63 protein-coding genes, 1 tRNA gene, 1 pseudogene and 1 other annotated feature (2 of these 66 running past the window's edge) are annotated in these 54756 nt (G+C 56.0%); of the genes and pseudogenes, 29 read left to right on the top strand and 36 right to left on the bottom strand.

Going from position 1 to position 54756, the window contains the following annotated elements; translation table 11 throughout:
* The 3 genes from A9G06_RS03570 to dinB form a co-directional block, all read right to left on the bottom strand.
* Nucleotides 1–709: the 5' portion of a transcriptional regulator GcvA gene (locus A9G06_RS03570; protein WP_005338622.1), read on the bottom strand. 212 nt of this gene lie to the left of the window's left edge; the window shows 709 of its 921 coding nt (coding positions 1–709); its start codon is at nt 707–709; its stop codon lies beyond the left edge, outside the window.
* Nucleotides 710–993: 284 nt separating this feature from the next.
* Nucleotides 994–3135: a methyl-accepting chemotaxis protein gene (locus A9G06_RS03575; protein ID WP_069554289.1), complete on the bottom strand. Its 2142-nt coding sequence runs from the start codon at nt 3133–3135 to the stop codon at nt 994–996.
* A 66-nt stretch (nt 3136–3201) separates the two neighbouring features.
* Nucleotides 3202–4257 (bottom strand): DNA polymerase IV, encoded by a 1056-nt coding sequence (dinB, locus tag A9G06_RS03580; protein WP_083243721.1) that lies wholly within the window; start codon nt 4255–4257, stop codon nt 3202–3204.
* A 129-nt stretch (nt 4258–4386) separates the two neighbouring features.
* Here dinB and A9G06_RS03585 point away from each other — a divergent pair, with 129 nt between their 5' ends.
* Nucleotides 4387–4593, top strand: a complete 207-nt coding sequence (locus tag A9G06_RS03585) for a hypothetical protein (protein ID WP_005338629.1) — start codon at nt 4387–4389, stop codon at nt 4591–4593.
* A gap of 110 nt (nt 4594–4703) precedes the next feature.
* Here the strand turns inward: A9G06_RS03585 and A9G06_RS03590 are convergent, their stop codons facing one another.
* Nucleotides 4704–5264 (bottom strand): DJ-1 family glyoxalase III, encoded by a 561-nt coding sequence (locus A9G06_RS03590; RefSeq protein WP_069554291.1) that lies wholly within the window; start codon nt 5262–5264, stop codon nt 4704–4706.
* 37 nt (nt 5265–5301) lie between these two features.
* Nucleotides 5302–6255: a 2-dehydropantoate 2-reductase gene (locus A9G06_RS03595; RefSeq protein ID WP_069554292.1), complete on the bottom strand. Its 954-nt coding sequence runs from the start codon at nt 6253–6255 to the stop codon at nt 5302–5304.
* 200 nt (nt 6256–6455) lie between these two features.
* Between A9G06_RS03595 and A9G06_RS03600 the strand changes: the two genes are divergently transcribed.
* Entirely contained in the window at nt 6456–6938 is a 483-nt protein-coding gene (locus A9G06_RS03600) for a YajQ family cyclic di-GMP-binding protein (protein WP_069554293.1), read from the top strand.
* A 107-nt stretch (nt 6939–7045) separates the two neighbouring features.
* Here A9G06_RS03600 and A9G06_RS03605 read toward each other — a convergent pair whose 3' ends face one another.
* The 5 genes from A9G06_RS03605 to A9G06_RS03625 form a co-directional block, all read right to left on the bottom strand.
* The gene (locus tag A9G06_RS03605; protein WP_069554294.1) at nt 7046–7888 is read right to left on the bottom strand and encodes an outer membrane protein OmpK; all 843 of its coding nucleotides are present in this window, start codon (nt 7886–7888) and stop codon (nt 7046–7048) included.
* 156 nt (nt 7889–8044) lie between these two features.
* A complete protein-coding gene (locus tag A9G06_RS03610; protein WP_040068511.1) occupies nt 8045–9424 on the bottom strand; it encodes an MFS transporter in 1380 nt (459 codons plus the stop codon).
* Nucleotides 9425–9597: 173 nt separating this feature from the next.
* Nucleotides 9598–10185, bottom strand: a complete 588-nt coding sequence (locus A9G06_RS03615; protein ID WP_069554295.1) for a peptidylprolyl isomerase — start codon at nt 10183–10185, stop codon at nt 9598–9600.
* Nucleotides 10186–10187: 2 nt separating this feature from the next.
* Entirely contained in the window at nt 10188–10772 is a 585-nt protein-coding gene (locus A9G06_RS03620; protein ID WP_005349692.1) for a YajG family lipoprotein, read from the bottom strand.
* 17 nt (nt 10773–10789) lie between these two features.
* Nucleotides 10790–11923 carry a methyltransferase gene (locus A9G06_RS03625; RefSeq protein ID WP_069554296.1) on the bottom strand — a complete coding sequence of 378 codons (1134 nt, stop codon included), beginning with the start codon at nt 11921–11923 and terminating at the stop codon, nt 10790–10792.
* A 204-nt stretch (nt 11924–12127) separates the two neighbouring features.
* Here A9G06_RS03625 and A9G06_RS03630 point away from each other — a divergent pair, with 204 nt between their 5' ends.
* The 9 genes from A9G06_RS03630 (at nt 12128) to nqrM (ending at nt 19987) form a co-directional block, all read left to right on the top strand.
* On the top strand, nt 12128–12442 hold the full coding sequence (locus tag A9G06_RS03630) for a BolA/IbaG family iron-sulfur metabolism protein (RefSeq protein WP_043819035.1): 315 nt from the start codon (nt 12128–12130) through the stop codon (nt 12440–12442).
* Nucleotides 12443–12876: 434 nt separating this feature from the next.
* The gene (locus A9G06_RS03635; protein ID WP_069554297.1) at nt 12877–14220 is read left to right on the top strand and encodes a Na(+)-translocating NADH-quinone reductase subunit A; all 1344 of its coding nucleotides are present in this window, start codon (nt 12877–12879) and stop codon (nt 14218–14220) included.
* 3 nt (nt 14221–14223) lie between these two features.
* Nucleotides 14224–15453: an NADH:ubiquinone reductase (Na(+)-transporting) subunit B gene (locus A9G06_RS03640; RefSeq protein ID WP_069554298.1), complete on the top strand. Its 1230-nt coding sequence runs from the start codon at nt 14224–14226 to the stop codon at nt 15451–15453.
* On the top strand, nt 15443–16231 hold the full coding sequence (locus A9G06_RS03645) for a Na(+)-translocating NADH-quinone reductase subunit C (RefSeq protein WP_005338643.1): 789 nt from the start codon (nt 15443–15445) through the stop codon (nt 16229–16231). Before A9G06_RS03640 ends, A9G06_RS03645 begins: the two co-directional genes overlap by 11 nt.
* A complete protein-coding gene (locus tag A9G06_RS03650) occupies nt 16224–16856 on the top strand; it encodes an NADH:ubiquinone reductase (Na(+)-transporting) subunit D (RefSeq protein WP_005338644.1) in 633 nt (210 codons plus the stop codon). The genes A9G06_RS03645 and A9G06_RS03650 overlap by 8 nt, the downstream gene beginning before the upstream one ends.
* Before the next feature lie 3 nt (nt 16857–16859).
* Nucleotides 16860–17456 carry an NADH:ubiquinone reductase (Na(+)-transporting) subunit E gene (gene nqrE, locus A9G06_RS03655; protein WP_005338645.1) on the top strand — a complete coding sequence of 199 codons (597 nt, stop codon included), beginning with the start codon at nt 16860–16862 and terminating at the stop codon, nt 17454–17456.
* A gap of 32 nt (nt 17457–17488) precedes the next feature.
* Nucleotides 17489–18712 (top strand): NADH:ubiquinone reductase (Na(+)-transporting) subunit F, encoded by a 1224-nt coding sequence (gene nqrF, locus A9G06_RS03660; RefSeq protein WP_005338656.1) that lies wholly within the window; start codon nt 17489–17491, stop codon nt 18710–18712.
* A 3-nt stretch (nt 18713–18715) separates the two neighbouring features.
* On the top strand, nt 18716–19753 hold the full coding sequence (locus A9G06_RS03665; RefSeq protein ID WP_069554299.1) for an FAD:protein FMN transferase: 1038 nt from the start codon (nt 18716–18718) through the stop codon (nt 19751–19753).
* Between the two features lie 9 nt (nt 19754–19762).
* Nucleotides 19763–19987: a (Na+)-NQR maturation NqrM gene (nqrM, locus tag A9G06_RS03670; RefSeq protein ID WP_005338668.1), complete on the top strand. Its 225-nt coding sequence runs from the start codon at nt 19763–19765 to the stop codon at nt 19985–19987.
* 73 nt (nt 19988–20060) lie between these two features.
* Here the strand turns inward: nqrM and A9G06_RS03675 are convergent, their stop codons facing one another.
* From A9G06_RS03675 to A9G06_RS03755, 17 genes are all read right to left on the bottom strand, one after another.
* Entirely contained in the window at nt 20061–20600 is a 540-nt protein-coding gene (locus A9G06_RS03675) for a DUF3833 domain-containing protein (protein ID WP_069554300.1), read from the bottom strand.
* Between the two features lie 14 nt (nt 20601–20614).
* On the bottom strand, nt 20615–21157 hold the full coding sequence (locus A9G06_RS03680; protein ID WP_069554301.1) for a chalcone isomerase family protein: 543 nt from the start codon (nt 21155–21157) through the stop codon (nt 20615–20617).
* Nucleotides 21114–21335 carry a TIGR02450 family Trp-rich protein gene (locus A9G06_RS03685; protein ID WP_005338671.1) on the bottom strand — a complete coding sequence of 74 codons (222 nt, stop codon included), beginning with the start codon at nt 21333–21335 and terminating at the stop codon, nt 21114–21116. The genes A9G06_RS03680 and A9G06_RS03685 overlap by 44 nt, the downstream gene beginning before the upstream one ends.
* Complete coding sequence (locus A9G06_RS03690) at nt 21332–21808, bottom strand: DUF2878 domain-containing protein (protein ID WP_069554302.1); 477 nt, start codon at nt 21806–21808, stop codon at nt 21332–21334. The genes A9G06_RS03685 and A9G06_RS03690 overlap by 4 nt, the downstream gene beginning before the upstream one ends.
* Nucleotides 21809–21810: 2 nt before the next feature.
* Nucleotides 21811–23067 carry a cyclopropane-fatty-acyl-phospholipid synthase family protein gene (locus tag A9G06_RS03695; RefSeq protein ID WP_069554303.1) on the bottom strand — a complete coding sequence of 419 codons (1257 nt, stop codon included), beginning with the start codon at nt 23065–23067 and terminating at the stop codon, nt 21811–21813.
* Nucleotides 23067–23849, bottom strand: a complete 783-nt coding sequence (locus A9G06_RS03700; RefSeq protein WP_069554304.1) for a DUF1365 domain-containing protein — start codon at nt 23847–23849, stop codon at nt 23067–23069. The genes A9G06_RS03695 and A9G06_RS03700 overlap by 1 nt, the downstream gene beginning before the upstream one ends.
* Entirely contained in the window at nt 23846–25105 is a 1260-nt protein-coding gene (locus A9G06_RS03705; RefSeq protein ID WP_069554305.1) for an FAD-dependent oxidoreductase, read from the bottom strand. The genes A9G06_RS03700 and A9G06_RS03705 overlap by 4 nt, the downstream gene beginning before the upstream one ends.
* The gene (locus tag A9G06_RS03710) at nt 25102–25836 is read right to left on the bottom strand and encodes an SDR family NAD(P)-dependent oxidoreductase (protein WP_069554306.1); all 735 of its coding nucleotides are present in this window, start codon (nt 25834–25836) and stop codon (nt 25102–25104) included. The genes A9G06_RS03705 and A9G06_RS03710 overlap by 4 nt, the downstream gene beginning before the upstream one ends.
* Entirely contained in the window at nt 25833–26261 is a 429-nt protein-coding gene (locus tag A9G06_RS03715; RefSeq protein ID WP_069554307.1) for a nuclear transport factor 2 family protein, read from the bottom strand. Before A9G06_RS03715 ends, A9G06_RS03710 begins: the two co-directional genes overlap by 4 nt.
* 1 nt (nt 26262) lies before the next feature.
* Entirely contained in the window at nt 26263–27684 is a 1422-nt protein-coding gene (gene phrB, locus A9G06_RS03720; RefSeq protein ID WP_069554308.1) for a deoxyribodipyrimidine photo-lyase, read from the bottom strand.
* On the bottom strand, nt 27681–28568 hold the full coding sequence (locus tag A9G06_RS03725) for a MerR family transcriptional regulator (protein ID WP_069554309.1): 888 nt from the start codon (nt 28566–28568) through the stop codon (nt 27681–27683). Before A9G06_RS03725 ends, phrB begins: the two co-directional genes overlap by 4 nt.
* Before the next feature lie 69 nt (nt 28569–28637).
* Nucleotides 28638–29585 carry a DUF523 and DUF1722 domain-containing protein gene (locus A9G06_RS03730; protein WP_069554310.1) on the bottom strand — a complete coding sequence of 316 codons (948 nt, stop codon included), beginning with the start codon at nt 29583–29585 and terminating at the stop codon, nt 28638–28640.
* Between the two features lie 180 nt (nt 29586–29765).
* Nucleotides 29766–30407, bottom strand: coding sequence for an autotransporter (locus tag A9G06_RS03735; protein ID WP_042080712.1), 642 nt, complete (start codon nt 30405–30407; stop codon nt 29766–29768).
* 189 nt (nt 30408–30596) lie between these two features.
* Entirely contained in the window at nt 30597–31169 is a 573-nt protein-coding gene (locus A9G06_RS03740; protein ID WP_069554311.1) for a DUF3157 family protein, read from the bottom strand.
* Nucleotides 31170–31275: 106 nt separating this feature from the next.
* On the bottom strand, nt 31276–32112 hold the full coding sequence (locus A9G06_RS03745; RefSeq protein WP_069554312.1) for a hypothetical protein: 837 nt from the start codon (nt 32110–32112) through the stop codon (nt 31276–31278).
* A gap of 79 nt (nt 32113–32191) precedes the next feature.
* Nucleotides 32192–32470 carry a DUF6482 family protein gene (locus tag A9G06_RS03750; RefSeq protein ID WP_069554313.1) on the bottom strand — a complete coding sequence of 93 codons (279 nt, stop codon included), beginning with the start codon at nt 32468–32470 and terminating at the stop codon, nt 32192–32194.
* Nucleotides 32471–32488: 18 nt separating this feature from the next.
* Nucleotides 32489–33100, bottom strand: coding sequence for an HAD family phosphatase (locus A9G06_RS03755; protein ID WP_069554314.1), 612 nt, complete (start codon nt 33098–33100; stop codon nt 32489–32491).
* A 170-nt stretch (nt 33101–33270) separates the two neighbouring features.
* Nucleotides 33271–33392 (top strand) — a sequence feature (Phe leader region).
* A 38-nt stretch (nt 33393–33430) separates the two neighbouring features.
* Between A9G06_RS03755 and pheA the strand changes: the two genes are divergently transcribed.
* Nucleotides 33431–34603 carry a prephenate dehydratase gene (gene pheA / locus A9G06_RS03760; protein ID WP_069554315.1) on the top strand — a complete coding sequence of 391 codons (1173 nt, stop codon included), beginning with the start codon at nt 33431–33433 and terminating at the stop codon, nt 34601–34603.
* 76 nt (nt 34604–34679) lie between these two features.
* Here pheA and A9G06_RS03765 read toward each other — a convergent pair whose 3' ends face one another.
* Together A9G06_RS03765 and A9G06_RS03770 are read right to left on the bottom strand one after the other, a co-directional pair.
* A complete protein-coding gene (locus tag A9G06_RS03765) occupies nt 34680–35105 on the bottom strand; it encodes an LPP20 family lipoprotein (protein WP_069554316.1) in 426 nt (141 codons plus the stop codon).
* Nucleotides 35106–35115: 10 nt separating this feature from the next.
* The gene (locus A9G06_RS03770; RefSeq protein WP_005338718.1) at nt 35116–35736 is read right to left on the bottom strand and encodes a FlgO family outer membrane protein; all 621 of its coding nucleotides are present in this window, start codon (nt 35734–35736) and stop codon (nt 35116–35118) included.
* A 206-nt stretch (nt 35737–35942) separates the two neighbouring features.
* Between A9G06_RS03770 and A9G06_RS03775 the strand changes: the two genes are divergently transcribed.
* The 5 genes from A9G06_RS03775 (at nt 35943) to A9G06_RS03795 (ending at nt 40454) form a co-directional block, all read left to right on the top strand.
* Nucleotides 35943–37097, top strand: coding sequence for a flagellar assembly protein FlgT (locus A9G06_RS03775; RefSeq protein ID WP_069554390.1), 1155 nt, complete (start codon nt 35943–35945; stop codon nt 37095–37097).
* A gap of 50 nt (nt 37098–37147) precedes the next feature.
* Nucleotides 37148–37224 (top strand) — tRNA-Arg (locus A9G06_RS03780).
* A gap of 209 nt (nt 37225–37433) precedes the next feature.
* Nucleotides 37434–38384, top strand: a complete 951-nt coding sequence (locus A9G06_RS03785; protein ID WP_069554317.1) for a DUF932 domain-containing protein — start codon at nt 37434–37436, stop codon at nt 38382–38384.
* A gap of 94 nt (nt 38385–38478) precedes the next feature.
* Nucleotides 38479–39468: a lambda-exonuclease family protein gene (locus A9G06_RS03790; RefSeq protein WP_069554318.1), complete on the top strand. Its 990-nt coding sequence runs from the start codon at nt 38479–38481 to the stop codon at nt 39466–39468.
* Complete coding sequence (locus A9G06_RS03795) at nt 39465–40454, top strand: hypothetical protein (protein ID WP_069554319.1); 990 nt, start codon at nt 39465–39467, stop codon at nt 40452–40454. The genes A9G06_RS03790 and A9G06_RS03795 overlap by 4 nt, the downstream gene beginning before the upstream one ends.
* On the opposite strand, the gene A9G06_RS03800 is transcribed toward A9G06_RS03795, so the two are convergent.
* Entirely contained in the window at nt 40455–40805 is a 351-nt protein-coding gene (locus tag A9G06_RS03800; protein ID WP_069554320.1) for a helix-turn-helix transcriptional regulator, read from the bottom strand. It lies immediately after the preceding gene.
* Between the two features lie 221 nt (nt 40806–41026).
* On the opposite strand from A9G06_RS03800, the gene A9G06_RS03805 reads away from it, so the two are divergent.
* The 8 genes from A9G06_RS03805 (at nt 41027) to A9G06_RS22540 (ending at nt 44640) form a co-directional block, all read left to right on the top strand.
* A complete protein-coding gene (locus A9G06_RS03805; protein WP_069554321.1) occupies nt 41027–41347 on the top strand; it encodes a hypothetical protein in 321 nt (106 codons plus the stop codon).
* Between the two features lie 10 nt (nt 41348–41357).
* Nucleotides 41358–42146, top strand: a complete 789-nt coding sequence (locus A9G06_RS03810) for a hypothetical protein (RefSeq protein WP_069554322.1) — start codon at nt 41358–41360, stop codon at nt 42144–42146.
* Nucleotides 42147–42209: 63 nt separating this feature from the next.
* Nucleotides 42210–42686 carry a lecithin retinol acyltransferase family protein gene (locus A9G06_RS03815; protein WP_069554323.1) on the top strand — a complete coding sequence of 159 codons (477 nt, stop codon included), beginning with the start codon at nt 42210–42212 and terminating at the stop codon, nt 42684–42686.
* Between the two features lie 26 nt (nt 42687–42712).
* Nucleotides 42713–43138, top strand: a complete 426-nt coding sequence (locus A9G06_RS03820) for a DUF2787 domain-containing protein (RefSeq protein WP_069554324.1) — start codon at nt 42713–42715, stop codon at nt 43136–43138.
* Between the two features lie 9 nt (nt 43139–43147).
* Complete coding sequence (locus tag A9G06_RS03825) at nt 43148–43558, top strand: hypothetical protein (RefSeq protein WP_069554325.1); 411 nt, start codon at nt 43148–43150, stop codon at nt 43556–43558.
* A complete protein-coding gene (locus A9G06_RS03830; RefSeq protein WP_069554326.1) occupies nt 43551–43808 on the top strand; it encodes a hypothetical protein in 258 nt (85 codons plus the stop codon). Before A9G06_RS03825 ends, A9G06_RS03830 begins: the two co-directional genes overlap by 8 nt.
* 111 nt (nt 43809–43919) lie before the next feature.
* Complete coding sequence (radC, locus tag A9G06_RS03835) at nt 43920–44417, top strand: DNA repair protein RadC (RefSeq protein ID WP_069554327.1); 498 nt, start codon at nt 43920–43922, stop codon at nt 44415–44417.
* Between the two features lie 91 nt (nt 44418–44508).
* Nucleotides 44509–44640 carry a type IV toxin-antitoxin system YeeU family antitoxin gene (locus tag A9G06_RS22540; protein ID WP_171903376.1) on the top strand — a complete coding sequence of 44 codons (132 nt, stop codon included), beginning with the start codon at nt 44509–44511 and terminating at the stop codon, nt 44638–44640.
* On the opposite strand, the pseudogene A9G06_RS21840 reads toward A9G06_RS22540, so the two are convergent.
* From A9G06_RS21840 to queC, 3 genes and pseudogenes are all read right to left on the bottom strand, one after another.
* Nucleotides 44621–44740, bottom strand: a pseudogene (locus tag A9G06_RS21840) (ISAs1 family transposase); the annotation flags it as partial. The gene A9G06_RS22540 and the pseudogene A9G06_RS21840 sit on opposite strands and share 20 nt — an antisense overlap.
* 215 nt (nt 44741–44955) lie before the next feature.
* Nucleotides 44956–45627, bottom strand: a complete 672-nt coding sequence (queE, locus tag A9G06_RS03845) for a 7-carboxy-7-deazaguanine synthase QueE (RefSeq protein ID WP_069554391.1) — start codon at nt 45625–45627, stop codon at nt 44956–44958.
* A 36-nt stretch (nt 45628–45663) separates the two neighbouring features.
* The gene (gene queC, locus A9G06_RS03850) at nt 45664–46359 is read right to left on the bottom strand and encodes a 7-cyano-7-deazaguanine synthase QueC (protein WP_041915423.1); all 696 of its coding nucleotides are present in this window, start codon (nt 46357–46359) and stop codon (nt 45664–45666) included.
* 258 nt (nt 46360–46617) lie between these two features.
* Between queC and A9G06_RS21845 the strand changes: the two genes are divergently transcribed.
* The 4 genes from A9G06_RS21845 to queD all read left to right on the top strand — a co-directional run bounded on the left by A9G06_RS21845 (nt 46618) and on the right by queD (nt 50790).
* Nucleotides 46618–47571, top strand: a complete 954-nt coding sequence (locus A9G06_RS21845) for a hypothetical protein (protein WP_139126151.1) — start codon at nt 46618–46620, stop codon at nt 47569–47571.
* A 53-nt stretch (nt 47572–47624) separates the two neighbouring features.
* A complete protein-coding gene (dpdA, locus tag A9G06_RS21325) occupies nt 47625–48854 on the top strand; it encodes a tRNA-guanine transglycosylase DpdA (protein WP_083243723.1) in 1230 nt (409 codons plus the stop codon).
* A 14-nt stretch (nt 48855–48868) separates the two neighbouring features.
* The gene (gene dbpB / locus A9G06_RS03855) at nt 48869–49987 is read left to right on the top strand and encodes a DGQHR domain-containing protein DpdB (RefSeq protein WP_069554329.1); all 1119 of its coding nucleotides are present in this window, start codon (nt 48869–48871) and stop codon (nt 49985–49987) included.
* A gap of 440 nt (nt 49988–50427) precedes the next feature.
* Nucleotides 50428–50790 (top strand): 6-carboxytetrahydropterin synthase QueD, encoded by a 363-nt coding sequence (gene queD / locus A9G06_RS21330; RefSeq protein ID WP_083243724.1) that lies wholly within the window; start codon nt 50428–50430, stop codon nt 50788–50790.
* Nucleotides 50791–51000: 210 nt separating this feature from the next.
* Here queD and dpdD read toward each other — a convergent pair whose 3' ends face one another.
* The 3 genes in view from dpdD to dpdJ are tightly spaced (each overlapping or abutting the next) and all read right to left on the bottom strand, a layout consistent with a single transcriptional unit that may run on beyond the window.
* Nucleotides 51001–53268, bottom strand: coding sequence for a protein DpdD (dpdD, locus tag A9G06_RS03860; protein ID WP_069554330.1), 2268 nt, complete (start codon nt 53266–53268; stop codon nt 51001–51003).
* Nucleotides 53265–53807 (bottom strand): phospholipase D-like domain-containing protein DpdK, encoded by a 543-nt coding sequence (gene dpdK / locus A9G06_RS03865; protein ID WP_069554331.1) that lies wholly within the window; start codon nt 53805–53807, stop codon nt 53265–53267. The genes dpdD and dpdK overlap by 4 nt, the downstream gene beginning before the upstream one ends.
* On the bottom strand, nt 53804–54756 hold the 3' end of the coding sequence (dpdJ, locus tag A9G06_RS03870) for a protein DpdJ (protein ID WP_069554332.1). It continues 3577 nt past the right edge of the window; 953 of the gene's 4530 nt are visible here — the last part of the coding sequence; the start codon falls outside the window, past its right edge; it ends in the stop codon at nt 53804–53806. Before dpdJ ends, dpdK begins: the two co-directional genes overlap by 4 nt.

Raw genomic sequence — 54756 nt, forward strand, 5'->3', positions numbered from 1 at the left:
CCACCCCCTGGCCGTGGATCGCAGCCTGGATCACCATGGTGGAGTGGCTGAAGATGGGCCCCTGGTTGACGTTGGGGGCATCGATATCGAGCTGGCGGAACCAGGCCTTCCAGTCGCGGCGGGAGGTATCGTGCAGCAGGGTATGAAGAGTCAAATCTTGCGGCGTACGCAGTGGCTTGGGCCCGGTCAGCAGCAAGGGGGAACAGACCGGGATCAGGTATTCGGTATGCAGCTTGTCCGAGCGCAGACCCGGCCAGTTTCCGCGCCCGTAGTAGATGGCCACATCCACATCGTCGGTGAGCGACCCTTCGTCGAGATCGACCGCCTTGATCCGCACATCGATATCGGGGTGGCGCTCGCTGAACTTCACCAGCCGCGGCACCAGCCACTGGATGGCGAAACTCGGCTGCAAACTGACGGTCAAGGCCCCCTTGGCACTACGCGCCAGCAACTTGTCGGTCGCCTCAGAGATGGAGGCAAAGATGTCCTTGATATCCAGAAAATAGCCCTGCCCCTCTTCGGTCAGCAACAAGGAGCGGTTTTTGCGGCGGAACAGCTTGATGCCAAGATACTCCTCCAGCGCCTTGATCTGGTGACTGATGGCAGCCTGAGTCACAAACAACTCTTCTGCTGCGCGGGTAAAGCTTAAGTGACGAGCCGCTGCTTCAAACGCCTTGAGGGCATTGAGCGGGGGTAAACGACGAGACATGACACCAGCCGACGATGAGTTTTTCTAATGGGGCGCATTATAATTTGTCGGTTGCGGGTCGACCAGTGAATAAACATAATTCGCCCAGCAATCAGTCGTCATATGGCTCACATTTTCTACTACGTGTTGGTTTACATGTGTTTTTAGTGAGTCTTTCGACTGTGATTGTGGTGTTGTGTTTCTTCCTCTGCGGGAAGAGGGGCTCAAATCTCACCGGTTTGACCCAGTCTGTCATCTGAATGTGTTTGGCGCCTCCAGCTGGATGGCGCCTTTTTTCATCCTTTCTATACCTTGAACTGCCCCACCAGCTGCTGCTGCTTGTCCGCCAGCGCAGAGAGCTCGCGACCATTTTCGGCGGAGGTCGCCGCCTCGGCCCGGATGGTATGGCTCACATCGCGAATGTTGCTGACGTTGCGGTTGATCTCGTCCGCCACCCGGCTCTGCTCCTGCGCCGCTCGGGCAATCTGCTCGTTCATCTGATGGATGGTGGAGACCGACTGGATAATCTGCTCCAGCACCTGCACCGAGAGATCCACCTTGGCGAGGGTCTCGTCAGCCTGTCCATGACCATCGCGGATCGCCTTGACCACGGCGCCGGTACCGGATTGCAGTTGGCTGATCAGGGTCTGGATCTCGACGATGGCATTCTGGGTGCGACCGGCCAGATTACGCACCTCATCGGCCACCACGGCAAAGCCACGGCCCTGCTCACCGGCCCGTGCCGCTTCAATAGCCGCATTCAGCGCCAGCAAGTTGGTCTGCTCGGCAATTCCCTGGATCACGATAAGAATGTCATTGATATTGTCGCTGTTGGCGGAGAGTCGCTCCACCACCGGCTGGGCATCGTTGATGATGGTCATCAGCTTGCGCATCGCCTCCTGGGTGTCGGCAACGACATATTTGCCCTCTTGCGCTGCAGCGTCAGTGGTGTTGGCGGCTGCCACCGCCGAGCCGGCATTACCGGAGACCTGCAACGCCGTGGCGCTCAGCTCTTCAAATGCCGTCGCCACCAGATCGATCTCCTGATACTGGGCCTGCATGCCACTGCTGGTGCGCTCGGCCACTTGCGCGGCTCGCTCGGCACTGTTGCGCGTACCGGAGACGGTATCAATCACCTGACTGATGGTAGATTGCAACTTGTTGAGGAAGCTGTTGAACCACTTGGCCAGCTCGCCGATCTCGTCTTGCCGCTGGATCTCGATACGCTGGGTCAAATCCCCCTCGCCGCTGGCGATATCCTTGAGGCGGGCAACCACGGCGCGGATGGGCGCCACAATCTGGCGCGCCATCAACCAGATAAAACTCAGGGCCACCAGCGAGATCAGCACTCCGATCGACAGCTGCGAGACCACGCTGCGATTGGCCTCACTGGCCAGCTCATCTTGCAGTTGCTGGGCCGAGGCCAGCACTACGGCCCGAGGCAATTCAATGTAGATGCCCCATTTACGGTCGGTGCCACGCATGGATACCGGGACAAAGGTCTGCAACAGGGTGCCATCGCTGCTCCAGCGAGTCAGCTCCTGACCCCGACTGAGCCAGCCTTTCAGCTCGCTGGCCAGCCCCTGATACTTCTGATCCAGCCCGCGTCCCATGGTCACATCAAACTCATCGGCTCCCGCCACGCGCCCCTCGTGACTGACCAGCAAGATTCTGCCCTTGCCGTCATAGAGCTCCTTGTCCATGGAACTGACCAGACTCTGCAAGGTAGCCAGCGAAATATCGACCCCGACCATCCCCAGCAAGGTCTCCTGCTCCAGCAGTGGGACCGTCACCGAGGTCATCAATATCTGTTTATCGCCCACATCGTCCAGATAGGGCTCCAGCAGGCAGAGGGCCCGGGTGCGAATGCTGCAGCGATACCACTCGTTTTCGATGCCACCAGCCTCGGTCGGGCTCTCATCGGCCAGAACATCTTCATTCTGCACTTCCGGCTCAATCTTGCCGTTGTCGTAGGCCCAGTAACTGGAAAAACGCCCCTTGTCGTTGGAACCCAGCGCCGTTGAGCCCTGATAGTTGCTGTCTTCCCCATCCAGCTGATCAGGCTCGAACACCGCATAGACACCAAGCAGATTGGTCGATGAGGCAACGGCATCGTGCAGTTGCTGATTGACGGCGCTGCGCAGCGCCTCCGAATGGACAAAGTTCTCGGCCGCATTCTTGCGCTGGAACAACACGCTCTCCGCCAGCAAACTGGCGCGGAAATAGGCTTCATCGAGATAGCTGGTCACCTTGGCCGCCTGCTCCGACCCCATCGCCTTCATCCAGTTCTCGGCAGACTGCTGCGCCTCGTGCATGGTGGCTTGCCGCACCTGCTGTTGCATCTTGTTCGCGTTGTAAATCGAGGAGGCAACCAGAGCGGCGGCTGTCACCAACAGACAGCAACCGGCGATCAGGGTAATCCGACCCTGGACAGAAAGAGCGCTCATGCCAATATTCCTACGTCATATAAATATGGATAGATTATCGACTTTATAAACAAAAACTTAACTCTCTCACAGCAAATCCAGCGAGAGTTGATTAACTTCACCCTCTTTTGGCAAACCCACCACCAAGCCCAGCAGGCGAACCGAACGCCCTTGCGCCCGCTGTAGCCCCTCTTTGAGCAGGGGAACGAACAAGGCTGGCTGATAGCCCCCCTGACTGCGATAGACGGTGGTCTGGTGGAAGTCGGCAAACTTGAGTTTAATCCCCTGCCCCATCACCTGCTCGGCAGGGCACGCCAACTGAAATCGCCGCTCAAGCTCCGGCAGCAGTTGCTGCAATACCCTCAGGCAGGCGGCTTCGTCACAAACATCGCTCGCCAAAGTGGTCTCCACCCCGATGGTTTTGCGGATCCGGTGCGCCTGTACCGGCTGTTCATCCAGCCCCCAGATCCGGGTCGTCAGCATCTCCCCCAGTTTGCCAAAACGATTGCACAGCTCTTGTGCCGACAAGGCCCGCGCATCCTCACAGGTGTAAAGCCCCTGCGCCTCCAGCCGCTCGGCAGTCTTGCGCCCTACCCCGGGCAGTTTGCCGAGGGGCAACTGGCAGACAAACTCGGCCACTTCGTCGGGACGAATGACAAACAGACCATCAGGTTTGCGCTGCTCCGAGGCGAGCTTGGCGAGAAACTTGTTGGGGGCCACTCCGGCCGAAGCGGTCAATCCCAGTTCGGTAACAATGGCTTGCCGGATCTCTTGTGCCATCAGGGTGGCACTGCCACCACAACAGCGACTGTGGGTCACATCGAGGTAAGCCTCGTCCAGCGATAGCGGTTCAACCTGATCGGTATAACGGAGGAAAATGGCCCTGAGCTGACGGGAGATATCCTTGTACACCGCCATTCGCCCAGGGATCAGTACCAACGGCGGGCAGAGTTTTTTCGCCAGGGCGCTCGGCATGGCGGAGCGCACCCCGAACCGGCGCGCCACATAGTTGCAGGTCGAGATGACGCCGCGCCGCTCGGAGGCCCCACCGATGGCGAGCGGCACCTCCCGCAACGCCGGATTGTCCCGCATCTCCACCGCGGCAAAAAAGCAGTCCATGTCGATATGGATGATCTTGCGCATACCACTGTATAAATAAACAGACATGGCATCATCTTACCCCAAGGATAACCGCAGCTCTATCTCTCGTTGCGGCTAAAATAGTAGACTCCAAGGAGACCTTTACTACCACAATGACAAGGAGCGTTCGGGATGAAATATCTTTGGCTGGGACTCTGTTTGCTGCCTTTGACCGGCATCGGCAAGAACAACCCGACGGCAGAGTGCCGCTGGCTGTACGACCGGATTGAGATACTGGAACAGGCCATCAAGAAAGGGGACAAGCTCGGCACAGAGCAAGAATTGGCACGCTGGAAAACTGAGTACAACAAAAAACAGTGCTCACAGTACGACTACTGAGCCGGACAAGATGGCGTGACCGACAACGGCAGATAACAAACGGGCTCCGATCAAGATGACCGGGGCCCGTTTTCAAAGCATGGCCAGCTTGATTCTGCAGCAGAGTGCGCTCAAGGCAGCACCATAGGGCCAGCCACGGCGGTAGCCACGTCATCCCCGCGCAGCACCCGAACCAGTTCAAGGGCAAACTCGATGGCACTGCCCGGCCCCTGACTGGTGATAAGGCGATGAGCCTCATCCCTGACTAACCGCTCACGTGACAGCTGCGATGTCGGTAGTCGGGACTGAAAGCCGGGATGACAGGTGACGATGGCATCACCCAGCAGAGCGTGATGTTGCAACACCACCACAGGGGCGGCGCAGATGGCAGCGCGCCAGCGACCAAGAGCGGCCTGCTCTTTGAGCAGATCGATGGCCAGCGGGGTATCGCGGATCACTTCGCTGCCGGGCAGCCCACCGGGTACCACGATGGCTTCAAAGTCCCGACGGGTCAGCTCGTCGATATGACAATCGGCCACCAGCTGTACCCCGCGCGATGCTTTCACCTGCCGCGATCCGGCAGGGCAACAAGAGGCCAGCACCACCTCGATGCTGGCGCGCACCAGGGTATCGACAATCGCCACCGTCTCTATCTCTTCTGACCCGGGGGCCACCAGCACCAGTACACTCACGTTCGCCTCCTTGCAGCTTGTTCTGCCATGTAAAAGATCAGACGGCCTGACTCTTCTCTTTGATCGCCTGATAGAGACCCTGATTGACCGGCACGGCGATGCCATGCCGGGCAGCCTTGGCCAGCAGGAAACCAGTGATGGCCTCAATCTCGGTCTCGCGTCCCTGCTCCATATCCTGATACATGGAGGAGTAATTGTCAGCGGTCAGCTCCACCACTGTCATCACCCGACGCTGCAACTCCTCTGCCGTGGTCGCAATCCCTTCGGCGCACATCACATCCGCCACTTCCACGCAGATCTGCTGCAGGGCATCGGCAAAACGGGGGCCAGCCAGCTCGCCATTTTTCAGCTTGTAGAGAGCCGTCAGGGGATTGATGGCACAGTTGATGGCCAGCTTTTGCCACTGGCGCGCCAATACCAGCTCATCCCAGCCAGCCTGGCCCAGTGCCAGCGCCAGCTCATCCGCGAGCGCGGCATGGGTCTTGGCGGCATCGTTGATCGGGCCAAGCCAGGTTTCCCCCTTGCCAGTATGACGGAAGACAAAATGGCCGCACTGCATGGCGCCATGGCTGGTGACACCGGCAATCACCGGATTGTGCGGGAACATCTCGGCCACCTGCTCGGCAATGCCCATCCCGTTGTGCAGCAGCACGATCGGCACGCCGGCATCGAGCTTACCCACCAGCGGCGTCAGTGCGGCAATCACCTGACTGGCCTTGGTCATCACCAGCAGACGCTGGATCTTGCCGGGTTTGCTGACAAACCCGCGCTCGATATTGAGCAGCTGGACATGCCCCTCCAGCGAGGTGAAATCGATCCCCGGATGGAGCGTGGACTTATGATGTTCGCGCAACAAGACACGGGTGGATTGACCACTCTGGGTCAGCAGGGAGGCAAAAACGCCACCGAGGGCGCCACAACCCAACAGTGACCACTTCGGAGTAACGGGTGGAATAACGGGCTGTCGGGAATTTTTTAATCCGCTTGGCATGGTGTGACTCTGTCAGGGTAAGGGTTGCAATCCTCTCAACCTGTTACCGGGGATAAGTGAAGATGTCGCTGGTGGACACTAACGGGTCCACCCGTCCTGTGCGCAGGGGATTCTAGCAGAGCAACCCCATCAAAATCAGCAAATTTGCCCGTTTTCTGGTAGATTTGCCCCCCGATAACGCAACATGAGGAGCTCCGGCTATGCCGTCATTCGATATTGTCTCTGAAGTCAAAATGAACGAGGTGTTGAACGCCGTCGACAACGCCAATCGTGAACTGGCCACCCGTTTCGATTTTCGTGGGGTAGAAGCCAGCTTCGAGTTGAGCAAGGAAGAGGTAAAGCTGGAAGCCGATGCCGATTTCCAGCTCAAGCAGATGGTCGAAATCTTGCGCGGTGCCCTGCTCAAGCGCAACATCGAAAACAGCTCCATGGAAGTGGGTGACTCCGTTCACTCCGGCAAACGCTTCCACCTGACCGTCAAGTTCAAACAGGGGATCGAGAAAGAGATCGCCAAGAAGCTGGTCAAGCTGATCAAGGACTCCAAGATCAAGGTACAGGTCGCCATCCAGGGTGATGAAGTACGTGTCACCGGCAAGAAGCGTGACGATCTGCAAGAGACCATGGCACTGGTCCGTGGCGCCGAACTGGGTCAACCGATGCAGTTCCAGAACTTCCGCGACTGATTTATCCACTCAGCCGTGGCGCACTTGATGACTCGCGCCACGCTATCTACATCGCGGCCATAAAAAAACCGGAGCAGATGCTCCGGTTTTTTGTACCCCAAGTTTTATTAGAACTTGTAGGTAACAGAGAAGTAGTGGCTGAAGCCAGTGCTCTTCCAAGGAGTACCATCGTATGCAGTGGAACCATCTTTGGTACCATAAGCATCCATAAAGTACTTCAGACCGTAACCAACGGCATAACGATCGGAGTGCCAGTAGATACCGTGGAAAGTAGCCAGGTTGTCGCTGGTACGGTCAGCACGGTCATGGGTATCCAGACCGAACTGATAATCCAGATAGCCTTGGTAGGAGACAAAGCTGCCATTGCCGAAGGTGTAGAAGGGCTTGAACCAGTTCATGGAGAACTGATAACCGTTCCAGTCGCCTTCTTCTTCAGTAAAGAACTGGTTCTCAGTGGAATGACGGGCATACAGGTTCATACCTACCTTGCCAAACCAAGGAACCATCACATCGGCGCCCAGACCAATCTGATTTTCCATCTGCTTGTCGCCGACGTTGTTCAGGTTGGCAATGTAGAGTTCTTGCACAGGACCAAAGGAGAGATCTTTACCGGTCAGAGCATCCAGAGACATGCGCGGCGCAAACTTCATGAACAGGTTCTGACCATGGTGTTTGTTGCTGTGGCGGGAGTCGAAAATATCGAATACGTCGACATAGCCGTACAGATCAAACAGGCCGGAGCGACCACCGAATTCCATTTCAAAATAGGTATCGTTGTAGTCCTCTTCACCGGTGGTGAAAGGGCGCTGGTCGATGGTGTGCATTACGTTGAACTGCATCCACTTGTAATCATTCTTGTGGATATCACCGCTGTAGTCAGCAGCGAAGGCCGGGGTAGCGGCAGCAGCCAGCAGACCGGCAGCGATCAGAGTCTTGGTAAATTTGGCCATTTTATTGGTCTCTTGTGCGTTAGTTGAGGTTTTCCGTAGCCTGCCCACAAGGAGCGAGAGGGATTCTAATCAAATAAAATTGGGGGTGAAACAACTTCTCGGGAACTTTATCCGGAAGTGTGAATCTAATCACCCCCGATTCTACGCAAACGCTTGCTATTTGTCAGCCGTTGAGAGCAACTCACTCCCTTTTCTGGCGACAAGCACAATCAACAACAACACGGGCAAGCCCAGTAAACTGGTTCCGACAAAGAAGGCACTGTAGCCAATCTGCTCCACAACCTGCCCGGAAAAACCGGCCAGCAACTTGGGTAGCAGTAACATTACCGAGCTGAACAGGGCGTACTGAGTGGCCGAAAATGCCACATTGGTCAGGCTGGAGAGATAGGTCACGAAGGCTGCGGTCGCGATACCGGCACTGAGGTTATCCAGCGAGATGATCAGCGTCAGCAGTTCCAGGTTGTGACCAACCTGATTGAGCAGGGCAAACAACAGGTTGGTGCTGGCGGTGAGCAGCGCCCCCAAGAACAGGATGCGCAGCGTGCCGAAGCGCATCACCAGCACGCCCCCCAGCGCAGCGCCCACCAGCGTCATGATGACGCCAAACACCTTGGTAATGGTGGCAACCTCGGTCTTGCTGAACTGCATATCCACATAGAAGCTGTTGGACATCACCCCCATCACCACATCGGCAACCCGATAGCAGGCGATCAGAGCCAGGATCAGCAGCGCCGAGCTGCCATAGCGACGAAAGAAGTCAGCAAACGGGCACCAGACCGCCTCATAGCCCCAGGCCCCCGCACTCGCCAGCAGCGCAGGCCACCCTTTTTCCAGGAGCTGCGCCTTGCGTTCGGCCTGTTGTTTGCCCTGCTCGGCCAGATCGATTTCCGGCTCGTGGCAAAACAGCGTGGTGATGACCCCGAGTGACATCAGACCCGCCATCACCAGATAGGTGATCTGCCAGCCACGATAGTCATAGCCGCTGTTGCTGCCAAACCACGCCGCCAGCGCCAGCGCACCGGCGCCCGCCATGATCATCGCCAGTCGGTAGCCAGTCATGTAGGAGGCCGCCATCGCCGCCTGTAGCCGCTCGGGAGCAGATTCGATGCGATAGGCGTCGATAACGATATCCTGAGTCGCCGAGGCAAAGGCCACCAGCAGGGCAAACATCGCCAGCTGGGCTAGCTCGGTCTTGGGATCGCAGAACGCCATGCCGACCAGCGCGGCGGCAATCAGTAGCTGGGAGAAGAACATCCAGCTGCGGCGACGCCCCAGCAGCGTGGAGAGCAACGGCAGCGGCATGCGATCCACCAGCGGTGACCACAGCCATTTAAAGCCATAGGCGAGCGCCACCCAGCTCATATAGCCGATATCGGTCAGGCTGACATCGGCCTCGCGCAACCAGAATGAGAGGGTACCGAACACCAGCAGCAGCGGCAGACCCGATGAAAAACCCATGGCAAAGAGAATAAACACCCGAAATTCGAGATAGACGGCGAGGGACTCTCTCCAGCTTGGTTTGCGGATCATGTTCAACTACCTGACGACTTTGGAAAAGTGCGTCATTTTGGCAGGTTGATGGCAGATAGCCAAGGCGAGCAAAAAGATAGGCAAAAGAAGCCTGGCCAGAGAAAAGGCCCATCCCGAACGGGATGAGCCTTGTATTGTGACCTGACGAGGGCGAGGTGACGAACCGCGTCCGGTGAGGATTACTTGCCCGCTTTCTTGGCGACTTTCTTGTCTGCTGGAGTTTCTGCCAGCAAGACCACCTTCTTCAGAATGATGGGACTGGTCGGCACATCGTTGGCGCGCAAAATGGGGCTGTAACCGGTCTGTACCTGAGCCAGCTTGTCCAGCACCTCCATCCCCTGAACCACCTGACCGAACACGGTATAACCCGCAGAGCCACCGGCGTTGAGGTTATTGTTGTCGACCAGATTGAAGTAGAACTGGCGAGTAGCGCTGTCGGCCGCCTGGGTGCGAGCCATGGCGATGGAGCCACGCTTGTTGGGCAGACCGCCGCGCGACTCGTTGACCACAGGTTCATAAGTCGGCAGTTGCTGGAACTGCTGGTTGTAGCCACCACCCTGCACCACGAAATCCTGGATCACTCGGTGGAAGATGCTGCCGTCATAGCTGCCATCAGCCACGTAACGCAGGAAGTTTTTCACCGTCTGGGGCGCCTGCTTGGACGCCAGCTCCACCACGATATTGCCGTGGTTGGTCTCCATTCTGACTTTCGGGCCCGCGAACGCCAGCGGGGCGATCAGCATGGCCAGCAACCAGAGTTTTTTCATCATCAGACCCCTGCACCGTTCGGTTGACCTTTCAGGTAACCACGCAGCGCATCATCCGCCATGATCTGCTGCAGCACGCTACCCAGTTGCAGGTTCAGTGTAGACTCCAGATCGGCCATGCTTGGCTCGCTCGGGCTCTCCTTGCTGGAGGACATGTTGAACTGCTTAGTCAGACGGTTGCCCTGGAAATCGGCGATTACCTGCAGGCTGACGCGGGACTTGGTGACATAGGTAAAGGTCTTCTCTTCCACATTGACTGCGGCGTTGGAGATCACCAGCGTCAGGTTGGTGGTGCCACTGTTGCCCACTTCGAGACCCTGGCTGCGCAGACCTTCGGCCAGCCGCTCGGCCATCAGCAGGTTGAGCGGACGCTCACTGTTGACCAGGACGGGGGCTTTCTCTTTATGTTTGATAGAGAAGACGTAGGCAGCCTCACGCTTGTCTACCCCTTCCATGGTGATGCGATTGCCAGAGTAGTATTGCTGGTTGGCGGGGATCACCTGCGGATTGAGCAGCGCCGTCTCCGGCCAATGAGTGGCACACCCGCCCAGCATCAGGGCGGCCAGCAGCAAGAGTGACTTTTTCATCATGGTTTCCTTTGGCTTTAGCGTTTGATGGCTTTCAAAATAACGAATTTGCTGTTCGACGCAACGACTTGTGCGTTGGCAAACAAGCGCTTGAGTTTGTTGTGATAGTCCAGATGACGGTTGCCTACTATCCAGAGTTCACCCCCTTGAGGCAACACCCGGTGCGCATCGCTGAACATCTGCCAGGCGATATGATCGGTGATCGCCTGCAGCTGATGGAAAGGAGGGTTGCAGAGGATCCGATCCGCCGAGCCGACCGCCACCCCGTCGAGACAGTTATTGACCATAAAGCGGGCGCGCGGCAGTGCATCTGGTAGATTGTGCTCGACGTTGAGCTGTGCCGAGGCAACCGCCATATAGGATTCATCGATAAAAGTCACCTCCACCTCGCTGTCTTTGGCGAGCAGCGACAGACCCAGCACCCCGTTGCCACAGCCCAGATCGATCACCTTGCGGGCACTGTGGATAGGCAGGTTGTCCAGCATAAAGCGGGCACCGATATCGAGACTGGTGCGCGAGAAGACGTTGGCATGGTTGTGGATGAGCATGCCACTCCCCTCCAGCGGCCAGACAGTCGGGAAGGGGTTGGCCAGCGCGGGACGTTCTGCCTGCGGCTCGCAGTGAATGAGGCGCGCCTTCTTCCAGGCCAGCGAGGTACGGGTAGGCCCCAGATACTTCTCGAACAACTTGAGGGTGGAGGTATGAATATCCTTCGCCTTGCCGGCAGCGATAACGCGGGTTGCCGGTGTCACCACCTCGCGCAGCGCCAGCAGTTGCTGCTCCAGCAGTGCCTGATATTTGGAGACCTTGATCACCACCAGCGCAGGGGCATCGGGCAGCGGCGCCAGCGCATCCTGCAAGCGGATACCACCCGCATCCAGTCCGTTTTCGGCCAGATTGGCCAGGGTCGCCCGCTCACTGATGTAGGAGTCGGTGACGCAGCAGGGGGAGTGCGGATGCAGATAGGCGGCCAGCGCGCCAAAACCGTCATTCATGATGATGACGGGGCCCGCCTGCTCGAGGGGAGACTCCGCCAGGGTGTTGATCAGGTATTCGTCAGCCGCATCCCAGGCTTGCAGGGTCTCCTGACTCTGGCGCGGATAGCGGTAGAGCGTGAGCTGGCAATGGGGAGTGTCGAGAAGGGTTTGCATAGGAAGAGTCCAACCTCGGCTTGATTCGTGTATACAGGCGCCAGGGGCGACGCAAAGTGGCGCTATTCTAGCGAGGAGCAGGAATTTCACCAGTTCGATGCGCATCAAGGGAGCAACTGACGGGTGATTTCCCTCTTACGGGGGCTTATTCCATCCCGCGACTGCCGATAGAATGGCCCGACATTCACTCTGGAAGCCGATCCGATGACTATCCAACAACTGATTGAAGCCAAGCTGACCGCCGCCCTCTCCCCTACCGTGCTGGAGGTGATCAACGAGAGCCACATGCACCGTGTGGAACCGGGATCTGAGAGCCACTTCAAGGTGGTGATCGTCAGCGAGCAATTTACAGGGCAGCGGCTGCTGGCCCGTCATCGTCAGGTCAATGCTGTGCTGGCCGACGAGCTGGCCGGTGCCGTTCATGCACTGGCACTGCATACCTACACAGAGACCGAGTGGCAGGAAAAAGGCCACGCCCCGCGCACCCCGAGCTGCGTTGGCAAACCGTCACTGTCCTGAAACCGGTTGTACCACAGGATTCCCCTCGATAACCTGCCAACAAAAATTAAACATATTTCCCCCATTGGCCCCGAAAAGGCTACATCCAAGTGGGTATATTTCGGCATCAAGGCTTTTTGCTGATAGTGGAGACAACGGCAAATACCCCCATCGAGGTATCGAAATAAAAAAACCTTTAAAACCACTACTTACAAGGTGTCAGGGGCTTATTCATTGCAGGTTAATTTTGTGATGGCACGGGGATTTTGCCCATTTGGCATGGCAGAAAATGCACCTTAAGTGGTAAACTCAAGCGCTTTTGAGTGAGCCTGCATGTTGAATAATTGTTGAGCCTGCCCACCTGGCGCAACCACAACATCGACTCATTCAACCACCCGTCGTGATGTATTTCTCGGCGCTAACCAACCTCTCCCGTAACGGTAGTGCAAGTAAGTATGATTACAATCAAAAGAGGACTGGACATCCCCGTGCTGGGTGCGCCAGAGCAAGTAATCTACGATGGCCCCGCCATCACCCGTGTTGCGACACTGGGCGAGGAGTTTGTGGGGATGCGACCTACTATGTTCGTCAAAGTAGGTGATCGCGTCATCAAAGGTCAGGATCTTTTTGAAGACAAGAAGAATCCGGGCGTTAAATTCACAGCTCCTGCCACCGGTGTGGTTTCAGAGATCAACCGTGGTGCCAAACGTGTTCTCCAGTCTGTGGTCATCGACCTCGACGGTTCCGATGAACAGGTGACGTTTGAGCATTTTGCCTCTGCCGAGCTGGCCAAGCTCGAGCGCAGCAAGGTGCAAGAGATCCTGGTCGCATCAGGTCAGTGGACTGCGTTGCGTACCCGTCCGTTCAGCAAAGTCCCCGCGGTAGCGTCTGCCCCGCGCGCCATCTTTGTGACTGCAATGGACACCAACCCGCTGGCAGCCGATGCCGAGCTGATTATCAAGGAACAGCCGCAGGCCTTCCTCGATGGTCTGGCCGTATTGACCCGCCTGACCGACGGCGCCGTCTACGTCTGTAAAGGCGAAGGCAGTCTGCCCCACTCTCCGCTGGCTCAGGTCAAGGAAGAGATCTTCGTTGGTCCGCACCCTGCCGGTCTGCCGGGTACCCATATCCACTTCCTGGATCCGGTCAGCAGCACCAAGGTGCAGTGGCACATCAACTATCAGGATGTGATCGCATTCGGCAAGCTGTTCACCACCGGTCAGATCTTCACTGACAAGGTGATCGCACTGGCTGGCCCGAACGTGCTCAAGCCGCGTCTGCTGCGTACCCGTCTGGGCGCCTGCGTCAGCCAGCTCACCAATAATGAGCTGCGTGCCGACGAAAACCGTATCATCTCCGGTTCTATCCTGAGTGGTGCCAAAGCCGAAGGTGTTCACGACTACCTGGGCCGCTACCACAATCAGGTTTGCGTGCTGGGTGAAGGTCGCGAGAAAGAGTTCCTGGGCTGGATCAACCCCAGCGCCAACAAGTTCTCTATCACCCGTACCACCCTCTCTCATCTGATGAAGGGCAAGCTGATCAACTTCACCACCACTACCAACGGTAGTGACCGTTCCATGGTGCCTATCGGCAACTATGAGCGGGTGATGCCACTCGACATCCTGCCGACCCTGCTGCTGCGGGACATGGTCTCCGGCGATACCGACGGTGCGCAAGCACTGGGCTGCCTGGAGCTGGATGAGGAAGATTTGGCGCTCTGTACCTTTGTCTGCCCCGGCAAGACAGAGTACGGCCCGATCTTGCGTGAGTGCCTGACCAAGATTGAACTGGAAGGTTAAGCGATGAGTTTCAAGCAACTTCTTGAAAATATGGAACACCACTTCGAACCGGGTGGAAAGTACGCCAAGTACTATGCCCTGTTCGAAGCGGCGTACACCCTGTTCTACACCCCGGGTAGCGTTACCCGCAACGCCTCCCACGTTCGTGATGCGCTCGATCTGAAGCGCATGATGATCATGGTGTGGCTGGCCGTGTTCCCGGCCATGTTCTGGGGCATGTACAACGTTGGTAACCAGGCGATTGCCGCCATTGCCCACATGGGCTCGGCTGCTGGTGCCAGCAGCTGGCAATATGCCCTGGCTACCATGCTGGGCGCCTCCCTCGATCCGGCTGTAGCCGGTATCGGCAGCAAGATGCTGATTGGCGCCACCCACTTCTTCCCGATCTACATGACCGTCTTCTTTGTCGGTGGTTTCTGGGAAGTGCTGTTCGCCATGGTGCGCAAGCACGAGATCAACGAAGGCTTCTTCGTGACCTCTATTCTGTTTGCCCTGATCGTGCCGCCCGAGCTGCCCCTGTGGCAAGCTGCGCTGGGTATCACCTTCGGTGTGGTGATGGCCAAGGAAGTGTTCGGTGGTACCGGCAAGAACTTCCTGAACCCGGCTCTGGCTGGTCGTGCGTTCCTGTTCTTCGCCTACCCGGGCCAGATCTCCGGTGACGCCGTATGGGTTGCCGTTGACGGCTTCTCCGGCGCGACTGCCCTGAGCCAGTGGGCCCAAGGCGGCCAGATGGCGCTGATCAACGGTGCAACCGGCCAGGCTATCAGCTGGATGGACGCTTTCCTGGGTAACCTGCCGGGTTCCATCGGTGAAGTCTCTACCCTGATGATCCTGCTGGGTGCCGCCATGATCGTCTACATGCGCATCGCCTCCTGGCGCATCATCGCCGGCGTGATGATCGGTATGATCGCCACCTCCCTGCTGTTCAACGTCATCGGTTCCGATACCAACCCCATGTTCAACATGCCGTGGCACTGGCATCTGGTACTGGGTGGCTTCGCCTTCGGTATGGCTTTCATGGCGACCGACCCTGTCTCCGCCGCCTTTACCAACAAAGGCAAGTGGTGGTATGGCGCCCTGATCGGCGTAATGGTCGTGCTGGTTCGCGTGGTCAACCCTGCGTTCCCGGAAGGCATGATGCTGGCCATTCTGTTTGCGAACCTGTTTGCTCCCCTGTTTGACCACTTCGTCGCTCAGGCAAACATCAAGCGGAGGATTGCTCGTGGCGTTTAATAAAGATTCAACCCTCGGCACTGTCAGCGTGGTCACCGGCCTCTGTCTGGCCTGTTCCATCGTGGTATCCGTTGCCGCTGTGGGCCTGCGTTCTACCCAGCAGGAAAACAAGGCGCTGGACAAGCAGAGCAACATTCTCGCCGTAGCCGGTGTGGATGTAAGCGAAGTGGCCAAGCGCGACCTGGCCAAACTGTATGGCGAGAAGATCGAAGCGCGTCTGGTGGATCTGGCAACCGGTGACTTTGTTGACGGCGATGCCGACAACTTCGACACCAAGCAGGCAGCCAAAGATCCGGCCCGCAGCATCCGTCTTGCCGCCGCTGACGACAAGGCCAGCCTGCGTCAGATCTCCAAGCAGATCCCGGTATTCTTCGCCAAGGATGCCGAAGGCAAGATCGACAGCATCATCCTGCCCATCTACGGTCAGGGTCTGTGGTCGACCATGTATGCCTTCGTCGCCGTTGCCGCTGATGGCCAGACTATCAAAGGCATCACCTACTATGACCACGGTGAAACCCCGGGTCTGGGTGGCGAGATCGAAAACCCGGCCTGGCAGGCGCTGTTCAAGGACAAGAAACTGTTCGACCAGAATGGCATGCCGGCGCTGCGCGTCATCAAGGGCCATGCTCCGGCGGGCTCCGAGCACGAGATCGATGGTCTCTCCGGTGCCACTCTGACCGGTAACGGCGTACAGCATACCTTCGACTTCTGGATGGGTCCCAAGGGCTTCGGTCCTTTCCTGGCCAAGGTTCGTGCAGGAGAAATCAACAATGGCTGACAAGAGCGAAATGAAGAAGTTGCTGTTGACGCCTGTGCTGGGCAACAACCCCATCGCCTTGCAGGTGCTGGGTGTCTGTTCTGCACTGGCGGTTACCAGCCAGATGAAAACTGCGTTTGTAATGACCCTCGCGGTCATGGCGGTCACCGCCTTCTCAAACCTGTTCATCTCCCTGATCCGCAACCAGATCCCGAACAGCGTCCGGATCATCGTGCAGATGGCGATCATCGCCTCACTGGTTATCGTGGTTGACCAGGTGCTCAAGGCGTACGCCTATGACATCTCCAAGCAACTGTCGGTCTTCGTGGGTCTGATCATCACCAACTGTATCGTAATGGGCCGCGCCGAAGCGTACGCCATGAAGAGTGCCCCGCTGCCCTCCTTCCTGGATGGTATCGGCAACGGTCTGGGCTATGGTGCCATTCTGCTGAGTGTCGCGACCGTGCGTGAACTGCTGGGCTCCGGCACTTGGTTCGGCATCGAGCTGCTGCCGCTGGTGAACAACGGTGGCTGGTATGTGCCCAACGGCCTGCTGCTGCTGCCGCCGAGTGCATTCTTCATCATTGGTCTGATCATTTGGGGCGTTCGCACCAAGGATCCCAAGCAGGTGGAGGCGAAGGATTAAGGTATGGAACACTATCTGAGTCTGTTGATTAAATCGATCTTCATCGAAAACCTGGCACTCTCCTTCTTCTTGGGGATGTGTACCTTCCTGGCGGTGTCCAAGAAGGTAAAGACCTCCATGGGTCTGGGTATTGCCGTTATTGTGGTGCAGACCATCGCGGTTCCTGCCAACAACCTGATCTACAACTACGTGCTTAAAGATGGCGCTCTGGTATCCGGTCTGGATCTGAGCTTCCTGAGCTTCATCACCTTCATCGGTGTGATTGCAGCACTGGTACAGATCCTGGAGATGGCGCTGGACAAGTACTTCCCGGCACTCTACAACGCGCTGGGTATCTTCCTGCCGCTCATCACCGTGAACTGCGCCATCTTCGGTGGCGTCTCCTTCATGGTGCAGCGTGACTACAACTTCATGGAGTCTGTGGTCTACGGTGTGGGTTCAGGGGCAGGCTGGATGCTGGCGATCGTTGCGCTGGCAGGTATCCGCGAGAAGATGAAGTACTCCGATGTTCCGGAAGGCCTGCGCGGTCTGGGCATCACCTTCATCACCGCCGGTCTGATGGCGCTGGGCTTCATGTCCTTCTCTGGTATCTCCCTGTAATCGGCTTTCCTGCAATCAGAAAGGAACGATAGATGGAAATTATTTTGGGTGTGGTCATGTTTACCGTGATCCTGCTGGCACTGGTGGCAGTCATTCTGTTCGCCAAGTCCAAGCTGGTGACCGCGGGCGACGTGACAATCAGCATCAATGGTGACCCGGCCAAGGCTGTGACCAGCCCGGCCGGTGGCAAGCTGCTCGGCGTGCTGGCTGGCAGCGGTATCTTCGTCTCCTCCGCCTGTGGCGGCGGTGGCTCCTGCGGCCAGTGCAAGGTACGGGTGAAATCCGGTGGCGGCGACATTCTGCCGACCGAACTGGATCACATCAGCAAGGGCGAAGCCCGTCATGGCGAGCGTCTGGCCTGTCAGGTTACCGTTCGCTCCGACATGGATATCGAACTGCCGGAAGAGATCTTCGGGGTGAAGAAGTGGGAATGTACTGTTATCTCCAATGATAACAAGGCCACCTTCATCAAGGAGCTCAAGCTGCAGATCCCCGATGGCGAGAGCGTGCCGTTCCGCGCCGGTGGTTATATCCAGATTGAAGCCCCGGCTCACCACGTGCACTACAAGAACTTCGATATTCCCGAGGAGTATCGCGGTGACTGGGATCGCTTCAAGATCTTTGAGCTGGAGTCCAAGGTCGATGAGCCAATCATCCGTGCCTACTCCATGGCCAACTATCCGGAAGAGTTCGGCATCATCATGCTGAACGTGCGTATCGCAACCCCGCCCCCGAGCAACTGGACTGCCCCTCCGGGACAGATGTCCTCCTACATCTTCAGCCTGAAGGCTGGCGACAAGGTGACTATCTCCGGTCCGTTCGGTGAGTTCTTCGCCAAAGACACCGATGCCGAAATGGTATTCATCGGTGGTGGTGCGGGTATGGCGCCGATGCGTTCCCATATCTTCGACCAGCTGCGTCGCCTGAAGTCCAAGCGCAAGATGAGCTTCTGGTACGGTGCCCGTTCCAAGCGCGAAATGTTCTATGTCGAAGACTTTGACATGCTCGCCGCCGAGAACGAGAACTTCACCTGGAACGTCGCGCTGTCTGATCCGCAACCGGAAGACAACTGGGACGGCTACACCGGCTTCATCCACAACGTGCTCTACGAGAACTATCTCAAGAACCACGAAGCACCGGAAGATTGCGAGTTCTACATGTGTGGACCTCCGGTGATGAACGCTGCCGTCATCAACATGCTCAAAGATCTGGGCGTTGAAGACGAAAACATCCTGTTGGATGACTTTGGTGGTTAATCCATGCACAGTGTTGTAAAGACCTGGCTAGCCTTCGGGCTAGCCTTTTTCTTGACTGGGTGCGGTCAGGAGACGGTCCAATCTAAACCGGAGATCCACATCACCGGTAGCACCATGGGCACTTATTACTCCATCAAGGTGGCGGACAGCGCCATCAGAGATCCGGCCAAATTGCAGGCCGAGGTCGATGTCTTGCTGGAGCGGGTCAACGATCAGATGTCGACCTATCGCCCCGATTCCGAACTGTCGCGCTTCAACCAGAGCCGTGACAACAAACCGGTAGTGGTCTCCCGCGATACCGCACGGGTCGTCACAGAGGCCATTCACATTGGCCGTGAGAGCCAGGGGGCGCTGGACGTCACCGTTGGCCCCTTGGTCAATCTGTGGGGCTTTGGCCCGGACAAGAAACCGACCAAGGTCCCCTCCGATGAGCTGATCACCCAGACTCGCCAGAAGACCGGTCTGGGCAACCTGCACGTCATCACCTCGGTGGATGCCGACACCCTGCAAAAAGATATTCCGGACCTCTACGTCGATCTCTCCGCCATCGCCAAGGGCTTTGGTGTGGACAAGGTAGCCGAGTATCTGGAGTCACTGGGTGCGCGCAACTATCTGGTGGAGATTGGCGGCGAGCTGCGGATCAATGGCGTCAACGGCAAGGGTCACCCCTGGCGCGTGGCCATCGAGAAGCCCACCGCAGGCACCGGCACGGTGCAAGAGGTGATCGTGCCCGGTGATAACGGGGTGGCTACCTCCGGCGATTACCGCAACTACTATGAACTGGATGGTCAGCGCTTCTCCCACACCATAGATCCGCGCAGCGGCAAGCCGATCCAGCACCGTCTGGTGTCGGTCACCGTGATCCACCCCTCCTGCATGACCGCAGACGGGTTGGCTACCGTGTTTATGGTGATGGGGACCGAGAAAAGCCTGGCCTATGCCAACGAGCGCGGCCTGGCGATCTTCGTGATCACCAAGACGGACAACGGCTTTGAAGAGGCTTACTCCGATGCCTTCAAGCCCTATCTGGTCAAGAAGTAAGAGGTAGAGATGCAGATTTTTCTGATCACCTTCGGGGTATTCATGCTGGTGATAGCCGCCATGGCTATCGGTTACATCTTCCAGAAGAAGACCATCTCCGGCTCCTGTGGCGGTCTGGGTAGTGTCGGCATCGAGAAAGAGTGCGATTGCCCGGAACCCTGTGACAACCGCAAGAAGAAGATGGCCAAGGAAGAGGCCCGTCGCAAGATGCTGGAAGAGAACCGCATCATCTGATGACTCTGGTTTTTCGGTAAACAAAAGCGCGCCATCGGCGCGCTTTTTACTGGCCGTTATCTTGCGTTAACGGTCAGGGCTGACGTTCGATATAGAGGATCACCTCGCCAAGATGGATACCGAACTTGCTGATCTCGGCACGATTGATCAGACGATCTTCGTCCAACAGATACATCCAGTCATCGAAGCTCACCCGCACCACCTCGCCATCCGGCAGCGCCAGATCAAGCTGATAACGCCAGTTGAGGGCAAACCCTTGGCTTTTACCCATCGCCTCCCCCACCACATCGGAAGCAGTACCGCGCCAGTGACCGTCAACCCCCTTGCTCAGATACCAGGTACGGGTCTGCTGGCGGCCATCATCAAAGTAGAACTGCTCGAACAGCTCTCCCTTTCCATCCTTCCAACGACCCACCATCTCGACCCGAAAGCGACTGGTCACTTCGCCGCTGCGGTCGGTCACAAGGCCGTGAGCCACCAGTTTGCCGTTGAAGAAACGGGCGAGATCCCAGTTTGGCCCCTGCCCCCGATAGTCATCGAGACTGGCACCACAGCCGCTCAGCAGCAAAAGGGGGAGCAACAGCAACCAGCGGTATGCACGATAGAAGGACATCAAAGACTCCATGTTCAGGGTTGGCCACGCAGGCGGCGGGTCAGGGCAGGATCGCGGCTGTTGTCAGCCAGCCAGATGGCGAGAAAAGCGGCCGAGAATTGCGGATCGGCCAGAGTGCCGAGGGGTTTTTCTTGCCACCAGAAGTGGCCTGCCCCCCCCTTGTCGACATAGAAGGTGAGCTTGTCGCCTGCCTGCACATCGGGCCAGAGTGCAGCGAGCTGGCCGAGCCAGCGCTGACGCTCGACCTCAGTGCCAAGACCAAGCCGCTGCCACTCGGCGGCGGTAGCGCTCAGCAGATCTTGCCGCTCGATGGCTCTGGCATAGATGAGGGTCAGTGCCTGCGGATAGTGACCGGGCTGATAGCGCCCGCTCGCACTGTAGAGGGTGGCATCGTAGAGCTTGAACCAGAGCCAGTTCATCTCCCCCTGCCCGACCGGGCGCAGCTGCTGCCAGGGGGCGGCAGAAGCCTGCACTGCGGTTGCAGCCAAGAGCGTAAAGGCCAGCAGCAGCGGGTTAATTCCACCCCATATGCCAGTGGTTGGGGTCTTCCAGTTCATGCCAGTCCATCTCCTGTTCCTGCAGGGTGTTGATATCCTGCATCACCACCTGCACCAGCTGCCCCTGCGCATCCCGCTGGCAGGCAACCACCAGATAGAAGCGATCAGTCAGCTCATGCTGGCTCTCTTTGGTCCATTTGGAAAAAAGCAACGAGTCGGTCGAAAAGGTGTTTGTCATGACTCACCCTCCAGCTTGACCATTACCCACAGGAGTACGGGTAACCACCACATCCAGATCACTGCCAGCAACGCCGTACTGATCCAGATGCCCCAGGGTAAGTGTACTGCCCCCATGGCGGCCCCCGCCACATAGGAGGAGGCACCGCCAAATACGCCAAACAGCGCCTGCTGCCAGCGAGGCAAGCGCAGCAGCCAGCGCATACCGTGGGCCAGCGTCAGGGCAAAACCAAACCAGAGCAGTACCAGCCAGAGGGGAAAACCGGACGGGAACCGGAACAGGCCGAGCTGCCAGAGCAGGGCATCCAGCAGACAGCCGACGACCGCGATGGGAAGCAGCCGCCAGTCACGCTGGCGGCTGGGTGAGAAGAGAAAGTGCAGCAGCAACATTGCCAGCAGCGGGCCCGGCTGCTGCCACTTCACCGCCAGCAACCAGTAGAGGTTGAATCCCAGCAGGTGAGCCCACTGCCACATGGTCAGTGACCGCTTACTGGCACATCACCCGACCAGCCAGCAGGCCCCGGCTTGGCGGCCTCCAGCTGCACCAGACTGATGGTGCGCTCCCAGAATCCCCCCTCGCAATAGGCAAAGTAGAAGTGCCACAACCGGATGAAATCCTGGCTGTAACCGAGCTTGGGCAGCTCGGGCGCCAACGCCAGAAAGCGATCGCACCAGTGAGCCAGGGTGCGGGCATAGTGATGGCCGTGATCGTGCAACCGTACCAGTTGCATGTCGGTCTCCCGCGCCAGCAGCCCCGCCATCTGGGAGACACTCGGCAGGCAGCCACCGGGGAAGATGTAGCGCTGGATAAAATCGACTCCGCGCAGATACTGGGCATGGCGCTGATCGGCGATGGTGATAGCCTGAATCAGCAGGCGGCCACCGGGCTTGAGCAACCGTGACAACTGGCGGAAATAGTCGGGCAGGAAGGCATGGCCCACCGCCTCGATCATCTCGATGGAGACCAGCTTGTCATACGTCCCCTCCAGCTTGCGGTAATCCTCCAGCAGCAAGGTGATGCGATCCCCCAGCCCCTCCCGCGCAATCCACTCCTTGGCATAGTCATGCTGGGCCCGGGAGATAGTCGTGGTGGTCACCCGGCAGCCATAGTGGCGGGCGGCATAGACGGCGAGGCCGCCCCAGCCGGTGCCGATCTCCAGCAGATGATCGTCAGGCCTTAACTCGAGCCGCTCGCAGATGGTGCGCAGCTTGGCCTGCTGCCCCTCTTCCAGAGTGGCCTCGGCGCTCGGATAGATGGCGCTCGAGTACTGCATATGGCTGTCGAGAAAACCCTGATAGAGGGTATTGCCGAGATCGTAGTGGGCGGCGATGTTGGAGCGCGAACCGGTCAAGGTATTGCGGTTGAGCCAGTGGCGCACCTTGTTGAACGGGAAACTGAGCCAACCGAGGCGCCGCTCGAGAGAGTCAAGCAGGGTCAAGTTGCGGGCCAGCAGCCGCACCAGCGCCACCGGATCCGGGCTGGTCCAGAGCCCCTCCACCCAGGTTTCCCCAGCGGCAATGCTGCCCCCCAGCAACAGGCGACGATAGAAGGCAGGATCCTGCACCACCAGTTCGGCATGCAGATCGGTACCCGCGACACCAAAGCTGTGGCGCTCACCGCCATCCCGCAGCAGCAGCTGGCCATGTTCGAGGCGACCCAGCAGATTGAGCAGCAGTTGTCTTGCCCCCTTGTCGATGAAAGAGGCAGAGAGGGTTGATTGAGCAAGTTCCATTAGCGGCTCTCCGGATGGGTAAATATCGGGGTTCGTTTGATAAATAGACGCAGGGCCTGCCAGTAGATCCCGAGCAGCACCTTCATGGTCATCCATGGCCAGCGGGCCAGCAGGGCCACCAGCCCCTTGCGCGACAAGGGTTCGCGAGTGAGCGCAAGGGTGGCGTCAAACAGCTTGGCTTCACCGGATACGGGATGACTCTCGATATGGATCAGAGTCTCCTGCGCGGGCGGCCTGATCCGCCAGTGATAACGCATCGCCAGCCCCATAAAGGGGGAAACGTGAAAATCCTTGTCATGGGGTGCCAGCGCCGCCAAATCCAGCAGGTAGTAGTGACGCTCGTTCCAGGGGGTGTTCGACACCTCTGCCAGCAGATAGCGGGCGTCTCCCTGCCGGTAGCAGAAGTAGAAGTTGACCGGGCTGAAGTAGAACCCCAGACAGCGCACATTGCCGAGCAGCAGTACCCGCCCCTCGGGCTCGGCATCGCCACCCAGTTCGCTCACCTTCTGCCACACCGCCTGCTTGAGGCTTCCCTCACTCCCCTTGAGATAGTCATGGCGGTGAAACGAAAGCAGCCCCGAGCGCTCCACACCGAACCAGCGCCCCTGATCGAGCTGCGGCAGCTCGTCGAGATCCAGTCCCAGCATAAAGAGGCTGTAGGAGAAGGCGTGGGCCCGCGGTGCGAAACGGCGGTGGCGCACCGAACCCAGCCAAATGGCGCTGGTAACACCGGCCAGTTCGTCGGCACGCTCATGTTCCGTGGCCACAGTGGCGCCGTTCATAGCTCGGCCCCGAAGCGCCTGGCGACATCCAGCGCGCTGCGCACCCCATCCTCATGGAAGCCGTTGTACCAGTAGGCACCACAGAAGTGGGTGTGCTGCTGGCCGCAGATCTCCGCGCGCCGCTGCTGGGCGGCGATGGAGGCCTGATTGAACACCGGATGGTGGTAGACGAAGCGGCGCAGCACCTTGCTCTCATCCACCTTGCCCTTGGGGTTGAGGCTGACGCAGAAGGGCTCCGGCGAGTTCACCCCCTGCAGGATGTTCATGTTGTAGCTCACCAGCGGCCGCGCCTCGTCATTGCCATCGAGCTGATAGTTCCAGCTGGCCCATGCCTTGCGGCGGGTGGGCAGGCAGCTAGCATCGGTGTGGAGCCAGACATCGTTGGCCTGATAGGGCATGTCGCCGAGGATGGCCTGCTCCCGCTCGCCGGGATCCGCCAGCAGCGCCAGCGCCTGATCGCTGTGGCAGGCGAAGATCACCTCGTCAAACCGCTCCTCACCGTAACTGCTCTGGATCACCACGCCGTCCGCATCCCGCCGTACGCTCTGCACCGGACAGGCGAGGCGGATCTGCGACTGCCAACCCGCGGTAAGGGGGCCGATATATTCCCGCGAGCCACCCGGGATCACGTACCACTGGGGGCGATTGGCCACATCCAGCAGGCCGTGGTTGGCAAAAAAGCGCAGGAAGAAGCCAAGGGGGAAGGCACGCATATCGGCCAGGGTCGATGACCAGATCGCCGCCCCCATCGGCAAGATGTAGTGGCGGGCGAAGTAGTCGCTAAACTCCCCCGCCAGCAGAAAGTCTCCCAGGGTCAGCTCGGAGCCAGCACCCTGATGTTGACCATCTGCCAGCCAGGCCCGTGCCTCCCGGTTGAACCGCAAAATCTCGGCGACAAAGCCGTAGAAGCGCGGACTCAGCAGATTACTGCGCTGGGCAAACAGGGTGTCGAAGTTGTGGCCGTTATACTCCAGCCCCTCCGGGCTCTTTACCGAGAAGCTCATCTCGGCCGGTTGGCGCGCCATGCCGATACGTGCCAGCAACTTCAAGAAGTTGGGGTAGGTGCGATCGTTGAAGACGATAAAACCGGTGTCGATAGCATAGCTGCGGCCAGCCAGATCCACATCGACGGTAGCGGTGTGACCGCCCAGGGTCGGCGCCGCCTCGAACAGGGTGATGTCATGGAGTTTGTGGAGCAGAAAACCGGCGGTGAGCCCCGAGATCCCTGAACCGACGATGGCGATCTTTTTCTTCATGAATGGCTTCCTTTCGATACGAGTGCGCGGCCAAGGCGCAGCCAGAGCCCCACCGGCAGCGCACCAAGCAGGCGCAGCAACCAGATGAAACGGCGGGGAAAGTGGATCTGGTGACGACCAGCGGTCAGCCCGTCCATGATGGCGCGGGAGGCCTGCTCCACCGTCACCAGGCAGGGCATGGGAAAATCATTTTTGGCGGTGAGCGGCGTCTGGACAAAGCCGGGGCGGATCAGGGTCACCCCGATCCCTTTGCTGGCCAAATCGAGGCGCAAGGTATCCGCCAGATAGTCGAGGGCCGCCTTGGAGGCGCCATACGCCTCGGCTCGCGGCAGCGGCAGCCAGCTCACCGACGAGCTGACGATGGCCAGCCGAGATCCCGCCCCGAGCAGCGGCAAGAAGGCGGCCAGCGCATGGCCGGTGGCGGTCAGATTGGTCTCAATCACCCGGGCAAACAGCTCGCTGTCAAACCCCTCGCCGACATCCATGTACTCGCAGTTGCCTGCGTTGAGGATCAGCAGATCGAGGGATGGCAGCGTGGCAGCCACCCCGCTCATCACGGCCAGATCCCGGGCATCGAACTGCAGCGGCGTGACGCCAGCCAGCCCCAGCGCCTGCAGCCGTTCGCCATCGCGACCACAACCCCATACCTGCCAGCCTGCCCGCCGGTAATCGAGCGCCAACTGGCGACCGATGCCGGAGGTTGCCCCGGTGATGAGCACCCGGCCGCTCATGCGCCGAGCCTCCCCTTGATAGTGCGTACCACGGGCCCGAGCAGCGGCAACTGCTCGTAGAGCATGGCGCCAAGGTCAAAATAGTCCCGGTGCTGGCACACCTTGCCCGCCTCGTCGAACTCGAGGCGGGTGGCCCCCTCCACCATCACCGGCTCACCACCGCGCAAGCTGGGGTGCGAGAAGGTCATGGTCCAGCCGAGCCAGGCCTGCTGCCCCTGTTGCTGCTGACTGGTGATGACGAAGCGACAGTAGGCGAGGCGCTGATAGAGGGCGGCAAAATAGTCGCCAAGGGCCGCCAGCCCCTCGATACGGTGGGCCGGATCGGTAAAGACCACCTGTTCGGCATAGACCTCGGGCAAGCGGTGCAACTGCTGTTTGTCCAGTTGCTGATAGAGGCCAATAAAGCGGGCCAGCGGCTCGTTCATCCTATTTCTCCAGAGAGCTAAACATCTCGATGGCTCTCACCCGGGCAACGGCGTGATCCACCATGGGTGCCGGATAATCCTGTCGCCCCTTGAGCCGCAGCCAGTCGTGGGGCTGATGCACATAAGCGGCGGGAATATCGGCAAGTTCAGTTACCCAGATACGGATAAACTCCCCTTGTGGATCAAATCGTTGCCCCTGAGTGGTGGGGTTGAAGACCCGAAAATAGGGCGCCGCATCGGCGCCGGTACCCGCCGCCCACTGCCAGCCGCCGTTGTTGGCCGCCAGATCGCCGTCGATCAACCGACTCATGAAGTAATCCTCCCCAAGCCGCCAGTGGATATGGAGATCCTTGGTGAGAAAACTCGCCACTATCATCCGCAGCCGGTTGTGCATCCAGCCGGTAGCATTGAGACAACGCATCGCCGCATCGACGATGGGGTAGCCGGTTCGTCCCTCGCACCAGGCGGCGAAGGCGTCCGGATCCCAGCTCCACGGCAAGGCCGCCGTCTCGGGCTTGAAGGGACGATTCATGGAGAGGGTCGGGATCAGTACCAGCAGGTGGCGATAGAACTCGCGCCAGATGAGCTCATTGAGCCAGACAAAGCCGGGCTGGGCCTTGGACTGGGGCCGATAGCCAAGGCGCTGTTGGAGCGCCGCTACACACTGGCGCGGGCTGATGATGCCCGCCGCCAGATAGGGGGAGAGCACGGACGTGCCCGCGATGGCAGGGAAATCGCGGGTCTCGCCATAGTCGAGCACCGCCTGCTCCAGAAAATCGTTCAAACGGCGCCGGGCTTCCGCCTCCCCCACCAGCCAGCGTGGATCAGGCGTCAGCTCGCCGAGCGCCTCATCAACCCACGCCCGCTCGGCCAGCGGCTGCCACGGCAGCGGCTCGCCACGGGGCGCAGGAGCGCGGTGAATGACGAACCCCTCCTCATCGAGGGCCTTGAGCCAAGCTCGACTGAAGGGAGTGAAGACCTTGAACATCTCCCCCGACCCGGTCAGCACCCGCCCCGGCGGCAATACGCAACAGCCGTTGAGCCAGTGACAATTCACCCCCTGCTCTGCCAGCGCGGCGCTGACAGCATGGTCGCGACGCTGCTCGTCGATCTCGATAGCCTGATTGGCATAGAGCTGGGTCACCCCCTGCTCGCGGCAGAGGTCTGCCAACGCAGCGGGCGCCTCGGCAAAAGTCTCCACTCGCAGCAGATGGAGCGGGATGCCGAGCGCCGCCAGCTCGCGGCCCAACTCATCCACCTGCGCCAACATAAAGCGCTGACGAATCGGGGCCATTTTGTGCTGCCGCCACTGGGTGGGAGAGATGATAAAGAGCGCGGCCACCGGCTCATCACCGGCGCAGGCATGCCGTAGCGCAGGGTTGTCGGCAAGGCGTAGATCATTACGCAACCAGACCAGTTTCATGATTTTTTCCTCCCGCGTCCGCTGGCGCCAGCCGCAGCAGGAGCATTTGCCATCAGCTCGGCAAGGCTCGCCTGCCAGCCGTGGGCTTTAAGCCACTCGCTATCGTAGAGGCGCCCCAGCTCGCCAAACAGGCGCGTACCGACGGGCCAGCCGGCAGCCAGCTCCTGTTTGCCAAGCCCTGCCCCCAGCATGACCAGCCAGGGAGTGACGGCGCGTCCTTCAAGCAAGCTGGCATGGCGAGGCTCCACCGCTCCCAGCAGTTGCACCTCGTAGCCCTGACCGATCAGCTCGTAGGCGGCCCAGACCAGATCGAGGGGGCCGACTTGCCCCCAGCTCGCCAGCGTGATCGGCACGCCCTTCTCCTGCTCGATCAGGTGGCGGGCGAAGCGGGTATGGAGCCAGCCCAGCCACACCTGTTGCAGCAGCTCGCCATCAGGCCGCTCGCGCCACAGCCCCAGCAGCCGCTCCACCAGCGGTTGCAGTACCCGGCTGCGCACCAGATCGAACGGGTAGCTCGCCAGCAGGTCGTTAAGTTCGGCCTCCGCCTTGCGCTGGTTGAAGGCGAGCAGCGCATGACTGAACTGCTCCAGGGTCTGCTGCCAGTGATCGCTCACTGGCGCGGAATGGGGTTCGCTCAAGAGCCCCTTCACCTGCCCGATACTCACTCCCCGCTCCAGCCAGCTCAGGATCTCGCCGATCTGGCGGATATCCTGTTCGCTGTAGAGGCGGTGGCCCTTTTCGGTGCGAGCCGGTTGTACCAACCCGTAGCGGCGCTGCCAGGCGCGCAGGGTCACGGCGTTAACGCCGGTGAGACGGGAGACCTCGCGAATGGGGTAGATCCCCTCATCAGCGAGATGAGCAACTTCTTGCGATAAATCAGACATGACAACGTCCATCAAACAGAGGGGTAAGGCCACCCGGCGCAAACCATGCGCCGGGACAACAGAACGGATTCAGAGCCCGTAACGCAGCTTGAGCGTATCGGGGTGCGGATTGAGATAAACCTGCTCGGCGAGATAGGGATTGGGGTACTCGCGCAAGTAGTGGCGGATCAGGGTGAGCGGCACCAGCAAGGGGAAGATGCCGGTGCGGTACTTGTCGATGGTATCGGCAAGCTCCTGCTTCTGGGCCGGGGTCAGCACCCGCTTGAAGTAGCCCTGCAGGTGCATCAGCACATTGGTGTGGCTGCGACGGTTGGCTCGAAGGGTCAGCGCTGTCATCAATCCCTTGATGTAGTTGTCGGCCACCTCCTGCAGGTTGGCGGACTTGCCCAGATTGCCGAGCAGCTTGCCAAGCGCTCGGTAGTGGGTGGTGGCGTGGGAGAGCACCAGATACTTGTAGCGGGAGTGGAAGCGGATCAGCGCAGAGGCGGTAATGCCGCGGGCGCAGAGTTGCTGCCAGTCGTGGTAAGCGAAGACCCGCAGCACAAAGTTCTCCCTCAGGATGGGGTCGCACAGACGGCCATCTTCCTCTACCGGCAGCAGGGGGTTGGCCTCCATTAACGCCTTGGCAAAGAGGCCAATCCCCTCCTTGGCGCTCCCCTCGTTGTTGGCGCCATAGACCTTGACCCGCTCCATACCACAGCTGGGGGATTTGGCACAGAGGATATAACCGGAGATAAAGTCGAGCTGGCGCGCTTTCTGCTCGCTGAAGGCAATCAGCTTCTCGGTGACATCGAAGCTACCGTTGCTCGCTTCGGCGCGGATCTCGCCGTGACGCTTGACCAGCCGGATGGCGGCACGGGGAGCCCCGAGACCGATAGCCATCTCGGGACAAACGGGGTGATAGTCAAAGTGAGCGCCAAGATCCCGTTCGCAGAAGCTGGAGCGCTTGTGGCCCCCGTCGAAACGTACCTCTTGTCCCAGCAGGCAGGCACTGATACCGACTTTAATCTTGTACATGATGACACTCCTTGTATAAGCATTGATTCAGTTATAGCAGTTATACAAAAAAATGAAAGTTGTATAACTATTTGCGACTGATACGACACAAGGAGAAAAAAGGGATCACCGGAAAAAGAAAAAACCCATGGCGAACGCCATGGGTAAAAATCAAGACACTACGGACTACGGGAAGGGGGATTAGAAGCTGTACTTCACACCCAGGCTGGAGATGGAACCTTTTTGCAGATCCCAGTTGCGATAGGTGTAATCGGCAGTCAGCGCCCAGTTCTGGTTGAGCTTGTAGGCACCGCCCACCTTGAAGTCGTGCATATCGTCGGTCATGTTGGCGTAGCGATAAGCGGTGGAGAGCTCAACATTGCCGATGTCGTAGCGCAGACCCACTTCACCGTACATGCTGCCGCTATCTTTGCGAGCAACAGCATCCCACCCTTTGTTAGCGATATCGCTGGCAAGTTCACGCTCCAGCATGTAGCCGGTCACACCGGTTTCACCATAGAGGTTCAGACCCGTGCTCAGCGGAGTAAAGACACCAACACCGATGCTGGAGATCGACATGCTGTCGTTGCCGTTGCTGCGAGAGGTGTATTCAGTGCTGCCGCGACCATAGAAATTGGAGCCGAAGCTCTTGGAGAGATCCAGGCTCAGACCGCCAAAATCACGGGTTCCTTTGCTGTCATTGCTGAAGGTACCGCTGAGATAGTCGGATTTGGTGTGCGCCCAGGTGGCGGACCCCTTGGCGTAGCTGAAGGCATCCTGCGCCATGACGGAAGTAGAGGCAAACCCGGCCAGAACCAGAAGAGAGACAGTTGCTTTTTTCATGATGATAACTCCATGTGATTGGGCCCGTTGCTAGCGAGCTGGTATGGAGTCATTTTGCGATCAGGTTCCCGGCTTGCCGAGCTGCAAGCTGTTGCAGAACCATGTCAGATGTAAGCAGATATTGCAGGGGGTGTCAGCGGCAACAAGTTGCCGGCCCAAACAGTTTGCATGGGCCGGAACAACGCCAAATCAGCGGAAGACCACCTCGTCAATTTCGACACGCACCAGCGGCTGACCGGTCAATCCGGCAGGACGGGGGATCTCGAGGGCCAGTGAAGGACGGGCTTGCCCCTTGCGCAGATAGGTTTCCGGCAGACGGTTCTCGGCAACCCAGAAGCGGGCCTCCTGACGGCTCAGCTGCACACCGTCAACACTGAACAGGGTCACCATTCCACGCACCCCGACTACATTGCGGGTGCCGGTATTGCTCACCATAAAGGTCAGCACCAGTGGGTCAGCTCCCTCGATCTTGTCCAGCTTGACCACCACACCGTCACGCGCCATCTGGGCAAGCAGTTCCGGATTGGCCTTGGCCTGATCGGTCAACACCGGGGCCGCGACGGCCACCACGGCCCCAGCCTTCCCATCAGCAGCCACGCCCTGTACGGACTCGGCCGGTTTGACCACCAGATACTCCCAGGTGAAGTCGTCGTTGAGCTGAACCTGCCGACCATCGGGCAGCGTCACCTGAGAAAGAGGGGCGGCCTGCGCCAGTACGGGGGAGAGGCACAGGGCAATCAGCAGACGGGAGAAGGGTTTCATAAGGCGAAGCTCGGTAACGGGTGAAAGGGCGACAGTATAAACAGTCCCGTCGCCCCTTGCCTATGACGGCACTCACGTTCTGGCACCCGCATTGCTTGCCCGCAGGCTAGATGGCGAGATCGTGCCGCTCTTTCTGTGCCATATCCAGGGTCACCAGATCGAACTTGCTCCCCTTGAGGGCGGACAAAATATCCGATTGCATATCAAAGGCCTGCGCACGCTGATGTTCGGGCAGACGCACCCGGGCCAGGGTGGTGGAGCAGTCACACAGGGTATGGAAAAAGACCTGTGCTTCGTCCAGCCCCATGTCAGCCAGCATCTGCTCTGCCTGATCCACCATTCGCAGATAACGCTGCTCAAGCTGCCGTGGATTGGTGAAGCGATTGCTGAGGCAACCATTGCTCCCCTTGCCCCAACGACCGAGCTGACGCTTGTTGAAGCCGTAACGATAATCGCGGCGCATCAATCCGTTGTCGGCAAAAAACCAGATTGAGTTGGCAGGCAGAGACCCGAACTGGGCAAGATAATCATCACGCTCCTCCACCGCTGCCGGAACCAGCAACGGCAGATGAGCCCATTCCGGACGAGTCTGCACATACTCACCAATGCGGCGAACCGGGTCGATCAGCCCTTCAATATTTGGCAAGCGATCGCAAAAGACGATCTCGTCACTCTTGATGACCCAGTGATCGATGCCATAACGCTGGCAATAACGGCGGGCACGGGCCACTTCGCTGCGACTGCGGGTCGGATTATCGAGGGTAATTGCGTGGATTTTCACACCGGCAGCGCGGCACAGCTCGATGCTGTAGCAGGATTCCAACCGTCCCGAAAAAGAGACAACCAGCTCGTCAAAATTTGCCAGTCGCTCAATCAGCAGCTGTTCCCTGGCTTGAAAAGAGTGATCATATCCCTGATTCAGTACAACTATATTGGCACCCATTAAACAGCTCCGGATGATGAACAGGTGCAGTATTGTGCGGCAAACAAACTGAATAGACCCTTAAAGAGTCTGGTTAAAATTAAAACTTGATGATTATTTCCTGTGATTCTGCTGCTAAATCTTCATTTTGGGCGTCATAAATTCGTAATCTTGCTTGGTGAACCCGATGGGCTCGCAAGAAACCCTGCGCCTGATCCAGCGAGGTGAAGGTCAGGCGCCCTCCCTCGCTGTCGGTCAGGCAGAGGCACTCCCCTTCCGCCTCGATACAGAGCTGATAACCGCTGCCATCCTTGCAGGCGATGATCAGGGTCGCCTCGGGATAGTGACTGAGCCAATTGCGAAACCGGCCATGCTCCATAGTGCTCCTAGAGGGGCATCACCCCTTGCCGGTGGCGGGCAAACAGCCCAGCTCACCCAGTTGCTGGCGGCAACTCGCCGCGTCGGTAAAGACGATCCCCCTGATACCGAGGGCCTCGGCGGCCGCAATGTTGGCGGGACTGTCATCGATGAAGATACACTCTGCCGGTTTCAGATCGAACGACACCAGCAGATAGCGGTAGATATCCGGCTCCGGCTTCATCATCCGCACCCGCGCCGAGACCACCTTGCCGCTGAAGAAGCGCCAGAAATCCTGATGCAGCTCCAGCCAGTCGATGCTGGCATGACCCATGTTGGAGAGGGCATACAGGGTGTGCCCCGCCCCGTGCAGCTCGGCTATCAGGGTTAGCATAGCGGGATCTGGCAGCAGGGAAGCGGGAACTGCCTGTAAAATGGCCAGATTCTGTGCCGCCGAGAGGCCGGTGCGCGCTTGCGCTTCCCGGGCCATGGTGTGGAGCGACATGGTGCCTCTGTCCACCTCCAGCCAATCCGGGTGGTTAAAGAGCTGCTCGGCCAACTGTTCGGCCCCTTGCGGGCCACGCACGGAACGCACTATGCCTACCGGATCCCAGCTCACCACCACCCGTCCCAGATCGAAAATGATCGCCATCGTCTTTACCTCCCCCACTGGGTGTCAGTCATCAAAACAGAGTCAATAGAACATCGCTCATACGCCATTTTCTTAACCGGATACCCTGCCCCCATCCCCGCCCGCGGGCAAGTTTTACTTGCATCACAGCGGCAAATCCCTTAATGGTTATGACGTTACTTCAAGGACACACTTATGCACGCACCATTCTTCTTTGCTTTCTCGTTTATCCGGCCCGCTTGAGGGAAGGCCTGTCGTCGTGTGAACAGAAAGCAAAGACGAATCAAGCCTCCCCTCGCGGAGGCTTTTTTTTGCATCAATATCAATCGATTAATTGGATAGGGAACCATCATGGCAACGCTCGACGAGATCAGACAAGACATCACCCGGTTGGATCAGGAGCTGCTTGCCCTGCTGGCAAAACGCAAGACCCTCAGCATCGAGGTAGCCCGAGCCAAGCAAGCCAACCCGCGCCCCATCCGTGATCACCAGCGCGAGCAGGAGCTACTGGTCGCCCTGATCCAGCAAGGGCGCGTGCTGGGGCTTGATGCTCAGTACATCACCCGCATCTATCACACCATCATCGAGGACTCGGTGCTCTCCCAGCAGGCCTATCTGCAGAGCCTGCTCAACCCGGAGCAGCAGGAGCCGATGACCAGCGTCGCCTATCTTGGGCCGCGCGGTTCCTACTCCAGCCTGGCCGCCCGCAAATATCTGGCGCGCTACAAGGATCAGGTGATCGAGGTGAACTGCCAGAACTTCCGCGAAGTGCTGGATGCGGTAGAGTCGGGGCGCGCCGCCTTTGGCGTGCTGCCCATCGAGAACACCAGCTCTGGCTCCATCAACGAAGTCTATGACGTGATGCAACACACCAGCCTCTCCATCGTCGGCGAGCTCACCTACCCCATCGAGCACTGCATTCTCACCGCAGTCCCGACCGAGCTGAGTCGCATCAAGACCTTCTATGCCCACCCGCAGGTGTTTCAGCAGTGCTCCCACTATCTGAGCAAGCTGGAAGGGGCCCGTCACGAGATCTGCGACTCCTCCTCCAGCGCCATGATGAAGGTGAAAGAACTGGCAAGCCCGGAGGCCGCCGCCATCGGCAGCGCCGCCGGTGGCGAGCTCTATGGCCTGGATGTGCTGGCCGAGCAGCTCGCCAACCAGAAAGAGAACTACAGCCGCTTCATCGTGGTGGCGCGCAAGCCCATCGACGTGGCGCCGCAGATCCCGGCCAAGACTACCCTCATCATGTCCACCTCCCAGAAACCGGGTTCGCTGGTGGAGGCACTGCTGGTGCTGCGCAGCCACGAGATCAACATGACCAAGCTCGAATCCCGTCCGGTGCAGGGCAACCCGTGGGAAGAGATGTTCTACCTCGACGTCTCCGCCAATCTGCAGACCCCGGCGATGCAGGCCGCACTGGTGGAGCTGACCAAGATCACCCGCTATATCAAGGTGCTTGGCTGCTACCCGAGTGAGGATGTGAAACCCACCGCAGTGCCGCCGGTGCTGATGGGGAGCTAACCAGCCCACAACGACAAAAGGCGAGCACCCTGCTCGCCTTTTGTTTTGATGCCTGTTTTCAGGTCAGGCAATCAACTCAGAACTGACCCGCCATCAACTGATTGATGTTGTAGAGGGCACGGGTATCGAGCTCCATCTCGGTGGCATAGGTGTTGCCGCGCGGATAGGAGGCAACCACCCGGGCACCACGCACCACACCAGCGACCGACACATCCAGCGAGTTGGAAGTCTGGGTCAAGTCACGATAGCTGCTCTGGCCGCGCACCTGCTGACCATTGAGCTGCTCGGCCAGCTCGCGATATGCATCCATCTTGGAAGCGCGAATGGCTTGCAGCATCTTCTCCGACTGGGAGGGGCCGGGCTGGATGTCGATCACCGCATACCCCACCGCCTTGAGCACCGGAAAATCATCGGGCTTGCCACCCTGGGTGTAATCCACCACCCGGTTGTAGCTGCAACCGGTGAGCAAGAGTGCCAACAGGCAACCAAACAACATCTTCATGACTCGCTCCTCACGGGGTCAGGTTGACCAGATGACCGCCCGGCCGGGCCTGACTGTCACGCATCAGATAACCGCGATTGATCGATGCCCGACCAAACGAGTTGTTGGCACCGAACAGATATTTTTGCGGGATCAGGCTCTGGGCTGTGGTCTCCACCATCTTGGTGCGCATGTCGATAACGCGGGCGTTGACCAGGATCCCCTTGCTATTGCGGCTGAAGGTGCCAACCAGAATGCGGGAGATCGGCAAACGGGAAGAAAGCTCCTTGTAGTTGCGGCTCAGCACGAAGTCCCCCTGCGGTGTCACCTTGATGCTGCCGGTCAGCTTGAAGTCCACCACCACCTCGCCGCGGCGGTTGAGCTCGTAGATAAAGCTCTCCTCAATCTGCTGTCCCATCCAGTTGGTATCCTGCAGGGTGTCGAGATCAACGAAAGAGGCCACCGCGATGGGTTCGGTCAGGGTGGTCAGCGATTTGCGCTCCATCAGCTGATCGGTCATGCGCGCCACCAGCCAGTTGAGCTCCATCCCCTGCGCCGCCTGGCGGGGGTCACCCTGATCCCGGTTGATAGGGTCGGAGCCGCACCCGGTCAATGCCAGGGCAAGCGCCAACGCCGTGATGAGTTTGTTCATGGATACCTTTCCTGTATCTGCACCTGACTTATTATCGGACGCGCCGGACAAAGCTTGAGCCGGGAATGAGGCATGATTCTTGCTTTTTAATGGACATCGTCAGCGCCAACGTGCGCTGCCACTTGGAACGTGTTGTGATCCATGTCGGCCAGCAGGCGCCATTTCCTCAAAATGGCGCGGCTGCCCGCCAACTCAAGGTATCTGCTATGAAATTACCGCTGCTGTTGACCCTGCTGCTGGCCAGCCTGAGCGCCCGAGCCGAGCTTATCGAAGCGCAGGGCAGCGCCGCCATTCTGGGGGGCGATGAGGTCTATGCCCGCGAGCAGGCGACCCGCGACGCCCTGCGTCAGGCGCTGCTGGCAAGCGGCGCGGCCGTTTCCAGCGTCCAGCGTCTGGAAAATGGCAGCCTGCGATCCGAGCAGATCCAGATCCGCTCCGGCGGCGACATTCGCCAATACCGGCTCAAGCGGGAAGAGGTGCGCAACGGCCGCATGTACATCACCCTGGTGGCCGACATTCAGGCCGAACGCCAGATCTGCCAGACCCAGCACTTCGCCAAGGATTTGACACTGGTCAGGCTGCGAATGCGCTATCCGGACCAAGCCAGCTACGGCGCCATGGACGACATGCCGGAAAACCTCTCACGACGACTGTTCGAGACCCTCGCCAATGCGCCGCAAGGGGTCGCGGTGCGCCAGTGGCTGGATGAAAACCTGCGCATCGATCCGCTCCATCTGCAACAGGGAGATCGCAGCGCCCTCGAGGAGATCAAGGCGCTCAGCCTGCGTACCGACAGCCAGTATCTGGTGCTCGGCAGCATCGACGATCTCTCCATCGAACCGCAGGGAAACCAGCTGACCAGCTGGTATGAGGATCCGGTGCGCAATTTTCGCATGCAGCTCTACCTGTTCGACGGCATCAACGGCAGTCTGATCAACCGCAAGGTCTACGAAGGGCGCGCCACCTGGACCTTTGGCAAGCAGGATCAGGTGGGCAGCAGCAGCGGCCAGTTCTGGCAGTCAAGTTACGGCCAAGAGGTCAACTACCAGTTGCAGCAGGCGGCTCAGGATCTGGTAGCCCAGCTCACCTGCGCCCCGGTCACCGCAAGAGTGGTCGGCCAGAACGAACGCGGCCCCTACATCAATCTGGGACGACGCAACGGCGTCAAGCTTGGAGATCAGTTCCGCATCCAGCACAACGCCGACTTCATCGACCCCTACGGCAAGTCCCGCATGATGCGCAACCCAGCCGACGGCCTGTTTGAGGTTGTACAGGTATTCGACGATGGCGCCATCATCAGCAGCCAGAACAAATATTCGCCGTTTAACATCCAGAACGGGGATTTGGCAGTATTGGAATAAGAATCAAGGGTTTAAAAGGGAGTTGCTTCTTGTATAATGCCCGCCACACAGCTCCCGTAGCTCAGCAGGATAGAGCGGTCCCCTCCTAAGGGACAGGCCACTGGTTCGACTCCAGTCGGGAGCGCCATATAAAACAAGGGGTTGGCATCATCACGATGCCAACCCCTTGGTCGTTTTTGGCCTGGGGTACCACACGGGGTACCACAGCGCGCATTCCATAGCTACAAACCACAGAATCAAATGAGTCTCATTTCAATTAATTTCAGATATATATTATCTCCATGAACCTACCCAAGGGACTGCTCTGTGCAGTCCCTTTTTCATTGGAGATTTCTCATGGCTCACCTGATCGATACGATGGCCTACACCGGCCAAACCCCTTGGCATGGCCTTGGCAATGTTTTGCCCCCGCAACAATCTCTCGATATCTGGCTGCAGGCAGCCGGGATGGATTGGACCATCGAGCAGAGTGACGTGATGTTTAACGTCGCCTCCGATGCGTTGCATATTCGCCCCTACAGCGATAGCAAGGTACTTTATCGCTCCGATACCCTTGCCCCCCTGTCGGTGGTCTCAAGTCGCTACAACGTGGTACAGCCTCATGAGGTGCTGCACTTCTATCAAGACCTGGTGGAAGCCGGTGGCTTTGAGCTGGAAACAGCAGGCTCGCTCAAAGGTGGCCGCAAGCTGTGGGCACTCGCTAAGACCGGCCAGGATCTAAAACTCAAAGGCAATGACTTGGTAAAGTCCTATCTGCTGCTGGCGACCAGTTGCGACGGCACACTCTGCACCACGGCGCAGTTCACCTCGCTGCGAGTAGTCTGCAACAACACCCTGCAGATGGCACTGCGCGGCGCTACCGGCGCCATCAAGGTGCCCCACTCCACTCAGTTCGATGCGGCGACCGTCAAAGAGTCGCTCGGACTGGGGCTCTCCCATTGGGATGAGTTCAAAGCACAGACCAAAGCGCTGGCACAACGGCTAGTCGCCCCTGAAGAGGCGCTACGCTTTTTCAGCGACTTGCTGGCGCAACCGCTGGATGAGGAGAGCATCATTCTCACCAAGCCGGTACAACGGCTGCATGAGCTCTATCAAGGCGCAGGCATGGGCTCAGAACTTGCGAGCTCCCGCAATACCGCTTGGGGGCTGGTCAATGCGGTCACTGAATACGTGGATCACCACCGCCGTGCCCGCAGCCAGGATCACCGGCTCGATTCCGCCTGGTTTGGTCAGGGCGCCCAACTCAAATCCCAAGCCCTGAATCAGGCACTCACTCTGCTGCAGTAATTCCTCGTCCCCATTCAAACCGCATAACGACCTCACCCGGACTGGCGCAAGCCAATCCGGGCGTCGCCATTTATGCCGTCAACAAGGAGTCGTCATGAAAGCAAAAGCCAAATACGGCCAAGCCCTGCGGTTGGCCTCTACTACCCAGTTAACCCGCGAGCAGTGGCTCGCAATCCGCAAGCTTGGCATTGGCTCCTCCGATGCCGCCGTGGCAGTGGGGCTATCCCCCTACAAATGCCCGCTCAGCCTGTGGCTGGAGAAGACCGGTCGCAAGGAGCAGGAAGATATCTCCCATAAGGAAGCGGTGCTGTGGGGCATCGAGCTCGAACCTGTGCTGGCACAGGTCTATGCCAAGCGCACAGGCTACAAGGTGCGCCGGGTCAATGCAGTGCTGAAACACCCCGAGCAACCCTTCATGCTCGCAAACCTCGACCGAGAGGTGGTCGGCCATCCCGATGGGCCGGGCATTCTGGAGATCAAGACCGCCAGCTATCACAGTGCCCCCCAGTGGGAGGAAGGGGTGCCGGTGGCTTACCAGTGTCAGGTACTCCATCAGTTGGCCGTCACCGGCCATGCCTGGGCCGAAGTGGCAGTGCTCATCGGCGGCCAGGATTTCCGGATTTATCGCATCGAGCGTGACGAAGAGAAGATCCAGGATCTCATCGAGCGGGAAGCGCAGTTCTGGCAGATGGTGCAACAAGACCAGCAGCCCGAGCCTGACGGCTCCAGTGATGCTGCCAATGCTCTGAGCTGGCTGTTTCCGCGTGACGATGGCCAGACGGTGGATCTCTCCGATTCTCCCGAGTTCAACAAGCTGTTTGGCGAGCTGCTGCGCTTGCGTCAGCAAAAGGAAGCCGTCGAGCTGCAGGAGTCGCAGCTCAAGCAGCGGTTGCAAGCCACTTTGGGTGAAGCGACAGCCGGGTTGTTTGCCGATGGAAAGATCACCTGGAAGCGCAGTAAAGACCGGCTAGCTCCGGATCTGGATAAGCTCGGTCAGGATCATCCCGACCTGCTCACCCGTTACGTCAAACCGGTACCCGGCGTGCGCCGTTTCACCATTCAACCCTTGAGGCAAACACCATGATCAAAGGACTGGCGATCACCCCGCCCGTGATTGGGCGGATCTGCATCGGCAAGCTGGTGCAAAAACAGGATAAGTGGGTACCGGAGAAGGACGACAGCTTCACCCTCACCACCCAGATACAGCAAAAGGGGGGATGGTTGCTCCATCCCCTGCATCAACACTACTCATCGCAGAAAAGTGGCCTGGGGCAGGAGCAAACCAAGATCCGCTCCATTCCAGTGAGGGTGCTGTTCAACGACAGCGACTTGAATCTGCGGGCGGAATACAGCGCCTTTGACCGGCAAACCGGCAGGCCGCTCTGTGTCGGGAATGGGGAGGTGGCAAGACGCGTGGGGGCACAAGGCATGGAGGAGGTCAGCTGCCCTGGACCCGAGCGCTGCGCCTTTGCCGGGCAACAAGGCTGCAAGCTGTACGGGCGACTGAACCTGTTTGTGGAGGGGCAAGGGGATGAGCTGGGCAGTTTTATCTTCCGCACCACCGGCTACAACTCGGTACGCACCCTGGCGGCGCGACTGAAGTACCTAGAGGCAGTGAGCGGGGGCCATACCCGCTATCTGCCGCTCACCCTGCGGTTGCGAGCCAAGAGCACCACCCAGTCCTACCGCACACCAGTCTACTACGTGGATTTAACCTTGCGGGAAGAGACCAACCTGACCGAGGCAGTCAAGCTGGCACAGGAGGCGGCCCAACGTGACCAAGAGGCAGGCTTGGCAATCGAGCTGATGGAGCAAGCTGCTCGCGAGCTGCTGCGTAACGGCCAGTTTGAAGATATTGATGAAGAGGTGCCGATGCTGCTGGAGGAGTTCTATCCCGAAGCCAGCACTGACGAAACGAATGGTAACGCGAGTGCGGAGGCGACAACCTCGCATAGCACACCACAAGGCCAAGCAACCAGAACACCACAGAGACCACAACCAAGAAGGAGTCCGCTCACCAATAAATTGGGGAAAGGGACCCCACCCCCTCCCCCAGTAAATGGCGGGTGATCAGCGGGGACGCGCCAACCGCTCCACCAACCGCTCCACCGTTTCCAGCAACAGGGTTCGGTCAGCATCATCGAGCCGAGCCAGTTGCTGGCTCAGCACAATGCCCTGCTCGGTCGGGCGGTTACTGGTCTCACGCAGAAAGTCGGCTAGCTCACAACCAAACAGTTGAGCGAGCTCCGCCAACCGCACCACGGTCGGCACCACAATCCCTCGCTCCATTCGTGAGACAGCTTCCATCCCGATATTGAGGTGTTCAGCCACCTGCTCCTGGGTAAACCCGGCCTGGTTACGCTGACGCCCAATCGCCTTACCCACACTCTTGGCTAACTGCTCAAAGTTGATATCTGTCATAAGTCCTCCAACCAACTCGTATGGTTGGGTATAGACCTGTTGACATGAAGAACTCTGAAAGGTGAGGATCAACCAATTAGGTTGGCATTAGTGCTTTGGCGTGGAATTTCAGAGCGAAAGGAAATCCATCACCCAATACTCAACCCCCCTCATTTCCCACTGTTCAACCACCGCATGGCCACGGGAAATGAAAAGTCATTTTTTATCCATAAGGAGACATCATGAAACGTTACTTTGTTATCGCGGGCCTGCTTTTTCTGGCCCTGACCATCAACATTGCCTGGACCGGCAAGGCCCCTTGGCTTGGATTTTGGGGGCTGACCGCCACTTTCGTGTTCGGCACGCTCTTCACTGGTGTTGGCATGTGTATCGGGGAGTGGTTTCGCCGTTTTACCCACCCGGACTGGATCTCGACCAGCGGCGCTGTCGAGACCTTCAAGGCCAAGATATTTTGGCTGATGGGGCCACAGGCCATTGGGGCGCTGATCGGCTTTTTCGCCTTTCAAGGCTTTATGAACAATATCCTCGGCTATGCCGTGTAAGGAGTGTGGGATGCATCAATGGATAATAGCCCTTCTGGGCTTACTGCTGACGCCTGCCGTACTGGCATTTGGCGACCATGGCCGCTGGAACGATGGCTGGGGCCAGGGGGTAACGGAGTATTCGGCAACGGTTGATGATGAGACCTATCTCTATCTCTCGTGCCAGATGGGCCAGCTTAATGGCATCACGCTCAATCAGGCGGGACAAGCAACTACGAACAACGTCAGTTTGCGCATCAATGGTCATACCTACCCCCCGCTACCGAGCATGGTGGCAGGGAATGACAGCAAGGCGTTCTATGACATGTGGGCCGCGCTGCGCACAGCCAAGTCGCTGCAAGCCATCACCCAGGATGACCGAACTGTTGAGCTGCCGGTAGCGGGTGTACAAGAGGCCCTGCCCGCTGCGACAGACGCTGCCTTTGGCTGCGCCTTCCCGGCTCCGGAGCCTGAGCCAGCCGCCGCCCCCTTGAACTTTGAACTTCGCGCACAACAGGGCGTACTGCAGGTTGTGTCTCGTAATGACCCTATCACGATTAATGACATCACCATCAACCGTGGCCAGTGTCAGTTGGTTCGGGAAGTGCCGAGTGATGATTGTGTCAGCGGTCGCGTTAAATGGCGTACCTGTCTCGACAGTAAAGACAGGGTGAAACCAGAGTACATCAAGCAGGTGTTCCCTGTTGCGATGAACTTTGGACAGCAAACTCGGTTCACCCTCAAGTCAACACCGCTGTGCCGAGTACTGGAGGTGGTTATTCATACCGACCGGGGAGATACCGGTTACACCTTCGAATGAGCCCACTCCACTTCGCTATGCCCGGTCTCGTACCGGGCTTCTTGTTTTCTAAAAGGAGCAGACATGAAACCTGGTGACCATCTGGTCGTAAGCCGATGGGGCTACGACCATCACGGTCTCTACGCGGGCAATAACCAAGTCATTCACTATACAGGTCCTTTCTCGAGTGAAGGCCCGGTGACTGGGCGGATTATTGTTTCATCGTTGGAGATATTTACAGGCAATGGCGACTGCTACCTACGTGAATACAGCCACCGTTACTACAGCCCCAGCGAAAGTCTAGCGCGAGCGCATCAACGGCTGGGAGAGCGGGCCTACAACCTGCAGTTCAACAACTGCGAGCACTTCGTGACCTGGTGTATCCAGGGTGTGCACCACAGTGAGCAGGTAGACCAGGCGTGGAGTACCGTCTTGCTAGCCATCACGCTTGCACAAACTCCCCTGCCACCGATCCGCACCACCGTGCCTACGTTCCCCGCACTACTCACACCGCTGACGAACAAGCTACCAACTTGGCTTCTGCCCTGGCGACTGCGCTAGTCCCAACCCTTTATTCGGAGAACACCATGACCATTCCCTTTTTCCGGGACGGCTTTGCCCTGCCCGTAGCCCAAGCATTGCTGGCTCTGCTCGACCAGGAAGTCGCTAAAACCGAGCTCAATCTTGAGCGCTTAACCCAACTGACTTTCAACTTTCGCAATCCCGGCTACAGCGCTGAGCAAGGCGGCGTGCACCCAGTTGAGATCCGCCTGATCCGTGGGCTTGATGGCTGGCTATTCGATTACGTCACCGACTTTAGCTACCAGGGGCGGGGCTATGATGCCGAACTCAGCAAAGAGCTCGATTTCAACTTCCTCGATGGGGAACACACCATGCTGGGCTGGGGGCCTCTGCGGCTGGCCGAAGCGCGGGAATTGTTCGACATCTGGCAAAACAACTTCATTGCCTACTGCCGGTTGGAATGCTTCAGCGTCACGATCGCAGGAGATTAGGAGGACACGATGAGACAAGAATTAGCTCTCTCCCACTACACACGCCAGTGGCTGGGACGAGTCGCCACCAGCGCCAAGCTAACCCCCACCCACAGTGGTCAGCGTTGGCTGCTGCACCTGACACCAGATAGCCCACCAGCCCGTACAGTCACCCTACAAGTGCGCTGGTCTGGAGTGCAGTGGCAACTGCTCTCCCTGACCAATGCCGAGGACTGGCACACCATGAGCCAGCCGAGAGATGAGATCTGCATCGACCCCAAACGTCGCTGTTTTTGGCGTTGCCAAGCAGGGCCCGTGCCGCTCACCGAGCAACCCCACGTACTGGCCAACTTTCTGGCAGACCTACAGCGCATCTGCATCCATCGTGGCTATCGCGTGGAGAGTGACCCCATCCCTGACAAGGAGACCGAAGATGATTAACGCAGTGATCGCCATCGAGTTGGAGGCTTACCTTGATCACCATGGCCAGGTTGAAGTGGTGCATGACCAAGGCCCGCCAGTGAACGGTTATGCCCTCTACCTGCGCTATGAAAACGAACGGGGTGACACACTGGCGCAATGGCTGTGCGATCATCCGGATCACCGCAGGCTAACCCAGTTAGGCACCATGCTCGCCACCAGTTACCACATTCCGCTGCACGACTACACCCCGCACACCTTGGCGGCCTGAACACAGCCAACCAAGCCTGCTGTCACACCCCATTCAGTAACCCATTAACCAACTACTTCGCCTAGCCTGCCGCGTCCAATGCGGTGGGGCGATGGCGTATGGAGCACAATCATGTTGCACCACAAACTGATCGCCGGGGAGACCCCCGGCACCTACCGGGTGACTGACCTTGTCACCGACGATGAGCTGCTCACCATCGCCCAAGCTATTGCCCGGCATAAACTGGGCAAGGGGGAAGCTATTACCGATAAACACTTGGCCCATCAAGCCCTGCAAGGGCTACTGCAAACACGGGATCGCGAAGTTTTTGCGGCACTGTTCCTCGATAACCAACACCGGATACTGGCCTACGAGGAGCTGTTCCTTGGCACCCTGTCCGCTGCAACCGTCTACCCCCGCGATGTCGTCAAGCGGGCACTGCACCACAATGCCGCCGCCCTGATGCTGGTGCATAACCACCCGTCGGGATACCCGGAACCCAGCCGGGCAGATATCGAGATCACCCTGCGCTTACAGGATGCCCTGGCACTGGTGGATATCCGGATTTTGGATCATCTGGTCGTCGGTACTGAGGGAGTTGTGTCGATGGCAGAACGAGGGAATTTGTAACGGCCACGCCGGTCAGGGGGCCCATGGAGGAAGAAGGCATGGCCAGCAGTGATCTCTACAATGACTTACCATCATTAGGAGTACACAAAAAATGGGAACCATAGGGAGTTGGGGATTACACACCCAAGTTCAACCACGTTTTGGCGCACGTGCAATTGTTGAACGCAGCAGGGTTTCCCTGCTTTGGGATCGCTGCGGCGTCTACCCTCGGCGCCACTTATGATGGCGCTGATGACCAGAAACATGACATCAACCAGGTCATGCTTACGATTGATATCAGAGCGGGTTTCTTCGACAAGGGTAAGATGTTCAATCAAGGCCATAGAGCGCGCCTCCTGCATGGAGGCGTGATTAGATCACAGACGATCGGCCTTTTCGAATTTCCTTAACAAAGTGCGATCCCGCCCTGATCATGTGATGATGAGTGCAGAAGAGTGCGCATAGTTGCCGGAACAGAAATTTCCGTAGTCAAGATACCATCTGCAAATGGGCCTCCGCAGACGGTGATGCTCCTATCGTAAGTCCTTACTTCGACACATTAATCGATATGAATATATTTGTGTACTTGTACTGAAAGCCTCCAGTTACGTTCGATACACACATTTATAGCCAGTTCTGTCGCTAGTTTTTTTTGACTGATTGGCTGTAGAGCAATTTGTACGTCCGGGCGCAGATCAGCAAATTGCAATAAAGTATCAAGCTCCTCGATGTGGTGCTCAGTTGCAACCGGATGTTTGATCTCGTTGGCTCGTGACAAGGCCTGGGGCAAAACGGTAAGCCCACCCTTCATTCCGATCTTCGGGGAAACGGTCACCCAGGCCTCTTCATGAACCCGCACCTCCAGAGTACCACTGGTTTCAACTTGCACAGTGAAACCCTCGGCTAGCAGCAGGGTAGAAAGTTCGCTCAGATCATACAGGCAAGGTTCACCACCTGTGATGACCACGTGGCGAGCCGAGTAGCCGAGACAACTGAAACTCTTAAGGATCTCGTCTGCACACATGGAACTCCAAGCATCCGAATTGCTGGAGACATCAAGTATCTGACAACTCGGCACTCGACGCTCGGGATCAACCACCCAAGTATGACGGGTATCGCACCAGGAGCAGCCCACCGGACAGCCCTGCAGGCGCACGAAGATGGCGGGAAGTCCAGTATGAACTCCCTCTCCCTGTATAGTCTGGAAGATTTCGTTAATCGGGTAATGAATCATCAATATCTGTCTGAAAGGGTGAAAATGACCGACTCAGGAAGCCGAGGCCAATTTGGCCTCGAGGCGGATACGAACTGCCGGCCCCTGCGCCATGTACTCTTCGAGACCTTTTGCTCGCAGTATACAGGCGGGGCATTCGCCACAACCGTCCCCTTGAATACCGTTATAACAGGTCAGGGTTTGACGACGTACTGTCTCAAGGTGGCCACAGTGGTCAGCCAACGCCCAGGTCTCAGCCTTATCAAGCCACATCAGTGGTGTCTCGAACCTAACCGGCCTGTCCATCCCAAGCACCACGGCCAGATTGAGAGCCTTAACAAACTCGTCACGACAATCTGGGTAGCCAGAAAAATCGGTTTCACACACGCCAGTGATGACCGCTTCGGCCCCCACTTGATAGGCGTAGATAGCTGACAGGGTGAGGAACAAAATGTTCCGCCCTGGCACGAAGGTGTTGGGTAACCCGTTATGCTGTAGTTCGCAACTGACTGGGATCTCATCGCGAGTTAAAGATGATAGAGCCAATTCCCCGAGCAAACTGACATCCATGATCTTATGGGCCTTAACTCCCAGTTGTGTTGCCAAGGTCCGTGCAACCTCAACCTCTGCCGAGTGACGCTGACCATAGTTGAAGGTGATTGCATGAACTTCATCATAAACTTGCTGGGCACGTATCAGGCAAGTAGTACTATCCTGACCACCACTGAATACCACAACAGCAACTCTCATCTAAGTCATCTCCCTATCTCTCAGGACAAACGAGCCAACAAAGGTCCCAAGAGCAAAAGTTTGCGAGCCTAATGTTGAATTGGTTAACCTTTATCCCTGCACTCTCACGAAGACCCCACTTGAGACACCTCCGCAAGACAACCATGAGCCTCAATAGGCTCATTAATCATCATCAGGTCAGAAATTGTGCCAAAAAAACTTGTAAAAACCAATTGATTCCAGTAGCTTCTGCGCCACTAGCCTACAGAAATTATATATATGCAACATATCAACCTGATTACAACCTGCTCCAATTCCAAAGGAAAAAGCAATAGCACTCTGAGGCTTGATGGTATCAAGCATAAATATGATAATTTACATGAACTTGCACTTTCATGGTCAAATCTTATCACAGAGCACATGCAAAATAATCAGCCAACTGATGCTATCAATTTATACAAAGGTAGTCATTGGACCAACGCTTTAAAAGCAAAAAAGCATGAGTTCGTCGATTTGTGGGTTATTTCTGCTGGCCTAGGTCTTATCAATGCCAATGATTTCACAATAAATTACCAAGCCACATTCACACCTAATTGTGATGATTCTATACCCACGTATGGACTGACGAGTAAAGAATCTTCTAGGGTGTGGTGGTCTCACCTTTGCAAGATTAAAAACAATTATTCAAGATGTAAATCAATTGCACATTTGATGCAGAGGAAATGCGATGATTTTTTCATAATCGCAGGTTCGAATATATATATCAATGCGATTCTAGATGACCTCATCCAAGGAGCAAGATTTCTATCTAACCCTCAAAAACAATTGGTTATAATTACTTCCTCAGCTGAATTTCTTAGTGAAAAAAAAATAATAAAGGATTGTTTTCTTTCAAGTAGCAAACTGATGCTACCTTGGCTTAAGTGCAATGCTACATCATTAAATATCTGCTTGGCCAATAAATTTATCGAATTGTTAAAGGAGCAAAATTTTGACTATTGCTCAACAAAAAACTTTATCAATCAGATGCATAACGCGATTCCTACCATAGTTAAATCCGATAAAATAAAATGTACAGATGAGTATTTACGCATTTATATATCAACTGAACTGCAATCTAACTCTAATCTTAGCGCCACAAAATGTCTTATTAAGTTAAGAAGTAGCGGGAGATGTGCAGAAGAACGCAGATTCAGGAAAGTTTTTTTAGATATAAAAAATAGTTACAAGTAATGTGTTGCATGATATAATGGCCAGCTGTCAACTGACAACTGCTGGAGGTCCAATTGCCACGACTTAAGTACTTCTTTCCTGATAGCCAAGACTTCATTGATCCTAGTTTTAATTTCTTTAAAGAAACGAGGAACGAACATCGAATTAGACAACGTGATGACTTGTATCCACACGAAGTCTTCTCTCGACCGTATGATGGTATGCTTGTCTCTAAGGCAGTTGTCGATGGGCTTGGTACTGGTGAGTCAAAATACTCAAGACCTCAGCGTTTACGTTTCTTCAGAGAGGGAATGTCGCGGTTCTTCAGGCTACCAGAAAACATGGAAAGTATGGGGGATTGTGGCGCATTTACTTATGTGACTCAATATGAACCTCCATATAGAGTTGAGGATGTTATTAGTTTTTATGAAGCATCTCAGTTTGATTATGGCGTATCGCTAGATCACATTGTTTTTGGTTACGAAAAAGCAGGTCGATGCTTTTCTGAAACTGAACTCTTTGAGTTCAGTCGGCGAAAAGAGCTTACACTTTCCTTGGCGGATGAATTTTTAATTAAATCTAAAAATTCAAAATTCATTCCATTTGGTGTTGCTCATGGATGGGATAAAGCATCTTATGCCGACTCAGTAAAGAAACTAATTTCAATGGGTTATGAATATATTACGATGGGGGGTATGGTTCCTCTAAAGACTGAGCAAATAATTGAAACTCTAGAGGAAGTCAGCCTTGTAAGAAAAAGTAATACCAAGCTCCATTTATTAGGTATCGCGAGACCTCAAGAGTTAGCGCGTTTTTCAGACTTGGGAGTCGTGAGTATTGACTCCACAACCCCATTGCAACAGGCTTTCAAAGATAGAAAAAACAATTACCATACATTATCTGGCAAAAATTATGTTGCCTTAAGAGTTCCTCAATTAGATGGTAATGTATCTCTGGGAAGAAAAATAAAATCCGGAGTGATTAATCAAGATATTGCACGAGAGTTGGAAAAAGCAACCCTTAAGGCACTATTCGAATATAGTGAAAGAAGAGCCTCGCTAAATTATACCTTAGATGTATTGTTAGCATATGAACGCCTTCATTCTGGCGAAAAAAATGCAATATCAATAAAGGATGATTACGAAAAAACGCTGGCAGATAGACCTTGGGAACATTGTTCATGTGAAATATGTCGCGAAATTGGAATAAATGTTGTGATATTTCGGGGCGCAGAAAGAAATAGACGCAGAGGATTTCACAACATTCAAGTTTTTTACGAAAAACTAACCTCTATTTTTTACTAAATTAAGGCTTTAAAATGACCCAAAAGGCTGCACTTCGAGTCCCGGCTCTGAAAATTAAGCAAGGTAACAACAGATGCCTGTACAGTCTTGCCATTAATGGAAAATTAATTCCTGAGGTAGCAAGTATTTCACGAATTAGCCGTAATAATCGAGAACTAAAAGGTTATCAAAGACCTGAGGTTCAATCTCATATTAAAGAAATTCAACGGTATATCGAAAGTAACAATCCATTAATTCCTAACCCAATTATAATCGCATTTAATGATAGCGTTAAATTTGAAGCAACGGATGGTTCAGACTGCTTTGGTTTTTTACACATTCCATTAAATGTCGATGGTTTAAAACCTGGTTTTATTGTCGATGGGCAACAGCGAACTGCAGCCCTGAGAGAAGCAGATGTTGATGACTTTGTTATGCCTGTATCGGCATTTATAACAAAAACAGATGAAGAACAGCGCGAACAATTTATGCTAGTAAATTCGACAAAACCGCTGCCGAAATCATTACTTAATGAATTATCACCATACACAAATGGTCGACTTCCATCAGACTTACAAGCAAAAAAATTTGCATCCTACTTGACTTTATGCTTGAACTTTGAAGATGGTCCGTTAAATGGTCGAATTAAGACAGCAACTAATCCTAGTGGAACAATAGCAGATACATCCATCATTAAAATGGTCGATGCTAGTTTAAAAGAAGGTGCATTATATAGATTTCGTGACCATCAAAATGGTACTGGCGATCCCGAAATGATGCTATCACTATTAAATAATTTCTGGGAAGCTGTTAAGATTGTGTTTAATGAAGATTGGGATAAAAAGCCTAGACATTCTAGATTATTACATGGGGTAGGTATTCTTTCACTTGGCAGTTTTATGGACCATATTGATGAACAGCATATGCTGTTCAAGACAATTGAAAAAGAGTGGACCCCCGTTCCAACCATTGACTTTTATATAGAACAACTTAATTTCATCAAACATTTTTGTCATTGGGGTCATGGTTTATGGGAATTTGGAATGGATTCTGATGGTATAGCTATTACCAGAAAATGGAATCAGTTGCAAAATGTACAAAAAGATATCGTGCTTGTTAGTGATTACCTTATAACAGCTTATGATAAGGCTTGATAGTCAGGTTCGTGGCGGGTTGTGAACCGCCACGAACTTATGTTGATTTATATAAGTACATGTTTTTACCTATTTTTTTTAGTTTGCCAGTCTCATAAAACCCCTCGCAACACGTAGTTATTCTCGAGTGTAACTCTAAATAATCCCCTCGGTAATTAACTTTAACTAAATATGCATGAACCAATGTAGCACAATCGAATGTTCCATGACTTGTCTCAATTATTTTTAACAAATCAGACTCTAAATCATTCATCCCCGCCCCCTCTTTGGACATTCTTTTAAATAGATTACAGTAGAACATTAACATTGTGAATTTTCAAGTAATGCCACAGCATATAAATGTGATTATACTCATAATCCACAAAGGGGGTACAGGTTGACTGCCAAATTTTATCGGCGTAAGGTACTATATTTGAGACTTAAAGCAGAGCGCCCGGAACATGAACGCAACTCTTTATAAAGAATTTTCATTTGAAAGTGCACATCGACTTCCTTATGTACCTCAAGGACATAAGTGTGGCAGACTGCATGGTCATTCTTTTATTGTTAGATTAGAAATTACAGGTGAAGTAGGTTGTCATTCAGGATGGGTGATGGATTTCGCTGATATAAAGACTGCTTTTAAACCAATTCTAGAAAAACTTGACCACCACTACCTAAATGATATCCCTGGTCTAGAAAACCCAACCAGTGAGGTTTTATCTAGTTGGATCTGGCATAAACTCAAACCAAACTTACCTCTTTTAAGTGCAGTCATAGTAAAAGAAACTTGCACTGTAGGGTGTACATATAAGGGCGAGTAGTCCAACCTACTGCAGAAAAGTACTAAACTATATAACACAGAAAATGCTCACAAAACGGCCTATAAAGCCGTAGATATTGAGAGAAGACCTCATGATGCATGAAAAAATATCGGAGGTGGGTTAGCAACTCACATTTAATTTTTATCCACAGATAAAGAGGCACCAAAATTTCATATTTTTAGCTTGTATTCATCCTGTAAAAATCTTCGCTTACATTACCAAACCCGCTTGTAGATAGCTCCGAATACAGTCCAGCATGCTTGTACTGCCTTTACCAGAAGGTTGCAGGAATGGTTTTCCATTACGCTCTTCCTTTATCGCATAATATGCTGCATGTTTAGAACTAAGCCAGGCAAAGATAAATATATCAGATTCTTTAGCCAATAAGCGCAGCATGTTAGAGCCGCCCTTATCATTATTGATTCTAATATCAGCTTTGGGGTAATCATCTAGTAACTGTTGCTTCACGCGTTTTGCTACCGACTCTGTCAATGTATAAATGCCTACAATCTTGTGATTCAATGTTGCACCTACATATACGTCATCCACACTTTTTTTATTTGCAGGAGTAACCAGTTGAGGCACGTCACATACGAGACCGATCTCTTCGAAAAACTGAGCCAATAAGTTCCACTGCAGATTGCTATAACGGGTAGGGTTACTGTAAAACTTGCTGAGTACGACATTGAATAATCGTTCTCTGGAAGATTGATCAGCTGTTGGGTATATCAAGAGAAGTTCCAGTATATCCAGCCAGGCTATTGAACTGCCCGTCCCGGAATGCTCAACAATCATTTGTAGATTTTCTATCAGCTCACGATAATCGTTCACATTACTATCGTCAGCTAAATAGCTACGAGCTAGATCGTAGGCTATGAAGATATCTTCATGTGAAGCGTGGTCGTCCAGGGCCAGTTGTTGCAACAATGCCATTCGAACGGACTGCCACGAAGCGCTAGTCTGATGGTTATCCAACCACTCCAAAAGAACAGGAATTGCATCACGCAGAACCATACTGGTGCGACTGTCGCTTTTATCCAGTAGTGAAATGAATTCATCGGGCTTGAAAGCTGCGGCGGGCCATTGATAGCAGGCCTGTTCTACTGCGTCAATCGCCCCAGACCACTTCGGATTGTTCAGCACTTTTTGTAGCCAGTCCTGCCAATTATCCAGCCCAGCGGTATCCTGTACTATATGTGTTGCTGGCAACAGTTTTTGCAACGCAGTGTAGTAACGCAGGAAAGCCCGTTTTGCCAGCAATGAGTCACGCTCTTGCTGCGTCAACTGTTGCAGATAACTAATGCCCTTCACCGCCGCATCTGCACTACCGACGACCCAGGCACATTGTAAAGCAATTGCGACACTGCATGTGCTAACTGGCTGCAAAAGCGTCTCTTCAAGTACGCTTTCAGGGTGTTCGTCGGCCCTATCTAGCAAGTCATCGATGGTAGTTGGCGGCAAAGTTGGGACCGTTACCGTGGGGAAAGCGGCAAGCAACTGATTGACCCAGAGGCGGTCATTGTCCGTAGCCCCCTCCATCCCGGCTACCAGTTTCTGAGCCTGCTCCGTCAACCTTGCCGGGTTGCCCTGCGTGTCAGAAAGCAGCCAAAGCAGAGTGTTTTTAACCGCCGCTGGCGTCTTGATACCCTGAGTAACTTGGAACAAGCGTGGCACGCTCTTCGCCAGAGAATCGTTGAATGCAAGACGTTGGGCAATAAGGTCGCCCGCCTGCTCATGTTTCAGCAGAATCTGCTGATAAAAGACGTCCATCACCTCTTCAGTCAGCACAAGAGGATGCGGTATATCGAGCACTTGGTGCAGTTCCGTCGAGTCCAGCAGGCTTTTCGCATCCCCCTCCAGCGCCATGCAGCGCAGTTCGATAAACAACTCGTTGATATGGCCGATACCGCCAGAATCACGTAACTCCTGCAGATAGAGGCGCGTTTGCGGCGCATCACGCCGGCGTAGGGTGGCGCGAATATCACGTAGAATACGGCCAAGCGGGCGCAAAAGAGTGAGTCGGCGACTAGGACGACTGGCGAGTTGTTGGCGCAAGCGCTCAATGCCGTTGAAAATCTCCGGGCTCCACGACTGCGAAAGAGAGCTGAATTTATATGCGCTGTCCCCATAGTGGTCGATCAACGCTTTTTCGACTGGGTCGCTCGGATCTAGTATCGTGCGCTGGCGGTTAAAATCAGACCATGAGGTGCCAATATGCGCATCTATCAACTCACGTAACTCTGCATAGCTCTGCTCTTGATCGGCCACTGCATACCAGGTCACTTTATCATTACTGCCCTTCACTACTCGCGGCAAAATCACTGGGAAACGTCTGTTTCGGACATCGTCAAGCCAAGGGGTCAGCCGCCGTAGGGTTGACGCTTCCAGCAAACTGCCCTCAATTTTTTCCCAGGAGATAATATTTTTTTCTCCATGGAAAAAGGTGCGCAGGAACTGCTCACTGTCCGTATTTTTCATTGCACACTTCCCTGTACCGGCTGGTAAAAGTCGTTAAAAACCAGCAATGCTTGCACGATGGCGGCTTTGTCTGTGGTCAGGTTGATCTGTTCATCGTTGATCACGATCCCACCGATTGTCAGATTCATTGATCCGCTCAGTAAGAAATGATCACCTAAGAATCCTTTGGTATGCAGCACCTCTTTCTGACCGATAAACAGTTTATCTAGCATGCCGTAGTTGGCGACGCGTTCAGTTAACTGGCGAATAAAGCGAGCGTTATGCTGGGTCTCGTTAGTCATAACTTTCAACGTGCCACCATTGGCGATCGCACGTGCCAGCAACTCTGAAGTTTGCACCTGGCGCTGTCCCCAGGCAGGCTCGAGGTAGTCAAAACGCCCAGTACGGTTATCCAGCAAGTCGAGGTCGGTGATCCACGGAGAAACAATCCACAACTCCGCGCTGGGCTGGACGATCTCAGCTACCAACAAGGAACTGAGCACATCAATCACGTCACTCTGGCGCGAGGTTCTTGATTTAAAGATACGGCGAGTATTCATTGGATCGCGTCCGGAATTTCAATCATGGCGAAGGTGTCATTGTTGTGGCGGCGCAGGGCACTGACACGCGGATAGAAGAACAACCCGTACATTTCAACAGGGGTAACCAGAAGAGTAGCGATGGCCTCATTCAGCGAAGCACCCGAAGCAGCCAACAATTCACATTTGCCATTCTTTTCTAAATGTTGGTGGCACTGCTGCATCCAGTCTTGCCAACCAAGATCCACTTGAGAGCAACTGTGCTGTACCACATGAGCCAGCAGTAGGCGCTCGGTTGGCCCGGCAAAGCTGTAAGGATTGTACCAAGTTAACCAGCTATCGCGGATAGTATGGCCGCGTGGCCACAGCAGGCCGTTACAGGTATTGAAACGCCAACTCTCTAGGTTGTGATGCCCTTGACTGGCCTGTCGCAGTTGCTGGTCAAGCGCGTTGGACTGACTACAGGTAAAGGCATAGACGCGCTGTGGTAGTTCAATGCCCAGTCGCAACTCCTGCTGCCGCCACTCCAACTGCAGGTGCAGTAAAAAGGCGTCACTACTGGCATCAGTCCCCGGCCGTAACAGGCGGGTGTTGATCGCAGACAGGAAATTATGACTGGTCATAAAGCCACTGCATTGCAACTCTCCCAGCAAGTTGCGCTGCGCCTGGACCTGACTGGCATGGTTGCTGGCAAGGCGCATCTCGTTCATACGTGCAGATAAGGATGATGCCGGGCTTGCCAACTGTTGCAGCAGGTGCCAAACGTTATTGTCCATCGTTTCGTAGTTACCAGGGCAGAGGTTAAAGTCCAGCAATTCGAAGAAACGGCGCGGATCTTCACGGTAAATTTGTTGGATCTTCTCAATGATGCCACCACCACCGACGGTAGTTTCCGACAGCCAGATTTCGCGCTGATCAGGCGCCAGCAGGTCAGTACGTACCGCCCCGCCGTTGAGGTCAAGGATCAGGT

The organism is Aeromonas sp. DNP9 (genome assembly GCF_001728955.1).
Classification (GTDB): domain Bacteria; phylum Pseudomonadota; class Gammaproteobacteria; order Enterobacterales; family Aeromonadaceae; genus Aeromonas; species Aeromonas veronii.

Excerpts from the sequence above, each read along its gene's own strand:
- queD (WP_083243724.1), top strand. The coding sequence starts at position 50,428 with ATGAACGCAACTCTTTATAAAGAATTTTCATTTGAAAGTGCACATCGA.
- phrB (WP_069554308.1), bottom strand. The coding sequence starts at position 27,684 with ATGAAACTGGTCTGGTTGCGTAATGATCTACGCCTTGCCGACAACCCT.
- A9G06_RS03675 (WP_069554300.1), bottom strand. The coding sequence starts at position 20,600 with ATGTCCTTCTATCGTGCATACCGCTGGTTGCTGTTGCTCCCCCTTTTG.
- A9G06_RS03710 (WP_069554306.1), bottom strand. The coding sequence starts at position 25,836 with ATGAGCGGCCGGGTGCTCATCACCGGGGCAACCTCCGGCATCGGTCGC.
- A9G06_RS03830 (WP_069554326.1), top strand. The coding sequence starts at position 43,551 with ATGATTAACGCAGTGATCGCCATCGAGTTGGAGGCTTACCTTGATCAC.
- A9G06_RS03755 (WP_069554314.1), bottom strand. The coding sequence starts at position 33,100 with ATGGCGATCATTTTCGATCTGGGACGGGTGGTGGTGAGCTGGGATCCG.
- A9G06_RS03575 (WP_069554289.1), bottom strand. The coding sequence starts at position 3,135 with ATGAGCGCTCTTTCTGTCCAGGGTCGGATTACCCTGATCGCCGGTTGC.
- A9G06_RS03635 (WP_069554297.1), top strand. The coding sequence starts at position 12,877 with ATGATTACAATCAAAAGAGGACTGGACATCCCCGTGCTGGGTGCGCCA.
- A9G06_RS03765 (WP_069554316.1), bottom strand. The coding sequence starts at position 35,105 with ATGAAGATGTTGTTTGGTTGCCTGTTGGCACTCTTGCTCACCGGTTGC.
- A9G06_RS03825 (WP_069554325.1), top strand. The coding sequence starts at position 43,148 with ATGAGACAAGAATTAGCTCTCTCCCACTACACACGCCAGTGGCTGGGA.
- A9G06_RS03615 (WP_069554295.1), bottom strand. The coding sequence starts at position 10,185 with ATGAAAAAACTCTGGTTGCTGGCCATGCTGATCGCCCCGCTGGCGTTC.
- radC (WP_069554327.1), top strand. The coding sequence starts at position 43,920 with ATGTTGCACCACAAACTGATCGCCGGGGAGACCCCCGGCACCTACCGG.
- A9G06_RS03775 (WP_069554390.1), top strand. The coding sequence starts at position 35,943 with ATGAAATTACCGCTGCTGTTGACCCTGCTGCTGGCCAGCCTGAGCGCC.
- dinB (WP_083243721.1), bottom strand. The coding sequence starts at position 4,257 with ATGCGCAAGATCATCCATATCGACATGGACTGCTTTTTTGCCGCGGTG.
- dpdK (WP_069554331.1), bottom strand. The coding sequence starts at position 53,807 with ATGAATACTCGCCGTATCTTTAAATCAAGAACCTCGCGCCAGAGTGAC.
- A9G06_RS03600 (WP_069554293.1), top strand. The coding sequence starts at position 6,456 with ATGCCGTCATTCGATATTGTCTCTGAAGTCAAAATGAACGAGGTGTTG.
- A9G06_RS03725 (WP_069554309.1), bottom strand. The coding sequence starts at position 28,568 with ATGTCTGATTTATCGCAAGAAGTTGCTCATCTCGCTGATGAGGGGATC.
- A9G06_RS03790 (WP_069554318.1), top strand. The coding sequence starts at position 38,479 with ATGAAAGCAAAAGCCAAATACGGCCAAGCCCTGCGGTTGGCCTCTACT.
- nqrE (WP_005338645.1), top strand. The coding sequence starts at position 16,860 with ATGGAACACTATCTGAGTCTGTTGATTAAATCGATCTTCATCGAAAAC.
- A9G06_RS22540 (WP_171903376.1), top strand. The coding sequence starts at position 44,509 with ATGGGAACCATAGGGAGTTGGGGATTACACACCCAAGTTCAACCACGT.
- A9G06_RS03630 (WP_043819035.1), top strand. The coding sequence starts at position 12,128 with ATGACTATCCAACAACTGATTGAAGCCAAGCTGACCGCCGCCCTCTCC.
- A9G06_RS03685 (WP_005338671.1), bottom strand. The coding sequence starts at position 21,335 with ATGACAAACACCTTTTCGACCGACTCGTTGCTTTTTTCCAAATGGACC.
- A9G06_RS03605 (WP_069554294.1), bottom strand. The coding sequence starts at position 7,888 with ATGGCCAAATTTACCAAGACTCTGATCGCTGCCGGTCTGCTGGCTGCT.
- A9G06_RS03650 (WP_005338644.1), top strand. The coding sequence starts at position 16,224 with ATGGCTGACAAGAGCGAAATGAAGAAGTTGCTGTTGACGCCTGTGCTG.
- A9G06_RS03750 (WP_069554313.1), bottom strand. The coding sequence starts at position 32,470 with ATGGAGCATGGCCGGTTTCGCAATTGGCTCAGTCACTATCCCGAGGCG.
- dpdD (WP_069554330.1), bottom strand. The coding sequence starts at position 53,268 with ATGAAAAATACGGACAGTGAGCAGTTCCTGCGCACCTTTTTCCATGGA.
- A9G06_RS03805 (WP_069554321.1), top strand. The coding sequence starts at position 41,027 with ATGAAACGTTACTTTGTTATCGCGGGCCTGCTTTTTCTGGCCCTGACC.
- A9G06_RS03620 (WP_005349692.1), bottom strand. The coding sequence starts at position 10,772 with ATGAAAAAGTCACTCTTGCTGCTGGCCGCCCTGATGCTGGGCGGGTGT.
- A9G06_RS03585 (WP_005338629.1), top strand. The coding sequence starts at position 4,387 with ATGAAATATCTTTGGCTGGGACTCTGTTTGCTGCCTTTGACCGGCATC.
- A9G06_RS03820 (WP_069554324.1), top strand. The coding sequence starts at position 42,713 with ATGACCATTCCCTTTTTCCGGGACGGCTTTGCCCTGCCCGTAGCCCAA.
- pheA (WP_069554315.1), top strand. The coding sequence starts at position 33,431 with ATGGCAACGCTCGACGAGATCAGACAAGACATCACCCGGTTGGATCAG.
- nqrF (WP_005338656.1), top strand. The coding sequence starts at position 17,489 with ATGGAAATTATTTTGGGTGTGGTCATGTTTACCGTGATCCTGCTGGCA.
- A9G06_RS03740 (WP_069554311.1), bottom strand. The coding sequence starts at position 31,169 with ATGAAACCCTTCTCCCGTCTGCTGATTGCCCTGTGCCTCTCCCCCGTA.
- A9G06_RS03795 (WP_069554319.1), top strand. The coding sequence starts at position 39,465 with ATGATCAAAGGACTGGCGATCACCCCGCCCGTGATTGGGCGGATCTGC.
- queC (WP_041915423.1), bottom strand. The coding sequence starts at position 46,359 with ATGAGAGTTGCTGTTGTGGTATTCAGTGGTGGTCAGGATAGTACTACT.
- A9G06_RS03625 (WP_069554296.1), bottom strand. The coding sequence starts at position 11,923 with ATGCAAACCCTTCTCGACACTCCCCATTGCCAGCTCACGCTCTACCGC.
- A9G06_RS03705 (WP_069554305.1), bottom strand. The coding sequence starts at position 25,105 with ATGAAGAAAAAGATCGCCATCGTCGGTTCAGGGATCTCGGGGCTCACC.
- A9G06_RS03735 (WP_042080712.1), bottom strand. The coding sequence starts at position 30,407 with ATGAAAAAAGCAACTGTCTCTCTTCTGGTTCTGGCCGGGTTTGCCTCT.
- A9G06_RS03810 (WP_069554322.1), top strand. The coding sequence starts at position 41,358 with ATGCATCAATGGATAATAGCCCTTCTGGGCTTACTGCTGACGCCTGCC.
- A9G06_RS03690 (WP_069554302.1), bottom strand. The coding sequence starts at position 21,808 with ATGTGGCAGTGGGCTCACCTGCTGGGATTCAACCTCTACTGGTTGCTG.
- A9G06_RS21845 (WP_139126151.1), top strand. The coding sequence starts at position 46,618 with ATGCAACATATCAACCTGATTACAACCTGCTCCAATTCCAAAGGAAAA.
- A9G06_RS03745 (WP_069554312.1), bottom strand. The coding sequence starts at position 32,112 with ATGGGTGCCAATATAGTTGTACTGAATCAGGGATATGATCACTCTTTT.
- A9G06_RS03700 (WP_069554304.1), bottom strand. The coding sequence starts at position 23,849 with ATGAACGGCGCCACTGTGGCCACGGAACATGAGCGTGCCGACGAACTG.
- A9G06_RS03815 (WP_069554323.1), top strand. The coding sequence starts at position 42,210 with ATGAAACCTGGTGACCATCTGGTCGTAAGCCGATGGGGCTACGACCAT.
- A9G06_RS03595 (WP_069554292.1), bottom strand. The coding sequence starts at position 6,255 with ATGCCAAGCGGATTAAAAAATTCCCGACAGCCCGTTATTCCACCCGTT.
- A9G06_RS03665 (WP_069554299.1), top strand. The coding sequence starts at position 18,716 with ATGCACAGTGTTGTAAAGACCTGGCTAGCCTTCGGGCTAGCCTTTTTC.
- nqrM (WP_005338668.1), top strand. The coding sequence starts at position 19,763 with ATGCAGATTTTTCTGATCACCTTCGGGGTATTCATGCTGGTGATAGCC.
- A9G06_RS03695 (WP_069554303.1), bottom strand. The coding sequence starts at position 23,067 with ATGGAACTTGCTCAATCAACCCTCTCTGCCTCTTTCATCGACAAGGGG.
- A9G06_RS03715 (WP_069554307.1), bottom strand. The coding sequence starts at position 26,261 with ATGAACGAGCCGCTGGCCCGCTTTATTGGCCTCTATCAGCAACTGGAC.
- A9G06_RS03730 (WP_069554310.1), bottom strand. The coding sequence starts at position 29,585 with ATGTACAAGATTAAAGTCGGTATCAGTGCCTGCCTGCTGGGACAAGAG.
- A9G06_RS03640 (WP_069554298.1), top strand. The coding sequence starts at position 14,224 with ATGAGTTTCAAGCAACTTCTTGAAAATATGGAACACCACTTCGAACCG.
- A9G06_RS03800 (WP_069554320.1), bottom strand. The coding sequence starts at position 40,805 with ATGACAGATATCAACTTTGAGCAGTTAGCCAAGAGTGTGGGTAAGGCG.
- A9G06_RS03770 (WP_005338718.1), bottom strand. The coding sequence starts at position 35,736 with ATGAACAAACTCATCACGGCGTTGGCGCTTGCCCTGGCATTGACCGGG.
- dbpB (WP_069554329.1), top strand. The coding sequence starts at position 48,869 with ATGACCCAAAAGGCTGCACTTCGAGTCCCGGCTCTGAAAATTAAGCAA.
- A9G06_RS03785 (WP_069554317.1), top strand. The coding sequence starts at position 37,434 with ATGGCTCACCTGATCGATACGATGGCCTACACCGGCCAAACCCCTTGG.
- A9G06_RS03680 (WP_069554301.1), bottom strand. The coding sequence starts at position 21,157 with ATGAACTGGAAGACCCCAACCACTGGCATATGGGGTGGAATTAACCCG.